Raw genomic sequence first — 57542 nt, forward strand, 5'->3', positions numbered from 1 at the left:
CGGGGGATTCCTGGTGGTAATCCTCCTTCTCGCTATTGTGGCAGTAGTCGGGTACACTAGTCTGCAAACCATGAGTACGAACACAGCGAGCATGTACAATGATCGGACGGTTCCAATTGACCAGTTGGGAAAAGTAGCTGCTGATTTCCAGCAGATACGGGCAGAAGTCTACCGGTATGACTTTGTACCTGCAGCTCGACCTGCCACTGTCGCAACGGTTGAGTTGATGAAATCAGATATCAAGACGCAGATGGATGCCTACCGGGCCACGTATCTTGTGGAAGAAGAGAAGATCAATCTGGCAAAATTTGATGCCAGCTATCCACTATTCCTTGCAGAACTGGACAAGAACTTCAAAGCTGCCGATGCCAATGACCAGAAAGCAGTCGATGCATCTCTTTTAGCCGGATCTCCTTTGATCAATGCACGGACAGACACTGTTGCCGCATATAAGGCGCTGCTTGAAGTGAATGTCAAAGAAGCTCAGAAACTCGATAATGCTAGTGATGCGATAGCCGCAAGTAGCGGCATGATGATGATTATTGCAACCATTGTTGCCATAATCGCAGGGATCGGCATTGCGCTGTACCTTTCCAAGAGCATTACCGGACCAATCGATCTGGTTGCGACCAACCTTAAGGAGCTGGGAAAAGGCCATCTTGGCAACCGGTTGAAGATGAACCGCAAGGATGAGATCGGTGACATGGCAGGAACCATGGACACATTCTCTGATGACCTCCAGAACGTGGTAATCGGGGCCATGAAGAAGATCGCTGACGGCGATCTTTCCGTAGATGTACAGTCTAAAGATGCGCAGGACGAGATCGGGCCTGCCCTCCGGACTACCACCGAATCGCTCCGCGCCCTGGTCGCTGAATCCAATATGCTCTCGAAGGCAGCGGTCGAAGGAAAACTCTCTATCCGCGGGAATGCCGACAAGTTCAAAGGCGGGTATTGGGAGATTGTTGCCGGAGTCAATAAGACCCTTGATTCCGTAGTCGGCCCGGTGAATGAAGCGATGCGGGTATCCAATGAATATGCACAGGGCAACTTTACGGCACGTGTTGACGAGAAACTCAATGTGCAGGGTGACTTCGTCAAATTCAAGCAGGCACTGAACAACATCGGCATTGAGGTCTCGAAATCACTGTCGGTCATCAATCAGCAGGTCGGTAACCTGGCCGCAAGCGCTGAAGAGGCCAACGCCAGTGTTGAGGAAGTCTCCGCGGGTTCTGCGCAGGTTGCAAAGAATGCAAGCGGTGTCAGTGTCAATGCGGAGAAGGCCACGCAGGGTATCGAACAGGTGCAGAAGGCAATGGAAGATCTCTCTCACACGATCCAGGATGTGGCAACCAAGTCTGAAGCGGTAGCAAAGATCGTGCAGGACACGACAAATTTCAGCAAGGAAGGCATGGAACTTGCCCAGAAGACCGAACAGGGCATGCAGGGCATCACCAAATCCTCCAATGACGTGAACCAGATCATCGGTGAGATCAAGGACCAGATGGATAAGATCAGCGAGATCGTTAACCTGATCACGGACCTTGCAAACCAGACGAACCTCCTCGCCCTCAACGCCGCGATCGAGGCGGCCCGTGCCGGTGATGCAGGACGCGGATTTGCAGTCGTTGCAACCGAAGTCAAATCCCTTGCGGTTGAATCCCGGGCATCAGCCGAGCGCATTGCCGGGATGATCGATAATCTCCAGAAACAGACGTTAAATGCAGTTGACGCGGTCACATCAGCTAATACCGGAGTCCGGGAAGGCAGTGAAGCCCTGCACGAGACACTTTCCAGTTTCACCAAGATCGTCTCTTCAATCGACAAGATCAGCCAGAATGTGAGCGACGTTGCAGCTGCTGCAGAAGAGCAGGCTGCATCGGTTGAGGAAGTCACTGCAAGTGTCAATGAGGTGGGCGGACTGATGCAGAACACCACGAGGGAGGCAACGGATGCAGCTGCTGCAAGCGAAGAGTCCAGTGCAGCAATTGACCAGATCACCAAGGTGGTGGCAAATGTCAACAATATCGTTGACAAGGTGACAAAAGAAGTCTCGCGGTTCAGGGTCTGATGACGGAGGGTATTCCCATGGCAAAAACAGCAGGTGAAAAAGAGGAGTTAAACTCCCCCTCCGGATCAGCAGCGATCCAGTCGGAGATGGTCCTGAAGAGAAAGGATCAACACCAGGCGGGTATGCTCCAGGTGGTTGAGTTCCTGCTCGGAAAAGAGCACTACGCAGTTGATCTCTTCGATGTGCGGGAAGTGGTGGAGTACACATCCATCACCAAGCTTCCTAACACCCCTTCCTATATGATGGGCATCATCGACCTCCGGGGTGAGATCACCACCATAATTGATCTCAAGGAGCGCCTCAACATACTCGAGAAATCGGATCTTCCCGTTGAGAGCAGCAGGATCATTGTCCTGGATGAAAAGATCACAAAGGCAAAAACCGGTATCTTAGTAGACGATGTCCTCGCGGTCTCCACCTTCGAGCGGAGCGATATTGACTCCACGTCGGCCTCCGGGGGGCGCGAAGACGCAGCGATCCTTGGTATCATCAAAAAGAAGATCAAGGAAAAGGAGCACGAGCGGCACGAACTGATCATCTGGATAGATATCCGGCATCTCTTAGTAGATATCGGAGAAGGGACGACGGATGCCTGAACCTGATGGTTGAGGGAATACATGAGTATGACGATATAAGCAACGGAAATGACGGAAAGAGGAATGGGATCTGACATGGAACAGAAGGAAATAACACAAAAAAAGGCAGCGCTTTGGGTGCATTATTCCCATCTTTCGATGGGCATGAACGGAAAATCCGTGATTATTGATAACGGGGCACGTATTGAAGGAGAACACATTTCGCTAAAACATCCTCCTGAAAATAATCTGGCCGAAATGGACAAAAATGAACGGATGAATAATGAGGTACCCCGCTGATGCCTGACGTCTGTTTTGGCTTTGAAGTGCACCAGCCATTCCGGCTCAACCGGCACTTCTCGCCGGATCCGAAGAAGAAGAAAAAAGATCTATATGACCTCTATTTTGATGAACTGAACCGGGAGGTGCTGGACCGGGTCACAGAAAAGTGTTACATGCCAGCCACGCGGATAATCCTTGAAAAACTGGATGAAGGGTTCCACTGTGCGTTCTCATTCTCCGGAACCTTAATCGAGCAGCTGGAGAAATGGCAACCGGATGTGCTGGACCTCTTTGACCATGTTGCACGGCACAAGAACTGCGAGCTGCTCGGGCAGACCTATTATCACAGCATCGCCGGCTGTTTTGGCGACAAGTCGGAGTTCATCAACCAGGCCGGCATGCACACCGACCTGATGTATGATCTCTTCAAGATCCGGCCCACCGTCTTTGAAAATACCGAGTTCACCTTCAACAACCAGATCGCCACCCACGTAAAAGAGATGGGCTATGCCGGCATCTTCACCGAAGGTGTAGACCGGGTTCTCAGCTGGCGCAGTCCGCACCATATCTATACCTGCTATGATATGCCCGTTCTCCTTCGTGACATCCAGCTCTCCGATGATATCGCATTCCGGTTTGCCAACATGGGCTGGGACAAGTACCCACTGACCGCGGATACTTATGCTGACTGGCTGGCCGGCACAACCGGGGATGTTACCAATATCTTTCTGGATTACGAGACCTTTGGGGAGCACTTCTGGCAAGAGACCGGCATCTTTAATTTCCTCTCCCACCTGCCCGCCGAGCTGGAGAGACGGGGGGTAACGACAGTCCTGCCGACAGAGACCCTGCTGCAGAAAGCACCGGTCGGCACGATCGATGTCTGTGATACGATCTCGTGGGCTGATATCGAGAAGGATGCATCGGCCTGGATGGGCAACGAGCGGCAGCACACTGCCTACTCGGCGATTCAGAAAGCGGCGGTCTTTGCCAAGGACAAATCCATCTGGCGGTATCTCACCACCAGTGACCACTTCTATTACATGGCCTCCAAGTACGGCACCTGCGGCGAGGTGCACAACTATTTTAGCCACCATGAGGCCGAGGATGCGTTTCGGACATACATGGCGATCCTTGCGGACTTTGAGAAACGGAACATACGGGTGATGAAGAACCGGCGATCCGCAAAGACGCTGCGAACCCTGACACCGGAGGAGGCGTTCCACTTTGCCTCGCCATCCGGTTATGTCGGGTATGCAGCATATAGTCTCGACCAGTTCTACGATCTGCTCCGGGTAGTGCCGGCCGACTCAATCGCGTATCACCAGGAACGGGGAGATATTGCCCACTGGATCGAACATACACTGGACGATGAAAAACTGGCCGGAACCGTGAAAGGCTGTACAGACCGGCAGGAACTGTTGAAAGAGATAAATGAACGAAAGGAGTTGTTATGGAGTCACTTAACGTAGCATTCTTCTGCTGGGAGTCGATGTATGCCGAGCGCGTGGGCGGTCTTGCAAGCGCAGCAACCAACCTCGCAGAGACCCTTGCAAAGAATCACGAAGTACACTACTTCACCCGTGGAGGAATGCCGGATCAGGTAATCAACGGAGTCACGTACCATTACTGCCGGCCGCAGGGTAGTAATACGGTGCACTACTGCGAGGACATGAGCAACCAGATGGTCGAGCAATTCCATCAGTTCGATAAAAAAGTGAAATTTGATATCCTTCACTTCCATGACTGGCACCCGATCCCGGCGCTCCACCGGTTGCAGGATCGGGATACGATCCTCACGTTCCATTCTACCGAATATGGGAGAAACGGCAACCAGTTCGGAGACTGGTGGGAATTCTGCGAAGTCTCGGGTAAGGAATGGTATGGTGGTCTGATTGCAAAACGGGTGACCGCTGTGTCAACGGTCATGAAAAACGAAATTATGCATCTCTACAATGTGCCCGACTGGAAGTGCGATGTGGTTCCCAATGGTATCGTGCCGCGCCAGTACCGGTCCAATCTCGATCCCGGTGATGTGAAACGAACATACGGGATCCACCCCTATGCCCCGCTTATCCTGTTCATCGGGCGGCTGGTCTACCAGAAAGGGCCGGACCTGTTCATCGACGCGATCCGTAATGTATGCCAGCACCGCTGGGATGCGAAGGTGATTGTGGCCGGTGACGGGGGTATGCGGCAGTTCCTCCAGGAGCGGGCATGGGATCTCCCAGTGAATTTCGTTGGCTATATTCCGGATTCGGAGTATATTCGTCTGCTGAATGCATGCGATCTTGTCGTAATCCCAAGCCGCAACGAACCGTTCGGTCTTGTGCTTCTCGAAGCATGGAGTGCGGGTAAACCGGTTGTTGCCTGTGATGTCGGAGGCCTGTCAGAGAACATCGACACATTCGTCAATGGAATCAAGGTGCAGCCGGAATCCGGTTCGCTCGCCTGGGGGATCAGGACTATGATTGATGATCCCGGTAATGCAGAAGTACTCGGAAGGCGGGGACGTTCGAAGGTCGACCGGCAGTTCCTCTGGGACCCAATCGCACACCGGATGGCTGACACCTACTCGCGGGCCAGCGGGTAAACCCAGGATCCTGCACCAGTATTGTCGTTGAACACACACCGGACGATGTGGCTTTTCGTCTGGAATAAAGACGAGGAAAATGTATGTGGCGAAGAAACCGGTCAATTTTTGATGAACTTGATGATATGCGGGCATATATGGATTCCATGTTCCACCAGATGGGGGAACCGGGCAGTGTGCCGCTTTTGCCCGCAGGCGATACGGGAGAATTAGCTATTGTTCCCCAGGGCCATATGCATGTCGATGTCACCGAACACGATGATACAGTCATCGTGACCGTGGACATGATGCCCGGTATCACAAAACAGGATATCTCCCTTGATCTGATCAACCCGCGGGCGCTCCGGATATCCTGCGAGCGGACAATGGAGATGAAAAAAGAGAAGGAGGGTTATTACCTCCACGAGCGCCAGTTTGGCTCAATGAGCCGGGTCATCCCACTGCCCAAACCGGTCAGCGAAGGCGGGGTGAAGGCCACGTTCAGGAACGGCGTGTTGGAGGTTCAGCTGAAAAAACAGGTAAAGGAGATCAAGTCTAAAATTACTATTGAATGATTCTTTTTTTCTGATACTTTATACTACACATACTTCTGCATTACCGTCTGGTATATGGCAGCAGCCTTCTCCAGCGACTCAACCTGTACGCGTTCATCGATGGCATGCAGCAGGGTCAGTTCACCAGGGCCATACTCAATGACATTGAACCCGTATTTCCGGAGATGCCGTGCATCGCTTGCCGCCCACTGCACAATGGGAAACACCCTTCCCCCATAGATCTCCTGTATTGCTTCACACGTTCGTGAAACAAGCGGACATTCCGGACTGGTTATTGAGGGGTCGTGGGATTCCTGTGTCACAATCCGGCCATTTCCTGCATGAACCGAAATGTCGGCGATAAGATCCTTAATCCTGCAGCCCCAGGGGATCCGGAATTCCAGTTCCAGATCGCAGTGCTGTGCTACCACATTGGATTTTTCACCGCCGTAAATGATTCCCGGGTTAAATGTGAGATTCTTTAGGATATTACTAACGTCATGGATATGAAATTCCTGTGCAAGCACACCGGAGGACTGGCTGATAATCTCCTTTAAGTGTTCATCTACGGGATACTCCCGATCATGCAGACTTCTGACATATTCGAGAAAATCCATCACTTCCATGATGGCACTGACCCCGACTGCAGGATAGAGCGACCCATGGGCGGGTTTTCCCGTAAACTGCATATCAAGCCGCATCAGACCTTTCTGGCCGATATTTGGGTGCCGTGTGGGTGTAGGTTCTGCAATAATGCAGTCACCGGGAGAGATGGCATTATCCGCCAGAAGCCTCCGAATTCCGTTCTCTCCCCCGGTCTCTTCATCACACACAAAAGCAAGGGTGGCGGGGATCTCATCGTTTTTATTGGCAATCGTTTCACAGGCAGAAAGGATGGCAGCACAACCACCTTTCATATCAGTTGTTCCCCGGCCGTACACATACTCGTCATCAATAATGCCGGATAACGGGGGATGGGTCCAGCCACTGTCAAGAGCGGGGACGACATCCACATGTCCACAGAGGAGAAGTTTTTTTCGAAGCCCGCGGGTGACAAGGTTGCACATCCCTTGTGCATTACCCGATATGTCTGATTCAATACCAATGCCGGTAAGGAACGCCTGAATATATTCACAGGCCTCATCAGTCCTGCCAGGCGGATTCTCCGAATTAATTTTTACGAGGTCTGAACAAATACGGCTGACATCTGTCATAGGGTAACCTGCAATTAATGACTGGCGGAATATGTTACGAATAATGTCGAGAGTGAAGCATCATTGTACAGGCTCTTTAAAAAATCCTGGTCAAAAAATTCGTCTATGAGGATGTAGAAAAAATCAGCGGACAGTGGTGTTTTACTGTTAGGATCTGGCACAATACGGAAACTCCGGTAACTGGCTGGATCTTCTGAATTGTAGATCATCTGCCATAATGATGGTAAGGCTGCAAATTTCTCCGGTCTGGTTTCCCGCAGCCAATTGATAAATCCTTTAAATTTACTCCGGTCTCCTTTTTTTTCTTCATCTATACGCCAACGGAGATATTCTCCACCCATGATATTTTTCGGGGATTCATAATGATAAGCATAGATGCTTGCGGTATAGTCAATATGAGCTAACGCGTCAATAAAGAAAAAATACAGCGTCTTGTTGAAACTTCCGGTATCGTGGAGCATGAGTGATTTTTCATACAGGTGGTTGAGGACCGCCAGAAATTCATTTTCATCCTGCATAGCAACAAGTTCGTTACGGCATTGTAAATATATTGCCGTAAATGCGAGATCGATTTGTGTGAAAAACTTACCATTGGTGGAAAAGACTGGGCACATCACTGTTTTTAGTCGAAATTATGGAGGCTGATGCCCTTATGCCCCCAACTAAGGAAGAGGTCTGATATCACGAAAGGGCGCCACGAGGTGATTTAGTGACTAAAAGTTACTAAAACCACCCTGCCCTGCCGTGTCTCGGTAAGCACATGAGACAGGGGATAGTTACAAAAACGATTTTCAGAGTTAAGTGTGACCTTAAGGGTTCATGGGGTTTAAACAGAGCCACTATTTGTAAAAAGGTTCGCGCAACGAGACTGCTTTTTCAAACAATGCTTCAAGCTCCTTACCGCTCTTCCCGCGGATATCAATATGATTATCCGTACGAAGAAGGCAGGGTTTGAGTTTCCCGTCAGAAGTCACCCGGAGGCGATTGCAGAACGCACAGAATTCAGTATTATGCAGCGGGCGGACAACTTCCACTTCTGCCCCGTCAAGGCAGTATTTTTTCCGGTGATGCATCCTCCGGGTAATGATCTGTTTTGAACGGGCAGCAAGTGAGTCTTCAAGAATATTGAGATCGCCATGATTGGTGCATTCATTGAAGTGCATCAGCTCGATCAACTGGAGAACAAGATTCCGGTTTCCCCGGACAAACGCAAGGAAATCATCGATCTCATGATCGTTGATACCGGCAAGTACAACCATGTTCAGTTTTACCGGTGTGAGTCCCGTTTCCAGTGCTGCGGTAATGCCTTCCAGCACATCATCAAGTTTGTCCGTACCGGTAATTTTTTTGTAGGTATCATGGTTCAGGCTGTCGATACTCACATTTACCCTGCGCATTCCTGCCTGCTTGAGATCAGCGGCAAGTGCTGCAAGACAGGTACCATTGGTAGTTATCGATGATTCCATACCATCAGGAACAGACCTGATAATCTCCAGAAGATCCGGCCGGAGCATGGGTTCCCCTCCGGTAAATTTCACGCTGCGGATACCGAAATGTGCACCCACGCGTAATATTTCTGCGAGTTCCCCGGCGGACAGTGGTTCTTTTGGTGCTTTTTCCCCCTCCCGGTGACAGTATATGCAGGAGAGGTTACACTTCGGGGTAAGACTGATCCGCAGGTTGCTCACCGGGCGATTGAAGGGGTCTTTGAGGGTCATGATACTGTTCAGCCAATAAAGTTTTTTGCAACAATATAGAGCTCGGTGCTCCCTTTCCGGGTGGACTGGGTCATGCAGGTTTTCACGGCATAGAATTTTGTCTTGCAGTCCGCATAGAATTCAGGAAAGTCCGTCCCCTGGAATGATTTCACCACAAAATTGCCGCCCGGTTTTAAGACTTTGCAGGCAAATGCAAGTGCCTGCTCATTCAGCTCAATAATCCGTGCCTGGTCGTAACTCCTGTGACCGGAGAGTTTTGGTGCCGCGTCGCAAAGTACGATACTTACAACACCCAGACTTGATTTGACCTGCTCTACAACCGCGGGATCATTGATATCGCCTTCAATTGTTTCAACACCCTCAAGTTCCGCTATCGGGTTGAGATCAATACCAATGATACGGGCATCCGTAAGTGTCCGTTCAATCTGAAGCCAGCTTCCGGGGGCCGCACCAAGATCTACGATGTTGTCATCCGGTCGTATGACTGCAAATTTTTTCTGGATTTCCATCAGCTTATAGGCTGCCCGTGAACGGTAGCCTTCGTGTTTTGACCGAAGATATGTTTTATCTTGTCCCCATTGTGAACCCATTGTCTGTATCGTTCCCCTATACAAGTCCGGGTTAAACCCAAAACGCTATAATTAAAGTATGACGATATACTGTATAAGATAGATTGTTAAGGGGTACGCGATGTTAAAAGCTACGATTGATGCAGATATTTTCAGGGAATTCATCGATGCGATCTCGGCTCTCATCCCGGAGTGCCGGCTGCATACGGACGAGAATGGTATATCCACGCGGGCTGTTGATACCGCGAATGTTGCGATGATCGGCCTTACGCTCAAGAAAGAAGCGTTCGATTCATTCAGCGCGACAAACAGCCAGATTGGCATTGATATATCCAAAATGAAGAATATCTTTGGCATGGCAGGAAAGGGCGACTTGATCAGCCTTGAACTTGGGGATAATGCCCAGAAGATGTCGGTTTCAGTGCATGGATACCACTACTCGATTACGCTCCTTGATGTGAATACCATACGAAAGGATCCCAACCCCCCGACCATCAGTCTTCCGGGAAAGATCGTGATTGCCGGCGATGATTTTAACAATGCCATGAAAGCGGCAGCGGTAATATCCGATAAGATCGCGCTTGGAATTAACGTAAAAGACCAGACCTTTTACCTGGTTGCTGAAGGAGATACCGATCATATACGGCGCGAGTTCTCAAAGGATGAACTCAAATCCCTCACCCCCGTTGAGGCCCGCTCGCTCTTTTCCCTTGATTATTTAAAAGACATGGGAAAAGTTATGGCCAGGGCCGCAGAGGTTGAAATTTACCTGGGTATTGATCACCCGGTAAGGTTCTCGTTTGACATTGCCGGTGGCAACGGGCATGTCGAATACCTCCTTGCACCCCGGATAGAGGCTGATTGATGGATTTTTCCCCATCTGCAAAGGAACTTTCCCATTTTCCCTTTTTAAAAAAAGCCCAGGACCATATCAAGGGTCGCTTTTCATCGCTGGATTTTCTGTTTACGGATAAAAAAGGCGAGGCACTGATTGAACGCGCACTCGATCGCATCCAGGATGCTATCACCATAAAAAAAACCATTGTTCCGGAAATTACCGGTTCGGCCGATGATGAAATTGCCGGGTATGCTCTTGCCCGGATCATTGTCTCCTGTGTTCATGACAAAACACTCATTGACCGGCTCACGCGCTACGAGGCAGAGCGGGCGTATTTTTTTCTTGTCAATGAAGAAGAGTGGAACCAGAATTACCATGGTGATGGTGAATACTCCCGCTTATGTATTGCGATTGCACATGAGCTGGGAATCCAGATAACAAAAGACCGTATTCCGCTTGTCGATTATGTCGAACTGGTTGCACCCCTTCACCAGGACCGGTTTAATCTGGTAAACCGTAGGCTTGAACATGGTTTTGTGGATATAAAAAAGGATGAACGATACGAATTGCTCCGGGAACGCATCCGCGTACTCCTGCGCAGGGATCTCCCGCGAAAGGTCCCCTCCTCAATCTGCGAAAAACTCGCACCCAATGTTGCCCAGCTCAAAAAAGTGTACCAGGAAAAGATGCTCCAGCAGTTCGGTGCTGTTGAGGAGAGTTCATTTCCTCCCTGTATGCAGGCACTTATTACAGCGCTCACTGCGGGTACAAATCTTACCCATGCCGGCCGCTTTGCTCTTACTACCTATCTCCACACGATTGGCATGGATGCCAATGCGATTGGCCAGCTCTATGCCCGATCACCGGATTTCGATCTTGAAAAGACCATGTACCAGGTTGAACATATTACCGGCAGGGGAGGGTCGGGAACTGAGTACACTACTCCAGCCTGTGCAGCCATGCGCACAACCGGGCTGTGTATTCACAGCGATGCCTTATGTGAAAAGGTCAACCACCCGCTCAGTTATTACAAGGCTAAAAAGAGAGACCGGTCAAAGGATTCTTTCAAAAAGACCGGGGAGCAATCTGCGATGCCACCTAAGCAATCTTCTCGTTAACGAGATATCCTGCTCCGGAAAGAAAGAGGATAAAGACAATTATTGCTGCAATGTAAGCGATACTCGCAGTCATCACCAGGGGTAATACGGCAAGCAATGCAATCAGGATCAAAAAGGCAATTAAACCTATGATCACATCAAGAAGTCGGGCATCCATCAGCTAAATTTTCGTTGCAGAAGGATATAGGCTTAACCGATTTTCTGCGCGGGTTGGGTGCAATTATGAGACATCATTAAGGCTCGTCCCACCCATTTTCTTACTGGCATGCACAATCCGGCACATCAACGAAATGAGATTCTTAACCGGCTTGAGCTGGCAGTCACTTACCTGAAAGACTCGATGAGTATCCAACTCGTTCCGGAAAGTGGGGCTTCTGTCGGGTATGCAATACCAGGGGCACGGGATAGTAACGGAGTTGCGGCGGTTCCGGGTGGGATGGTCATCTCTGACGGGAAAGTTACTGCCCTCCATCCATGCGCGTTTGGTGCAGATGAACCCTGCGCGCGTATCATTCTGACAGCAATGAAGTCCGATCCATGCATACGGAGCGCCGCGACCATCAGGTTCTCAGAAAACGTGCTTGCCGTGTTTGAAGCGATGCTCCTGGAATGCATACCCCTGGATCACACCCGGAAAGCTCCGGGAATAAGCACAATGGACTGGGGTATTGCATCCAGCTGCAACGACGGTGTACCTGATATTATTTATGATACTGGCGGGAAAAATAAACCGGGAATTATCCATATTTTTGGCGAGGATCCTGTCGTCGTTGCAAACAATATTATTATCTGTTCAAACCGCATTTAACGTATAGAACTTTGAGGAATCGTACATGGGAATCAAACCGTCATACATTAAAAACCTCGGTACCGCAATTCTGGCCAAGCAGCGAGAGTACTTCACGAACAACTTCGATGAGAACAAGGTACAACTGGGTGCTTCAGCAATTATCGAAAGCAAGCGTGTCCGGAACCGCGTCGCCGGCTACATCACAAGAAAAATAAATACCAAAAGACGCTCATAACCTATTTCATGTTTGAAGGTGTCCTTCCGGCAATTATTACCCCTTTTAAACGAAACTCTGCGATGGGCCTTGATATTCAGGGTCTTGAACGCAACATTGAGTTTCTTCTTTCCTGTGGTATTCATGGGATTGTTCCGTGTGGATCGACGGGTGAATCTGCAACGCTTACGTTTGAGGAGCACGAGAAGGTTATCGAGATTACCGTCGATAAGGTCAAGGGCCGGATTCCGGTAATCGCCGGCACCGGATCCAACAACACAGCAGAAGCGGTAAAGTTGACAAAGGCTGCAAAGGACATCGGTGCGGATGGGGTGCTTGTCATCAGTCCGTATTACAACAAGCCAAACCGTTCCGGGCTCATCAAGCATTATACAAAACTGGCGGATATCGATATTCCGGTCATTATGTATAATGTTCCGGGAAGAACCGGCCAGAATCTTGAACCCGATCTCGTTGCCGAGCTTGCCCGGCACCCGAATATCGTTGCTATCAAGGAAGCCAGTGGCAATATCAGCCAGATCTCAAGAATCATTGAAGATACGCAGGATGATGAATTTGCTGTTATCTCCGGCGATGACAACATCACCCTCCCGATCATGGCCCTCGGAGGTTCTGGGGTAATATCCGTTGCTGCGAATGTGGATCCCCGGCGCATGGTGGCCATGTATGAAGCCATGAAACATGGCGATTATCAGAAGGCACTTGTCCTGCATTTTGCCTTGTCCCCGCTCTTCCGGTCGATGTTCATCGACACCAACCCCATTCCGGTGAAAAAAGCCGTGGAACTGCTGGGCATGGCGGGCGGGCCTGTGCGCCTTCCCCTTGATGAACTGGATATAAAAAAGATAGAACAACTCAAAAAAGTGCTGGCTACAATTCCCGCACAATCCGGTGCAAAACGCGCGGTAACCGCTAAGAAACCGGCAAAACCGATAACCGGAGCAAAAAAACCTGTAACCGCAAAACGGACGAGGTAATCTGAATCATGATCAAAGTAGTTGTGTGCGGGGCCTCGGGAAGGATGGGGCAAACGATCGGCAGGATGGTCAACGAGTCCTCAGATCTGGAACTGGTTGGTGGAATTAACCTCAAACCCAGTTCTTTTTTTGGAACTGAAATTGTTGAAGCGAAAAATGCAGAAAAACTCTTGAAATCGACAAAAGCTGATGTGCTGATCGATTTTACCATTGCGGTTGCAGCTGTCGAGAACGTGAAGATGGCAGCGCGAAATAACGTTGCACTTGTTGTTGGTACAACGGGCTTTACTCCCGAGCAACGTGCAGTCATGGAAGGGGCAATCCATAACGCCGTGCCTGCAGTGATATCCAGCAATTTTTCAGTTGGGGTAAATATCTTCTGGCAGCTTGTCAGGGAATCCGGAAAGCTGCTCAAAGACTATGATATCGAGGTTTTTGAGGCGCACCACCGGAATAAGAAGGATGCACCGAGTGGCACGGCAAAGACAATCCTGCAGATCCTTGAAGAAGAGGCAGGTCCCCGCCAGAAGCAGTACGGGCGCGAAGGTATGACGGAACGGAAAAATGAGATCGGGGTACATGTCATCCGTGGTGGCGATATTGTCGGAGATCATAAGGTCATGTTCTCAAAGAATTTTGAAACAATTGAACTCTCCCACCATGCGTCCGATCGTTCCGTCTTTGCAAGCGGGGCCCTCCATGCAGCCCGGTGGGTTGTGGGTAAAAAACCGGGTATCTACGGCATGAGCGATGTGCTCAATCTCAAAAAATAACCCTTTTTTTCAAAGAATCATAAGAATGTACAATCGAAACCCTTTTTTTGTCTTTTGTAAAACATATACGATGGAGTGAACGAGTTGGTAGCAGTCGTTGATATTACCAAGTGTACCGGATGCGAAACCTGTGTGAGTGAATGCCCTGCATCGGCAATAGCCATGGATAACGAAAAGGCCAAAGTGGACAAGGATATGTGCGTCGACTGCCAGACTTGTGTCGATGTCTGTCCGGCAGAAGCTATTCACATGGATTAAAACCGGAGATAATTTCCGGTCCTTTTTTTAAGGGAACTTATATTCAAGTATACGCGGTTATTTATTCTATGGTTTTCGGGAATCTCTTCCCACTGAGGAACAGATGATGATTTTTGTAAACCGTATCTGACATTATCTTCGTATTTTTTGGCCGGATCATAATACATATGGTATAAAATAAAATAAATTTTTTTAGATTGTTTAAGCAAAATATTAAAAAACAATGTTTTTATTATCACAGGTGAAATGGGATTTTACAACCCGCCATCATCACAAACGGGAAAAACATACAAACAGGACCTGACACCTATGATCAATGTTGGAGTGCTCGGAGCAACGGGTGCGGTTGGTCAGCGATTTGTTGAACTCCTTGCGGAACATCCCTGGTTCAATCTATCGACACTTGCCGCATCAGATCGCAGCGCGGGAAAGCCCTACGGAAAGATCGTGAACTGGCGTCTTGATACGCCATTTCCTGAACATATTGGAAAAATAAAAGTCGTCCCTACCTCGCCAAAAGCGATGAAGGGTGTTGATCTGGTTTTTTCTGCCCTTCCAGCAGAAATTGCTGTTGATGTAGAAAGAGAATTTGCCGATGCAGGGATCGCGGTCTGCAGTAACGCAAGTTCCTACCGGATGGAAAAAGATATTCCCCTTGTTGTACCGGAAGTCAATCCGGAACATCTCGGCCTCATTGATGTCCAGAAGGATGCCGGAAGGGATGGGTTCATCGTCACTAACCCAAACTGTTCTACCATTGTGATGGTTACTGCGCTTGCACCCATCCGCCAGTTCAAATTCACCGATCTCCGTGTAGCAACAATGCAGGCAATTTCCGGCGCAGGTTTTTCCGGGGTTGCAGCTATGGCGATCTACGATAACGTAATCCCGTATATCGGAAAAGAAGAAGAGAAGATGGAGACCGAGACGCTCAAGATTATGGGAACGCTTAAGGGCAGCAAAATTACCAATGCCTCGTTCAACGTCAGCGCCAGTTGTCACCGTGTGCCGGTGATTGATGGACATACGATGGCAGTCTGGGCAAATATCAAAGAACCGGTAGACACGCTCAAAAAAGCCTACCGTACCTATAAACCCCTGATTAAAGGACTCCCGACACAACCCGCAGAATCCGTCCATTTCTTTGATGAGGAACCCGATCGCCCCCAGCCCCGTCTTGACCGTATGCGGGGAAAGGGAATGACCGTTTCCGTCGGCCGCTTGCGTGAGGGCGTACGTTTCGTTGCAATGGGTCACAACACAATCCGTGGTGCTGCCGGCGCAAGCGTACTGAATGCAGAACTGATTGTAAAAAAGAAGTATCTCTGAACAGGTGAAACCTATGCAGCCGCTGAAAGAAAACACAGTATTCGTCGGGAATAAACCGGTAATGAACTACGTGCTTGCCGTAGTTACACAGTTTAACAATGGTGCAGACCAGGTGGCCATCAAAGCAAGGGGCAAGGCAATTTCCCGGGCTGTTGATACCGCAGAGATCTCCTTAAACCGGTTTTTAGAAGGTGTGACCAAGAAAGAGATTGTGACTTCAACAGAGGTCATAGATACTGATTCCGGTAAGACCAATGTTTCAAGTATCGAAATTATTCTTATTCATAATAAATAATCTTATTTTTATTTTTAACAAACCGTATTCCAGGCACGGATTCAGGAAAATCCATAGTTTTCTGCACAGGAACACCCAAAACCATTTAAGTTGTATTCACAAACGTGTATTGCTATGCGAGCCCGTGCTATCGCGCTGTTGTTCATAATTCTCCTGTGCACCATCGCCCCGGCATTTGCCGCAAATGAGGACCGTTATGGTTACCTCAAGGTTCAGGATGTTACTGTACGACTTGATAACGGGACTGCAGCCATCCATGTAAATTATTCTGTTGATGAAGGCACACGATTCATCTTTTTTTTGCTGGGAAAACAAGATCTCAAGAATAAGCTGTTAAAGATTCTCAATTATGACAGTGCCCAGATAAAACGCATTGATCTTTCAAGCGCAGATTTCACTGTAGAGGATGCAGCATTCTCTTACGGTAATGGGATTTACTGGTACCCATCTCATGAATTTAATGTTGCTATCCCGAGTCTTACCATTGAGACGCCACAGGTTACCCGAAACTTCACGATGGTAAAAGAATTTCCTGCCGGCATGGGCTATTTTGCAGAAAACAAATATGAGTCACTACCTGATTCCTCGGGCAATGTAAACCCGGGTATGCGATCTCATTGAACGGCTGAATTCTTATTGCCGGTTCTTTTTTCACATTAATCTGGTTCAGTTTGGATAAGGACATTAAAATCCGGATTACTATCTCTTGTCCGGGAATGCACATCCATCTGAATATTATAGTTAATTTTGAAAAGAAATCGTTAGTAACATTTACAAATATGCACAATACGAGCTTCCTGAATCCATAAAATTCGGGTATGCTATCGAAATACAAATCGTAAGCGCTTTATGGTCATTCATGTTTTTCACAATATTCGATTATCGCTAAGTGAAAGCAATTAACGTCAAATCATAAAAACAATCGACAATGGTAACGACAGCTGAGGTATTTACAAAAAAAGAGTTTTACATGACTTCAATAATTTCCTGCTTGCGGAGTTCTGCCATTTTCTTATTTACAAAATACTGGATTACCACTCCCAGGACCGCAGATATGATGCCAAGTATGGTCGAATACATGATAGCACTTTGCGCCTCTGCTGCATTCAGCGGAAAATCTATAACACTGTTTTGGATGATGATAAACACGCTGGCCCCGTAAAGAATGAGGCCGAGAGCAGTGACAAAGAACGGAAATACTATCACTTTACCGAGTGCCTCGCGCTCATTGACATGCACATCGATAATTATGCCGATGGAGGTTACAAGCCCGGCAACAATCAACCATTCGATAGAACCATAAATGAATGTTGTCAGATAGAGGAGGATGCCAAGACTCGAATCAGATGAATAATACTTCAGGATATTGAGAAAACCGGTAGTAAATCCGATGATAACAAGAAGGATTGTCGTTGAGTAGGTAATAAACGAGAACCTTCCTCGTGAAAGGGATACTCGTAGTGCATCAAGAACGCCGTGAACAATCTCGTCGAATCCGAATCCTTTGTAGAGCAGGTAACAACCAATAACTCCAACGACAATAATCGTGGCTGTGCCGGGATACCCGAGCAGGTACGCTGAGGCATACAACAGCATCGCAAGCCCGAGTGGAATGAAAATCATTCGCGAGATCTTTGGATCCTCAAATAATTTCTTTAAAATATAGTAGGTGCCTTCAAGATTTGGCATCTGGTTTACAATAACCCGTGTTATACTGGTTACGGGAATTTTTGACTGGATGATGGGAACTACATATTCATCTTCAGCGCCATCGGAAACCAGGATGCAGTTTGTTGCCTGCGTTTCCTGTACTACCTGCTCCAGTGACACTGCTATGCGGCGATCTCCTTCGATCATGTGCAGGTGATTTCCCGCGATCACCGCAATGGCAGTGTCCTCTCCTTTGGCGGTGAGTTCATCGTAGATCTTGACCGCCATGAAGATTGCGTTAACATCAGAATCCTCAGGGTCAGCCAAAGCTAATGTGTTAGCTGCTTTTATTGTCGCCGCTCGGCCAATGACCGGGCTGTCTATTTTTGCTTTCCAGCCAATATCATCGTCCCGATCGACACTGAGGACTAATGTCCGCCCCTGCGTCATTACTAGTATAAAATTGCAGTAAATCTATTAAACTATTACTGACGGAGAGAAAAAAGAGATAAAAAAAGATCAGATAAGTTTTGAGCGCTGGAGGAGTAAAATATCGTCGGTAGTAAGTTTTTCTCCGGCCCGGAAATTCTTAAACAGGCTCTCTGCTTCTTTCCTGACCGCTTTCTGCTCTTTTGTAACTTTGACTTTCTTGGTCTTCTTGCGCAGACCTGATATGACCTTATCGTAATCGCGAAGTTCTTTCTGGCAGGCAATAAAGAACTTGTGCTCGGAATCTGCTGACTCCTGCGCCTCGACAAAACTCTTGTGCGCTGCATCGGCTGCTTCGCGCGATTTGTCAGCCTTGCGATAGGACTCGACCATCAGATCATGGTGCTTCTGGGCGAGTTCTGCTACCTCAGTTACCTTTGCATGGAGATCGGACGCCTGCTTTCGAAATTCGCGGGCTTCTGTGATCTTGGTGCGCATCTCCTTGTTCTGCTCGAACTCGGCTTCCTGTTCCCGCACCTGGCTTTTCATCTGCTTTATCTTTTCGATAAGCTCGCGTTCCTTATCGGTAGTGAAGACCTCCGTCTGCTGACGGTACTCCATCAATTCAATCTGCTTCTGGATCTCTTTGGTGCCGCGGCTTTTGGCAGTGCCATGCTCTTTTTTAAATGATTCGATATCTTCGAAAAGTACGTTTGCCTTATCGTTGAAATCGTTGCGCTGTGCCTTGACATCAAGAACGTCCTGGTTATATTTGTCCCGGAGATCCTTGTTCTTCTGGGCTTCTTCTACAAACTCCCGGGTCTGGTTGTTGAGCGTGTTTCTTTCGCGGGCAGACTTGCTTGCAGCTGCATTCAGTTCATTGCGACGGTTTTTGTGTTCTTCAGACTCGGCAAGAGTCTTCTTTCTCTTTTCCATAAGGTCATTCAACATGCGTTACCACTCCTCATCAGATTCTCCTGTCTTTGGAAGTGCATGAAGCGGCGGAAGTATATTGATTAAAGAGCAGAAAATCTGACTCTTTTTTACGTTACTCAAATGCCAACTCTGCATGCAGGATGCAGGGTGAAAAACATCAGAAAATGCAATCAGCGTAGAATTCGTAGAAGACCTCAAAAAGAAGTCTTTGTTCAACACTCGGTTCATGATGTTCAACTCCCGATACCCGGGTTTCACCTTGCTTAAAAGTGCAACCCATATCCTCCCAGTGAAGGACAGATCGAATGTACTATATTTTAAAGGAGAGAGGAATTATTAAGCGTTTCGCCATTTTGGCTGATGGAATAACAACAGGATATGAAGACACACCAATCTTGTTTTTAAAGAGAATCATTACAAAAAGGATGTTGGTAATTGGAATTTGCCAACATTTCCTGAAATTACTGGTGGTTTTTTAGAGATTTTAGGTTTGAACAATTTTTAGTGTGTTAAACATCCCGGTGTGATTAACCGACCCATTCAAGTACGCCGCCGCCACTGGGCTGGTCCCTGCCACTTCTTCGACTCTGGGGCATCTCAACAGCCTTGGGGTTTGAACGCTTGTTTTCAATATCGTTGATCATTGTCTTATATGACTGACGTGTGCCGAGAATCTGTGCGCTCTTGACACCAGTCATGATCGCAAGCACACGAATTTTTCCTTCCATGTCGCTGCGGACGCGGGCCCCCCAGATGACATCTGCATGAGGATCAAGCTCATACGTGAGTGAGGTTGCGACTTCTTCTGCATCCTGTAAGGTAAGGTCTGTGCCTCCAGTGATGTGGATTAAGCTGCCGGTTGCGCCGCGGTAGTCGATATCGAGCATCGGGTTGCTTAAACATTCACGGACAACGCTCTCTGCCTTGTTCTGCTGCTTGCTCTCTCCAACGAGCATAACTGCTACGCCGCCCTTCGACATGATGGCACGGACATCTGCATAGTCAATGTTGATGAGTGAAGGTTCGGTGATAGTTTCAGATATGCCCTTTACGGTTTCACCAATAAGCTGGTCCATAACTGAGAATGCCTGGCCAAGCGGGAGATTCGGAACGAAATTCTTCAACCGGTTGTTGTCGAGAACAATCACTGAATCGGCTGCGGCTGCAAGAGCTTCGAGACCCTCTTCTGCACGGATAAGACGGGCCTTTTCAACCTGGAACGGGTAGCTGACCATTCCGACTACGATTGCGCCCTGCTCTTTTGCGATGGATGCAACAACGGGTGCTGAACCGGTACCTGTACCTCCACCCATACCTGCTGTGATAAAGACAAGATCTGCAGATTCCAGAATTGCCTCAAGTGTGGGTCGGGCCATCTCAGCTGCACGTTTACCGACATCAGGGTATCCACCGGCGCCAAGACCTTTTGTTAAGGATTTCCCAATCAGGATGCGCTTGTCAGCCTGAATCATGTCCAGGTGCTGCTTGTCGGTGTTGATCGCAATCGTTTCTGCACCGGAAACACCCATGTGGTGAATGCGGTTTACCGTGTTGTTGCCAGCACCACCGCATCCGATAATAACGATACGCGGCTGACCGCAAAAGTCATCATCCATTTCGTTAGCTGAGCCGGTCTTCTTCATCTCTTTTTCAAGATCGGCGTTTTTTAAAGCGTCGTTAATAATGCTCTGCATGTTTACCCTCTCAAACCTTGAATGAAACCTGGTCGCTCTCCTTTAAGACACGATTTGCACGTTTTTCAACAAGTTCGCGGACCGCCGCCCGAACAGCTTCAGAGATGTTGGGATATTCTCCCGTATCCACTATCTGCTGGAGCAGATTGATTTGCTGTTCAGGCAACCGGAGCGTGATTCTTTGCATCATTTTACCTCACGTTTCTGACATATGTCTGTCAATTGTCATTCATATGTCAGACAAAGAGTGTCTTAGTGTCTGACTTAACCAGATGATTCTAACTAAAACATCTGTCTATAAATACTTTCTTCTTTGCTTGCGGAACATTCTCAAAACGCATTTAAGACAATCAAACAAAGTATTCTGGGAAAAGAAGGGATTTTTGTGGCTGTTGACTTTCCGAAACGAGTGGTTCATGGGGGAACCGGTAAGCGCCAGCTTGAAAAAACCCAAAAAAAAGTGGTGGATTTCAGCGCGAGTATCAATCCGTATCCTCCTCAGTTTGCATGGCACTGCGATCCGGCACTGCTTGCATCGTATCCTGACGATACCTATCATGAGCTCAAGGAACGGATAGGCGCAATATTTCACCGCAAAACAGACGAAATTTGCGTTGGCAACGGATCAATAGAACTTATCAGGGTTTTTTGTTCAGTCGTTCTTTGCGAAAATAAGCATTTTTTTTGCGAATCGCCAACATTTGGCGAGTATGCATTGTCTGCACAGCTTGCAGGAGCAACACCTGTGGACAATCCCCGGATGGCCGATGTGTCCTTCATCTGTAATCCCAATAATCCCACGGGGATATTACTGAATAAACAGAATCTGATGAAGCGACTCTCTGAAAAAAAAACGCACAACGGCATACTCTTTTGTGATGAAGCGTTTATCGGGCTTTCGGATCCAACCCAAAGTTTAGCTGATATCTCAGATCCAAACCTCTTTGTTTTACACTCGCTCACAAAAAGTTTTTCAGTACCAGGGATCCGGTTTGGATTTGGTTTTGGATCGCCCGATCTAATTGAAAAAATAGAAATTTCCCGTCCTCCCTGGTCTGTAAATGCATTTGCAGAAGCGTTTGCTATGGAAGCGCTTCTTCATATGGACGACCTCGGGGCATCGCGTGCCCGAATCCAACAGGAACGGGACTGGCTCGTCCATGAGATCACAGCGCTGGGATTCCACTGCCACCCGTCAACCGCAAATTTTATTCTCATCGAATGTAATCGGGATGTCACAAAGCTCTGCAAATGCCTCGAAGAGCATTTGATTCTTGTCAGGAACTGTACATCATTCGGCCTTCCCACCTGTATCCGCGTTGCTATCCGGACCCATGAGGAAAATCTACTGCTCATGGAGGCTTTATCGGCATGTATGCCCTGATCATGGCCGGGGGGGCAGGAAGCCGGATTAACCTGGGGGAAAAGCCGCTGATTCTGATCTGTGGACGACCCCTGATTTCCTATGTAATCGATGCTTTCGAAGGTGCCGGGTGTAAACCGGTTGTAGCCACATCTTACCGGACACCCATGACCATGAACTGGTGCCGTGCTCATGGCATTGAATTTTGTAAAACTGACGGTTTGGGGTATATCACTGACATGGTGAATGCCGTAAGGATGCTCGATGAGCAAAAACCACTTTTTGTCAGTGCATCCGATCTACCCTGTATCACCCCGAAGATTATTCAGGACATTAATGAAATTTATCGTGCCAGCAAAAAAGATGCATGCTCTGTCTGGGTACCCGCAACTATCGTAAAATCCTGCCGGGATGGAATGCCATATCGCGAAGAGATCCAGGGGATTACCGCATGCCCGGCAGGTGTAAATATTCTGCGGGGTGATCTCATCGCGCAGCCTCAGAATGAGCTAAGACTACTCCTTGAAGAATTGTCTCTGGCCCTGAACGTCAACACAAAAGCAGATCTTGCTGAAGCAGAGATTTTTATAAATAAAATTCGATCATGCAACACAAAGAAACTCCTTCTTGATGAATCTTAAAATTCATCCTATCCGTGACATTAATTCAAAAACAGGCTTAAATTCGGCCATATTAGTCAGGAATGCATATTAAGGTGCATCACCAAGATCTTGGTATTATGGGAGAGTCGCAGGAGATAGAGCTGCGGGGTCATATTATTGACTCCGGCATTATGACACAGCTCTTCGACCGGGTCATGGATATGGGCGGTAACTTTGAGATTTTGGTCTTTGATATTGGTAAGAAGAAGACCGATCCGAGTTACGCCCGCCTGCGGATCAATGCCTCAAATAATGATAAACTTCGATCTATCCTGTCAGAGGTTCATCGTCTTGGCGCCCGTCCGGTCGAAGTCAAGGATGTCTTTCTTGTTGCAGCTGAAGCGGATCGTGTTGTCCCCAAGGGATTCTATACCACCTCCAATCATCCAACCGAAGTGAAATATCTGGGAGATTGGATTCCGGTCGAATCCATCGAAATGGATTTTCTCATTGTCGTAGATCCAAAAAAGAAACAAGCAACTGCTGTCGCCTTGGGAAAAATACGCAAAGGGGATTTGGTTATTGTCGGAGAACAGGGTGTGAGTGTAAATTATCCCGAACGTCCCCGTGAGGAAAGCACGTTTGAGTTCATGCATGGGACTGTATCATCCGAACGACCCAGTGAGACCCTTATTGCAAGAATTGCCCGGGAAATCCTTGATGTCCGGAATAAGGGAGGAAAAATCGCTGTTGTCGGGGGTCCTGCGATCATCCATACCGGTGCTGACAAAGCCCTTGCAGAACTAATTCAAAAAGGATATATTGATGTCCTCTTTGCCGGAAACGCTCTGCCAACCCACGATATAGAGTACAATCTCTATGGCACCTCCCTTGGAATGGACATCTCAACCGGTAAGCCGGTTATGGGCGGTCATAAGCATCATCTCTATGCGATAAGCGAGATCCTACGAGCCGGATCAATAAAGAATGCAGTGGATACCGGAGTTGTAAAAAGCGGGATAATGTATGAATGCGTAAAGAAGAATGTCCCCTTCGTCCTTGCCGGGTCTATCAGGGATGACGGACCTTTACCCGATGTAATTCAGGATGTCATGGAAGCACAGGACGCGATGCGCAGACATATCGACGGGTGCAGCATGGTGTTAATGATCGCAACTCTCCTTCATTCCATCGCAGTTGGTAATTGCCTGCCTTCAAAGGTCAAGACGGTCTGTGTGGACATCAATCCGGCCCATCTGACCAAGCTGATGGATCGTGGCACAACACAGGCCATCGGTATTGTGTCCGATGCCGGAACATTTCTTCCCCTGCTCGCCCGGCAGCTCGAGATCCAGAGCAGCGCTGCAAAAAAATAATTGATACCTTTTTTAAACAGGATTGATCCGGTCACCGGGTCAGTGGCATACAGAAGGGAGTCTCGTGCGCCAGGACATACTCCCACTCGTTCTTGCATTCACAGGGTGTCTCTAGCAGGGCGTTTATCAACTCCCGGTCTGCGTTTAGGGAATAATCGCGGATGCCTTTGACCAAATCATAATCGCAGTTCCCGCAGTTATGCGGCCCCCGTTTTTGCCCGCCCCCGAGAGGATCACAGGTCATATGAACCGGAGCATCTTTGAGTAGGGAAAGAACACTCCAGAGATAAGGAGGGCGGTATGCACCCCGTTTCCAGTAAAATTCAAGCTCTGTCCTTCGCTGCACGGTACAGGGATTCATCGAGATCATATCAGCATGCAAAGCCGCATCGCAAATTGATTGTTTCATATCGTCAACAGCTTCTTTTTCAGTTAAGAAGAGCGGCTTGAACAGGAGGTATGCCTTGATACCCGCCCCTGCTGCTTTTGCTCGTGATGAAGCCGCTGTAAAATCGATGTAGGAAAAACCCTTATTGATGCATTTTTCCCGTATGGGATCGTTGCTTGTTTCTAACCCGACAGCACAATAGAGTGGTTTTTTCCATGTACCGTCATCTAATTTTTCGATAAACGTACGTATTACTTCGGAATCGATAAATTCAGGGCGGGTTTCAGCGATAACCAGTTTGCCGCGGAAATAGGTTGCTACCACTCCAAGAAATGCTACCGGTACTTCAGCAGGATCAAAAAAACTTCCCGATGTGAAGATCTTAACCATACGGTAGTCATCGGGTTTGTATTCGGTTTTTATCCAGGCAAGCTGGGCAACCAGATGATCAGTGAGTTTTTCGCACGATTGTTTTTCATACCTTTCGTGACGGTAACTGCACATCCGGCATTTTGACCAGGTACACCCGGCACTTTTAAAGATCACGGTAAGACAGTCCAGCAGTTCGTTACCATACCGCTCTTTTCCCCGCCAGCTGGCGAGTGGTTTTTCGATCCGTTCAGAAATCATTAACATCCTATTAGTTGATCCTATATAGATGAAAAAGATCGTCCTTTTTGTTATAGGACTTGTCTTTTTATCGGGATACGTCTCCGCATATCAGGTTAATATCGACGCCCCGAAATCACTGTCCATAGGAAAACCACTCATTGTAACCGGGACAACCACACTGGGTATTGGTACTCCTATTGACGTGGTGCTCTATTATCAGCTGACAACTACGACAGAAATTGAACGAAAGATCGTATATGTCCAATCTGATTATACCTTTAAAACTTTTTTTGATACAACAGATCTGAGGAAAGGGACCTATAAGGTTGAGGTGCCGGCCGTTGGGTTAGGCAGTTCATCAGAAAATATGCGCCTAATCCAACTAATCGATCGTTCTGATGAAATTTCCATGTCATCTCTCTCACGCCAGACGTTCAATGGAAAGATCTATATCGCGGGAACAATCAAAGGCGGAGAAAATTCAGGTGTCCAGATAGAAATAATAGGTCCTGATGACACGGTAGTGTTCGGACCCAGCTATGTGAATACCAACAACGCAGGTGCTTTTTCTGCAGATGTTTCTATAATAAAACCCGGGGATTATGAGGTGAGTTTTACGGATGCGAAAGGATTCATCGGAACACGCACGATCACCATTACAGGAGAATCCTCGATAGAAACAACTCCCGTTGCAACAGCGACAACATATCCCGTCTTCTCCGCACATGCAAAAGCATCACGGGATTCACCGGCATATTTTATTGTCAGGACTACGTCCGGGCCGATTGTATTGCATACCTCATCATCCATCGATTGGGTGATTGAATATGTAGATGGCAAGGGGATTCTCCATATGGAAAATAATCAGGGCGCACAAAATCCTGAGAGAACTGAGTTTATTGGCACGGGAAAGATCGTCTATGTTAAAGTATACCCCTATAAGTATGCGGATAACAGCGAAGTATTCCTTTATGCAGAAAATGTTAACTCGGTTATCGTAAGTCAGACGGTCCCGGCACAGTTTGCAGCAACTGTACCTCAGACCCCGACCGAAACCCCACAGTCCCCGGTTTTTCCTTTGGCGGGAATAGGGGCAATTGTCATCACCGCTTTACTCTTAAGAAAATAAACGATACCCACGGGGAATTTCTATTGATACAGGTTCCTTGTCAGATTGGTACCTGACAACAGGATTAAGAAGGGTTTTTTACATACTACGCCCAACATATGGAGCACTGCCGGGGTAGTCTAGTCCGGGAAGGCGGTAGCCTTGAAAGCTACTGGTGCCCTGCACCTCAAGAGTTCAAATCTCTTCCCCGGCGTACAGTTTTTTTCAATTCAGGATTCAGTCTTTTCTCATCTCACAATTTCCATATTCTGGCAAAGATAAGGCCGGCAACAGGAAAAGAAACAATTTCCCAGATCCCGGTGCTGATATAGAAGGCCACCGGCCAGGTCATTGACGTATACATGACATATAAACTGGGAATTGTCATGATTATGATAAGCAGGAGTCCAAATATAAGCCCTTTTTCCACAGGTGTTCCTTTAAGGGAATCTTTTACCCTATCAAAGACAAATGCCGCTGCGATTGCCACTACAAACGGGTAGAAAAAGAACAGCAGCATGATCGGATCGTTCATTGCCCTCATTCCTCCGTATGAACTGATATCAACCGGAATTATGATATTCATTATCAGGTTGACAGCAACCATCAGCACAAGGAGAATGGTACCGACAATAATTCCTGCCAGGGCAATATTTTTCACATTCATAAAAAACAATAGTCTAGGACATATTTAATCCCGATACCAGGAAGGGAGAAAGTAAAAATCCCTTGAAACAAACCCAGCACGTGTTGAGAGAGCTGCATGCATTTTCAGAAACAAATTCCTGAATCCTGCCATTTCCCTCAGTTTCCAATAAAAAAGCAATTATGTTCAATATCACTGTTTTTATGTGGTTGAACCACCCACAGTACAAGTTAGATAACTCAGAGGATCATTGATGTGCGTTGCAGTTCCCGCAGAAGTGCTTGAAATAAAAGAGGGAAATATTGGTCTGGTTGATTATGGCGATCTCAAACAAGAGATCCGACTCGATCTAGTGGATGTGAAAATTGGCGAGTTCGTTCTTGTCCATGTTGGTTTTGCCATCCAGCGACTTTCACGCGAAGAAGGTCTGGAAACCCGGGAAATTTTTAAACAAGTATACGCTGCCCTGGAGGATTGATGCACGAGTTTTCCATTGCCTATGACCTGTACGCTACCGCACGCAAGGCGGCACTCGAGAATAACGCCAGCAAGGTAAAAAAAATCAGCGTTGAAGTTGGTAAGATGGCAATGGTAAATCCTGAGCAGGTCACTTTTTTGTTTGGAACGATTAAGGAAGAAGATCCCCTTTTTGAAAAAGCCGAGCTTGTCTGCACTGAAATGCCCCCACAAACAAACTGCACCTGCGGATATTCCGGTGATGAAATATATATCTGCCCCGGATGTGGGGCCCTGCCCAGGATGGTAAAGGGCAGGGAAATTGTTGTCACAAATATTGAAATCGAGGTTGAGGACTGAATGAAAGTCAACATGATGCACGGCGCCGGCGGAGAAGTAATGGGCGAACTTTTACAGACGCTCACAAAGTTCAAGCATAACAATGCCGGGGGTATAGGTCTTGAGGCTATGGATGATGGGGCCGTTATTCCGTTTAATGGTGAAAATCTTGTATTCACCACCGATTCCCATGTTGTCCGCCCGATTTTTTTCCCGGGCGGGGATATCGGCAGAATTTCTGTCTGCGGGACCGTTAATGATCTTGCCATGATGGGGGGCCGGCCGATCGCTCTCTCCTGTGGCATGATTCTCGAAGAGGGATTCGAAATCGATGATCTCGCGAGGATTGTTGCATCGATGGATGAAGCACTGGGCGAATGCGGGGCAAACCTTGTTACCGGGGATACAAAAGTGATGGAAAGGGGTGCGCTTGACGGTATCGCGATCAATACTGCCGGAATCGGCATTGCAAAAACAGTTGTCCGGGACAATGGATTAGTTCCCGGGGACGTGATTATTGTTTCAGGTACTCTGGGGGATCATGGCCTTGCCATTATGGCACACCGGGAAGGTTTTGATCTTGGCGAGCAGATAAAATCGGATGTAGCCCCGCTGTGGAAAATGGTGGAAAAAGCGCTCGATGCAGGCACTATTCATGCAATGAAGGATCCGACACGAGGCGGGTTTGCGAGTGCCATCAATGAGATGGCAAGAAAAAGCGGGGTGTGCATCCGTATTCAGGAGGAGAAAATTCCTATACGTAAGAACGTGAAGAGTGCAGCTGGCATGCTGGGTATCGATCCGCTCGAAGTGGCTAATGAAGGAAAAGTGGTAATGGGAGTCCCGGCGTCCTGCGCTGATGCGGTTCTGTCTGCGCTGCGCTCGCATACCTATGGAAGAGATGCCGTAGTCATTGGCACGGTCACAAACGGTGCCCATGTCATCATGGAAACAACCATTGGTGGTGAACGATTCATTGAACCCCCCATGGGAGATCCCGTACCTCGTGTGTGCTGAGTTTCTCTTTGATTTTTAATAATAAACCAATGATACCGTCAAATTCTCTTACATCTTTTTAGCCATTATCTGGCTGCATTTTTTTAGATTTTTACTTTGGAGCCATTTCCCAAAATCGAACGATAGGTGCCCGGAGGGGCATGGATCACAAACCGGGCTCCTTTTCCAAACGTTCCGTTTTCTGTTATAGTGAGATTGGTGATTGCGAGGATTTCACGGGTTAAAAAAAGGCCAAAACCTGTATGTTTGAAATATTCTCTCCGGAAGATCCGCTCTTTGGCATCATCCGGAATTCCTGTTCCGTTATCTTTAATGATTATGTCGATGCCGTCACGGACAGACTCTGAAAAGATCTCTATTTCAGTTACCCGTTCCCCATGACGAAGGGAGTTCTCAATCAGGTTGTAAAATACCTTCTCCAGTAAGGGATCTGCATATATTTCAAACGAAGCGAGATTCATCGTAACCCGGATATGATGAATATCAAGAGTTGCCATCACGAGTGAGACAGTCTCAGCGATATTATGCCATTGGGGGGAATGAATTCCAATATTCTGGTAATCACGGGTGAACAGGATCTGGTTGCGAATGGCATTCGCTGCCTGTTCTTCCTTGGTTACGTAGGAGAGTAACCGGGAATCCTTAATATCTTCACGTGAGAGATCAAGGTATCCGATAAGCGCTGTGAGCTGGTTGAGAATATCATGGCGGGTTACATTGTTGAGCAGGTTGAGCTTGCGGTTGGCAAGACTGAGTGCATTTTGCGCCTGTTTTTGTTCAGTAATATCAACAACCGTACAGAGAATTGCTGGTTCAGCGCAGTCCGTTGCAGACACCAGTGCCCATCGTATACCCCCGTCGGCGCAGGTGAATTTTACCTCAATATCCCCTACCCTTTGCTTATCTTTTATTTTAGACAGAAATGACTCCCGCTCGGTACTATCGGTAATGATTTCGGGAAGTGTCTTTGATAACAGCACTTCACAGTCAAAACCTATGAACTGTGAAAATTTCCGGTTAGGATCGAGAATCAGGAATTTTTCCCGATCGTAACTGAATGCTCCTGCCTGCGAGTTAAAAAATGATCCGCAACTCCTTTCACCCTCTTTGCGGTATTCCCGCGAATAGGTTGATATGAGCACTCCGATGGAGACAAAAATAAAAAACCACACGGTTGCCTTGGCAAATATACCCGTATCCGGAAGTCCGAGGGAATACACAAGACCGATATAGAGCCACCCGACAAAAACGGTAACAAATATGCTGATCTTTGGCCGGGTATAAGCAATAAGCACTACCGGAATTAGGTAGAAGTAAGGAAAAACGTCATAGATTCCACGGGAGATAGAGATGTATGTTATGCCAATTGAGGCAAGGACACTCAGAAAAATAAAAATATCAAAGATTACTTTTTTTTCCTTGCTTATTGGGTGCATTGTCTTTTTGCCTCGTAAACCCTTTTTGATATATCCGAAGTAATGTGATTCCCCTGGTGGATGTAGTGAGTTGCAGCTGTTTAATATAAAATCATAGTGGTCATAAAAAAGCCTGATTGGTTATTGCGGGTGTATTTGGATTTGAAAATTACGAGATATAATGCATTAACAGGTCCAGTGCCTCAAGTTCTTGTTTTCCACCGCATTTTCTGATAATTCCCGCATGATAATCGATTTGCTTGAGAAGTTCCGGATCCCGGTTCACCTTATACCTCGTTGCGTGCACGGTTGTATCAATAATGCTGTTAAAACCGCGGTTTACCGGGTGCAAAGACACTGCTTCGATAATCTCTTTCTGGAGCGTTAAGGTGACCATCAGTGCTTCAGAGGTTTTTTTATCAACCGTTGCGGTGAACGCAGCCCATGCATCCGCATCCTTAAGCCGGTGAATTTTTCTGCCATTGACGGTTTCTTCTATAAACGAGTCATGGGAGATATCCTCAAAGGCCGTTGTTACGTATAGGATCGGATTATATACGAAATTTGCCACCAGCCAACCGTTTTTCTCAATATTATTCGCGGTGTGGCTGCCGGTAAACAGCACCATTCTTGCCACACCTTGACGATAAATGATACCCATAGGTGCCGCATTGAACTCAGTTGTTGCAATAACTTCGTTAATACCCGGTTTTAAGAGTCCCATTCCCAACCCTCACCCAGTGCTACAAAGATTGCTGCTATGGTAATATCGGCAATCGAACCAGGGTTGATGTTCCGGTCAATGCAGTCCTGGTCAAAATTTGCCAGGGTTTCATTTCCATCAAGCACTTCCCGGGCTTTGCGCATGGTTTCCTGTGCAACAACAGTCCCGTGCTTTTTTATAATGAATGTATCCGGTTCCTGTGCAAGAAGTGTAATGAACATCTGAACAATGGATTGTCTTCCCGGGCCAAATTGTTTGAGCAGATCTGCACCCCGCCGGGTCAGCGGAAATCCGGTTATCCACTCACGAGCCACCATGTCCTGTGCAGCGGAATGCTGCATGACATCCAGAAGGGTCATCTCGCGATCCCGTAATTCCGCAAGCGATTTAGGATCATTCACATCCAGTTCATCATTGGAATAGGTATGGACTTTGGTCAGGCCGAATGCCCGGTAAAAAGCGACAGCATCGGATGTATCTGTTTTTTCAATTGCTTTCATTGCACCATCGATTGAACGACCGTATATAAGGGGAATAAGGAGGATGAATGCACCAAAATGGGTATTTCCACCCTCGTGACAATTAGTCTGCTGGACCGCATGTCGTATAATCTCGCCGATCCTCCCCTCGCTCTTCTCTGCTTCTTCAAGTGCCGGGCGTGCAAAGAGGGTAGAAGCAAGAAAATGTTCAAGACGTGTTTCAGGATAATCATGACAGCGATCGACATTACCGGGTTTGGGAAATGCGCACACTTCCAGCATCATCGCAAGCTGGGCCCGTTCAGCTGCTCTCATCGGAAGGCAAGTCATGAAAAACACCGCTCATTAACGTATCAGAGAGATCCCGCTTGAGACACATATATTCTTTCTTTGAAAGGCCAACCTGCTTGATGGTCATATCCCGGAACATGCAGGGGGATGAGGTTTTACAACACCAGCAAAGGCTGCCAAAACACGTCTGTTGCCCGGGTTCAAGCGGTGTGCCTGTTACGGCTTCCTGTTTCATGCGTATGTATTTTTCTTTTTTAATCCCCATTCGTGCCAGTGTCGGGATGAGGGGGCACTCTTTTACCGGCATACAGCAGAATGCCAGTGCGCGGATGTCCCCGCCACGACAGAGCTGCTTGGGTGCATTATACCACCCCTCTTCATCAGTGAATCGTGTTATAGCGGCATCCAGACCGGATAATGTCCGTATGTCTGATTGCCGTGCGAGTGACACAAGATCCGCGCCATGGGAGAGCATATCCTTCATCTTATCAAAACTGGTGATGGAATTATTGGCAATCAGCATCAGGGGACAACTGTTTCGTATCTGCCGGAGTTTTGCCGGGCCGCAATCCATGAGATCAATATGGAGGATATCAGCTCCGGCTTTCCAGAGAATCCGGGCAAGATCCCGGTCATCTGCTGACACACCAGCCCGGATCTTTACCGAGACAGTTACCCCATGGCTCTTTAGTGCCGAGATAATTGCTACAAGTTTATCCGGATTTTTTAAGTAATATTCTCCACAACCGGCTGCTATCATTTCTGGCTGGCGACAATGAGCATCGATTTCATAGACCACCCTGTCACCAATTGCAGCAGCTACAGAACTGAAAGCATCCGGTGTACTCCCACGAAGATTGATTCCCAGGATCACATCATTTTTTTCCATTTTGGCGATCTGCCGGGTCAATTCTTCGACAGGATTGTCGCATAAAAATTCCTTGCGATCTCCATGCGAGGCGATGACATTTGCTGCATCCATAGTCCGCTGATCGATGGAATATCCACCAATGAATGCAAAGCCGATATGTCCGGTTCGTTCGATAACATATGCTGCATCAACAATGCCCGCCATCGACGCGATTCCGACGGGGGTCCTGACCACACGGTCATTAATGAGCAGTCCGAATCGCTCAAATGCATCCATCATGAGTTCATATCCGTTGAGGCTGATCAACCAAATTACTTTGCATAGTATTTCGATAAAACGCAGATATATCTCATGCTTCCTTTGGATAACGCATTCTTTTTAAAAACATACACACTCTTACGTTTTGAACGGTCTCTTGTGCAAATATAAGTTTTTTTTAAAGATGATCGAGAACATAACCATCCCTGGACTGTCCAAATGCAATATAGTGTCTTGCATCTTTAAGGGTGATTCCCCGCTTATTCCTGAAATGTTCAATCACCGTTACCCAGGGAATGAGGAATGCCTCGCCTGTTTTTCCGGGACCCTGACGAAACTCAAGTGCCAGAAAACCGATCCGATTGGTTTTTACCAGAAAATCAGAAATTGCTTCAACCGGGTGCACATGTTGTTTATCGGAATGAAAGTGCTGGGAAAAGTAGAGTTTTTTATCAATAATTGATTTGCATTCAATCAAAAGATTATATGCGGGATTGGGAGAATCAACAATCACACCAGCAACCGGAGATCCCGTTTTTTGCAGTTTACATCGAAACGCAAAACCCTGTATCTGCTTTGTTTTGAAAAAACGGTTCAGGCTATTGACAATTGCCCGCTCGAAATCACTCATTGGTTATTGGTGTGATGCAATCTTAAAAAAAACCATTTGGTAAGAATTTTTAATCATAGCAGTAATACTATTTGTTATATGGGTAAGAAAGGAATGTTACTCGTAGGGCATGGAAGTACGATGCCCTACAATCAGGATCTTGTAGAGAAAACCGCTGCTATGATCAAGGCAGGGAACACGGATTTTATCGTTAAGTGTGGTTTTATGAATATGAACAAACCCACGATCAAGGAATCACTCAATGAGTTTCGCAATGAACCTATTGACGTACTCGTCGTTGTTCCCCTGTTCCTTGCAAAGGGTGTCCATATTGAAAAAGATATTCCCGGCGAGATCGGACTGCCTGAAGGCATCAAGAAAGGGAGTTTTACCTTGAATGGGAAATCGATCCCGCTCGTATATGCAGATCCGATCGGAAGTGATCCCCTGCTTGCTGATCTGATGGTAAAGAATGCAACAAAAGCACTTTCCATACTCTAATTTTTTTTATGCACATCCTGGTACTGGATACTATCCATGGCGGCAGGGAAATCAGCGGCATGTATGCCGATCAGGGACATGTCGTTGAGGTTGTGGATGTCTATACCGGTACTACTCCGGAAACTGCGGAGAATGCAAGAACCCGGACGTACAATCTTATCATAGCTCCGGTACACCTTGACCCGGCACACCCGCTTCTTCAAAACCGTAATACCCCAATAATTACCCACCACAATGCAGTATGCCAGTTGCTGGGTGAAAAACTTCCCCGACCTATGATCGAGGTAACCGGGGCACGGGGAAAGACTACAACTGCCCATGCTCTTGCCTGCCTGTTACCAGGAAAGGGTATACTGCATACTTCAACAGGAACCTATGCATATCCGACAAAGAAACTTCTCGGGAAATGCAGTATCACACCTGCATCGGTTCTTGCGGCAGTACAATCCGCCAACCAGATGCAGGGCTGGCTGGTAGCGGAGATATCCCTCGGGGTTACCGGGGCCGGGGATCTCGCGATCATCACTTCACCAGAAGATTATACCTTTGCTGCCGGCAGGAAGTCTGCGGTAAAAGAAAAGATTGCTTCTGCAAAACACGCAAAACGCATCCTTGTAGCGGAAGGGGTTGTATGTGACTATGAAAATGTCATACATATTGAGGATGTTGCCCGGTGCGAAGGGATATCCTGCACTGTGGAGTTGGACGGAAAGCGTTTTACCCTGACAAATCCTTTGTTCAGCCTGCCCCCTTACCGCCTTCCCCTCATGCTCGCGGCGGCAGCAGCAGTGATACTTCAAGTAGATCCAACACCCCTCAACCATTTTGTTGCACTTCCAGGAAGGATGTCGATCAGTCATGAAAAGGATATCATCATTGTTGATAATGCAAATACCGGAACGAATGTCACAACAACGATCTGTGCCGCCCGGTATGCACGGCATTGCGCCGGAACCAGCGAGCTGACCCTCGTTATCGGGCAGGTGGAAGGAGATGGCGCAGTCTGCGAAGGCTTCTCCCCTGACCAGATCACCGGTGCAATTGAGAGGGTATGTCCTACTAAACTTATCTGGGTGGGACGGAACCCGGAACCGGGTTCTGATGCCTCAAAATTAATCCAGAATCGGATTGATGCTCACTGTACAACACTTGATGAAGGCCGGAAGGCTGCTATTGAAAAAACCGGCAAAGGATCCATTGTTCTTGCTGTTAAAACCTGGAGATAAATGATTCCCATGAAATACATGCACCCACGCCCCAGCTCGATCGTTGCCGCACTCTACACCGCCCGCGATCTTGAAGTCGATGTCGCAATCCTTCACGGCCCGTCAGGTTGTTCATTCAAGCATGCACGCCTTCTTGAAGAAGATGGTATGCGGGTGCTCACCACGTCCCTTGCGGACAACGAGTTTATTTTCGGGGGCCAGGCATCACTGGAGAATGTGCTGCGGTATGCTGAAGATCATTTCCAGCCAAAACGGATGGTTGTTGTTGGTACCTGCGTTTCCATGATCATTGGCGAAGATCTCCAGTCTGCTATTGACGGGGCGGGGATAACAACACCTACCATCGCTGTCGACATCCATGCGGGTTTTTTAGAAAATATTGCCGGGGTGCTTGCAACACTTGAAGCCGCCCAACTGGCAGGCTGGATCAGTGAAGAGGAACTGACCCGCCAGCAATTCCTGATGCAGAAAGCTAACGAGGTTGAACGGGTCCGGGGTGCTGCGTGCAAGGCATATATTGAACCTTCCCGTGGCGATCTGAAACATGTAGCTGCACAGAAACTGAAACAATGCGCACAGAGCGGGGTAAAGGGGATCGCGATCTTAAATGCAAAGAAAGAGACCGCCTACATGTTCGCCGACGAATTAATCGGTTTACATGATGCATGTCCTCATGCTGATATCTCCTATATTGCCAACCTTGATCAGCGGGGCCTTCCAAAAGTGCGGGCGGATGCTGCCAGAATACTTGATACGATGAAGAAACGGGGCATGAATGTTGAATTACTCGGCGCACTGGATGAGTACGGCGCGAATGGCGATGCTCTTGGTAAACGTATTCGCGAGATCGCCCCTTCATTTGCATTGATTGCCGGTGTACCTCATGCAATTCCCGGCGAATATACAACGGGAATTGAATGCTTCTCGATAACAAACGGCCCCCGCCAGGTAGAACCGCTCCGTGACCTCGGGCACCAGCATGTGATGGTTGAGATAGATCTCCACCCCAAGACCCTTGGCGTCCGTGATATTGTTGAGAGTGAATTCGGGGCGGTTCTCCGGAGCCTTAAATGAAACAGATTCTCATAACAGGAGACCGATCCGGGAGCGGCAAGACCAGTATCACGCTTGCCCTGACCGCCCTGCTTGCAAAAAAGTACCGGGTTCAGACATTCAAGGTAGGGATGGATTATATCGACCCTTCCTATCTCGCGGCAGTATCCGGCCGGCCGTGCCGGAACCTAGACAGTTTTACCCTCTCAACCGGCCAGATTCATGAAATTTTTTCTTACGGTTGCCGTGACGCTGATATCGCACTTGTTGAGGGGGTTCGCGGACTCTACGAAGGGGCAGAAGCACTGGACGATACCGGCAGCACTGCGGCAATTGCAAAAGAACTTGATTTGCCGGTAATTCTGGTAGTATCTGCGCAGAGCATTACCCGTAGTGCGGCAGCACTTGTGAAAGGTTTTCAGGCATTTGACCCGAAGATCCGGATTGTTGGGGTTATCCTCAATAATGTGAAAGGCGGTTCCCACAAAGCAAAAGCGGTGACTGCCATTGAGCACTACTGTGGTGTACCGGTCATTGGTGCAATCCCCCGTATGGATGAGATGCAGCTGACCATGCGCCACCTGGGACTGGTGCCCTATCGTGAAGGCGCCGGGAAAGGGGATTTCGATACACGGATACAAACGATCACCGAGATGATCGGGCAGTACGTGGACCTTGACCGGTTGCTCTCTTTGATGAAGGACAGCACTGTTTCTTTACAACTTTCACCATCTTTTGAAAGAAAGATGGAACCGGATGTGAAGATTGGCGTGGCGTTTGACGAGGCATTCAACTTTTACTATGCGGATCTCTTTGATGTTCTTCGCTCGTTGGGCGCGGAGCCGGTCATGTTTAGTCCGATTCATGACCGCCTTCCGAAAGCCGATGGTTACATTATTGGCGGCGGGTACCCGGAACTCTATGCCCGTGAACTGGAATCCAACCAGGATATGAGGGATGCGATCCGTGCGGTATCAAAGAATGGGACGCCAATCTATGCAGAATGCGGTGGCCTCATGTACCTCACTGATCGCATTGTCCTGCATGCCGGCTGGCAGGGTGCAAGTGAAGAGCATCACTATTCGATGTGCGGAGTTTTTTCCGGAGAGACCCGGATGCCAGCCCGAAGGATTGTCAGTTATGTAACCGGAACGAGCGATGCGAACTCTCCTGTTGGGGCCGCACAATTCCAGGGACATGAGTTTCACCACTCCGATGTTGTGCTGGCACCGGATACCCGATACGCTTACCGGCTTAGCCGGGGTATCGGAATCCGTGACAATCTCGATGGTGCCGTAACGGGCAACACGCTGGGCAGTTATACCCACCTGCACCCGGTTGCAAGTAAGGGCATGTTCAAACACTTTGTCCGTACCTGCCGGAAAAAAACCTGATTGGGGTTCCTAAAAAAACCATTCGTTTTTATCAAAAGCCCGCGCAAAAGAAAAAACTAAAAAACCCCCGCGATCCATCAGAAACTATGATCATATATTATGATGGGAAATATCTGCCGGATGATCAGGCAAAAGTTTCAGTTTTTGATCACGGATTCCTGTACGGGGATGGTGTGTTTGAAGGCATCCGTGCTTATAACGGGAAAATATTCCGGTTAAAAGAACATCTCGACCGTCTTTTCGATTCCGCAAAGACCATTGATATCCATCCCCCGATATCAAAAGAAGAGATGACCGAAGCTATCTGTGAAACCCTGCGAAAAAATAATTTAAAAGACGCATACATTCGACCGATCATCACCCGGGGTGTTGGCGATCTCGGTCTTGACCCGCGCAAATGTCCAAAGCCTTCCGTAATTATCATCGCGGTCACCTGGGGTGCAATGTACGGCGATCTGTACGAGAAGGGATTAAAGGGGGTTACTGTTTCCGTGAGGCGCAATCCCGCAGAATCGATGCCCCCTAATGTCAAGAGCCTGAATTACCTGAACAATATCCTTGCAAAGATTGAAGCGAACTATAAAGGAGGAGATGAAGCTATCTTCTTTGATACGAACGGTTACCTGTCGGAAGGTTCCGGGGATAATCTCTATATTGTGAAAAATGGTGAGATTGTCACCCCGCCCACCCTCAACAATCTCCGGGGAGTTACCCGGATGGTCCTTATTGAGGCCGCCAAATCACTGGGTATCACGGTTAAAGAACAGAACATGGGATATTTCGATCTTTATACAGCAGACGAGATCATCTGCACAGGAACTGCTGCTGAAGTTGCACCGATAACCTGGGTGGACGGGCGCACGATCGGCAGCGGTAAACCCGGGCCGGTTACGCGGCAGCTGATGGCCGCCTTCAAGTCGATAACTGAGACTGAAGGTCATCCAATCAATAAAAAATAGCCTTTTTTAAGCGGTAAAATTTTCAACAAAACCATTCCCATATGATGAGGTAATAAACAGGAACGTTTCTCCTCCATAATCTATTTATAAACCGCAGGGTAATTATAGAGAGCAACTTGCTGCTATAGTGTAGTCCGGCCAATCATGCGGGCCTTTCACGCCCGCGACTGGGGTTCGAATCCCCATAGCAGCATCATTTTGTCAATTTTTACGTTATTTTGGTAGTTATTTTTATTTTTGTCGGGTATAACCTGATTATTTTCTGCCAGCTCTCGCGCGACGTCTTCCTTTTTTCTTTTAACGGTATAAACTCGTGAGATTCTGTTGATAAGATGCAGCCTCTGTCAACCTTGAAGATGGAGAAAGTTTACCCGTCAACGGGCGACCATAACCCCGATGAAATCTGATGTAAGGTGCAGTAAATACTTTTTTTGGATTCATCTTTATCAAAAATACGCGATGAATAAGTTCCATGATAAAATATTGCTGATAAGAGATTTCGTGGTGCCCGGCATCACAATTTTATGCACTTTTTCATGGCAGACCCTGCTTGAAAAATTTCAATCGCGATCACGATCGCGTTTGAAATATTTTCATCGCGATCATGAAGTGTTAGTTGATGAGGCTACAATCGGATAATTATCCTACAATCGGTATGTACATGCTACAAAATTTTTGGTTCTCCGGCGTGAGGGTCCGGAAAATATAATCAAGGGTCGATTGAAAATTTTTGAGCGGGGAGTGAGGGGGTGATTGAAAATTTTTTGGCGCAAGAGCGATCGCGATTTTTTTGTGCGAAATGATTTGCCCTAAAAAAATTCTTTACGAGAAAAATAATCTCCAGAAAAAAGGAATTGCCCAAAACCTATGCAGTTCCGGTTGCATTTGCGGTAGAATTCAGTGCCGCAGTTGGTGCTGGGGTAACATCCACCGTTGGAGAGGGTGTAGGTGTGGGAGTCGGTTTTGGTTTGAGATCTACCTGGAATTCGATGATGCCTTTGGGTAACACGGTTGTCGTACTCTTCATCAGCTCACCGTTTTTATACACTTCGATGGTGAGTGCATTGGATGTACCGTCCATTTTCTGGATGGATGCTTCAACCGGGCCATTAATGGTTGACACCATATAGAAATGATCACCCGTATCGCTGACAGGGGTCTGACTTCCCGGAGTGCCATACGTACCAACGTATTTACCTGAGTAAGTAATCCGTACCCAGACACCATTTGGCGGGATGGCAACTTCCGGTTCTGAAGTGGGGGTCGGGATGATTTCCTGAGTTATTGTAGGTATGATGGTGGCGACGGGTGTCGGTGTTGGTATTGTTGTTGCAGGTACTGTAGTTGGTGTTGGCGTTATAGCCGTATCGCCCGGCATGATTTCTCCGGAATTCAGGAAGATAACAATTCCGCCGATTATTGCCAGGAAAACGATGGCTACGATTGCAATAGCAATATATCTCGGTTTTTTCCTGGGCGGTTGGGGGGGTTGGACCGGTATAGGTTCTGGAAGAGGTGTCGGAATCGGGGGTGCTGAAGGTGGTGCCGATGGGGATGCCTCGGCCGGTACAGGTTCTGCCGAAGGGGGTTGTGCGGGAGGTTCTGCCTGCGGGACAACAGCGGGAGCCTCAACAGCCGGGGTGTCTGCTATCGGTGGAGGGGCAGGGAAATGACGGGGGACAAGTGGTGCTGCTTCACTGCGACGGGGAACTGAATCTTCTATCAATGGCTCGATTGAGTGGATGACCTCTTCTATCGTCCGCTCTTTCCTGTCGCCTCCCTGACCGAAGACCGGCGGAGTTACGACCTGCACCTGGGGAACAACAGGGGGCACCGCAACAGGCGTCGTTGAAATGGTTGCCGGAAAAACAGCCGGCTGCGCTTCGGCGGTGACTACTTTTGTCCCGCATAGGTTACAGAATACAGATTCCGGCGGGACACGATTACCACACCGGGAGCAAAATGATCCGATTGGCAGGGTTGTAGTCTCAATAGGCCGGGGCATTGCAGGGACGGGTTCGATAATATTTCTTCTCGGCCGGGTGATCTCGATTTTCTTCTTTGGGAAAGTTGCACCGGAATTCTGGGGTTGTGACGGAGGCACAATACCGGGGGTTTGTGAAGGGGGTTGATCGATTGTCGTTGTATCAGGAATTGTTGGAAGATTACTGACCAATTCGATCTGTGCTTTGAGTGATTTTAACCAGTCATCGCGTTCCCGCCTCCGCTCTCCGCTGGCCTCGCGGGGGAAGGTAAGAATCATCTGGCGGGCGGTCGCGCCACGGGAAAGCATGGAGAACGTGAGAATAGGATCCCGGATTGCATTTTCGCCTCCATCAACGGCATTGATTGTTGCGATCAGGATCTCCTGGGGGGGAATAAGTCCTTTCTTGCTGTCAACAAGAATCAGGCGTTTATTCGTGAGAACTGCGTCAAACACAACCGATTTTACTTTTATATTATGAGCCTGAAGGATCACAGACTCATCATTGTTAAGTTCAGGAATACCCATACAACCCCTTCTTACTATTATCTACGTTATCCTCATAAAATAAGGATTTGCAAAAAACCTGCATTTTAATAAAAAAATCAGAGATATTCCTGGTCGTTCATGTAGGGACGAAGCACAGGGGGAACCAGGACACGGCCATCGGGCTCCTGGAAGTTCTCAAGGATTGCCCGCATGACGCGCGAGGTTGCTATTGCAGTTGAGTTGAGAGTATGGATATGCTGTTTAAGCTCAAACTCGCTCTTATCCCGGACTTTGATATTGAGTCTTACCGCCTGGTAGGATGTGCAATTCGAACAGGAGACAACCTCTTTGTAGGCATTTTCCCGGGGCATCCACACTTCGATGTCGTATTTTTTTGCAGCAACCGTGCCGATATCGCCCGTGCAGATATTGACAACATGATAGGGCAGTCCAAGATTCTGGTATATCTCTTCTGCATTTGCGAGGAGCTCTTCATGAAGTTTCCATGATTCGTCAGGTTTGCAGAATACAAACTGTTCCACTTTGGTAAACTGGTGGACGCGGAACAGTCCCTTGGTGTCAAGACCGTGCGCGCCAATCTCGCGCCGGAAGCAGGGGGAGATGCCGGCAAGCTTTATCGGGAGATCTTTTTCCTCAAAGATCTCATCCTTATACATGGCGCCTATCGGGTGCTCACTCGTGGCAATCAGGTAGGCATCATTGCCGTCAATTTTGTACATCACTTTCTCAAAATCCCCGAGATCTGTAACCCCTTCATAGGAAGAGCGATTAATCATATAGGGAGGGATAACCGGGGTGTACCCTTTTTTGGCAAGCAGGTCAATGGCATAGCGCTGGAGTGCCATATCGAGCAGGACCAGACTGCCTTTTAAGAAATAGAAGCCGGCACCGGATATTTTTGTTGCCCGCTCGAAATCAGCCCAGCCCTGATCAGCAGCAAGCTGTCCGTGGTTCCGGATCTCGAAGTCAAAAGGCCGGGGGGTACCTGCCCGCTTTATCTCAACATTCTCGGTATCATCTTTCCCGACCGGTACACTTTCGTGCAGGATATTTGGCAGGCGCATCAGGTACGAATGAATCGTGGTTGCGTTCTCTTCCTGTTCGGCATCACAGTCCTTTATTTTCTGGGGAAGAGCGGCAGCTTCTGCCATCAGGGCAGTTGCATCCTGACCGGCTTTTCGTGCAGCATTAATCTCCCGGGCAATGGTGTTACGCCGCTGGCGCAGTATATCGGTCTCGACCTTGAGCTCACGTGAGCGGGCATCTTTTTTGAGAAGTTCGTCAACCCATGCGAGTTTGTCCGTATCATTGCGTTTTTTGAGATCTGCCTTAATTGCATCCGGATTTGCCCTAACGAACCTGATGTCAAGCATTCGTGATACCCTCTTTTATTGAATTGTTACACTATTGATTGATTACTTAATTATGGAATGTTTTCATTCTTATTTTGCACAGGTGAATGAGCGGATCACTATCATATTCGGCATATATTCCACAATCAGTGGAAAAATCCGGGGTAAACACTTCCCCAAACAGAATTTATATCTGACGCTGCGGCATCAGTAATGGTTAGGAGATCACCAGATCATGAAGATCGCAATTTCCGGAAAAGGAGGTGTTGGCAAGACCTTTATCGCTGGAAGTCTCGCCTCATATTTAGTCCGCCACGGTCATTTTGTCCTTGCAATCGATACCGATCCCTCTCCCAACCTTGCCATGACGCTGGGACTGTCTCCTGATGAGATTTCACGCATTGTTCCCATTGCAGAAAATGAACAATTGATCAGGCTCAAGACCGGCACGGAATTTTCCGGCGTATTCCGCCTCACATTCTCGGTCGATGATATCATAGAAAAATACTCGGTCCCTACTCCTGCTGGCCCCGCACTCATGGTGATGGGGACTGTCCGGGCAATGGGGTCGGGATGTACCTGCCCTGCAAACTCACTGGTAAAAGCCCTGCTGCGTCACCTGGTCGTGAACCGTAACGAAGTAGTAATCCTTGATATGGAAGCGGGTGTTGAACATCTTGGGCGGGGGACGGCAGAGCATGTTGATATCCTGCTCGTGATCTCGGATGCGAACCTTAAATCGCTTGAAATTGCCGGCACTATCTGCAGGCTTGCCAAGAATTCAGCGATTAAAAAAGTCAGTATCGTTGGAAACCGTATTGTGGATTTACGGCAGGAGACCGCAGTGCGGGCATTTGCAGAAAAGAACGGTATTGAAGTTCTTGCCCTGATACCGTTTGACATGGAGGTTGCTGAAGCCGGAATCACCGGGGACTCCATAGTGAATGAAAATTCTGCTGCACTTCAGGCAATTGGGGTTCTTGCCGAAACCATTACGAGTATGAATCATGGATAATTTCATTACAGCGATCTGATTGGAGGGAAGAACCGTATGAAAACGATTGTCACGATGGGGCGCGGGGGGACCGGAAAAAGCAGTTTTGTTGCCCTGATGGCAAAATATTTCATAGAAAAGAAAGTAACGCCCCTGCTCTTAGTTGATGCTGACCCGGACCAGAACCTGGCCGAGATGGTGGGAGTGGATCTCGAAGCGGCCGGTAAGAAGACGATCGCAGAACTCCTCTCAGATACGTTCATTGCGCGGGGAGGCACGACGGTCGGTATGGCGCCTTCACACCGGATAGAAAACCAGATCTGGGAGCAGGGATTGTACGAAGGCGATCAGTTCGACCTGTTCGCTGTGGGTACAAAATGGGTGGAGGGCTGTTACTGCCTTCCGGATGCAGCACTCAAAAATGCACTCCTGTCCATAACAAAAAATTACCAGTATATCCTGATCGACTCCCCCGGTGGACTGGAGCACCTCAACCGGAAGATCGCCAGCAATGTCGATATCATCTTTGATGTCATGGGGCCGTCAGCGAAATCCTTTGCCCATGTAAGGCGTGCGTACCGCGTAATCGGGGAAGTCGGCATCAGTTTCAACCGATTCTACGTCATTGGTGGCTACGCGTTCCCCTCTGATGTATCCGCCCGCGTATCAGCAGAAACCAGTCTTCCCTATCCAGGCAATATTGCCTTTGATGACGATGTGGCAGCACATGTCCTTGCCGGGGAATCGCTTCTTGATATCCCTGAAACTTCTGTTGCCTACCGCTCGGTTAGAGAAATTATGGATCATGTTCTCAGTATTTCTTAAGCCCGGTTGCGGATTGGATAGACAAAACCTGTCTCCCAGGTCAGGGTATGTCTTGTCTTGTATGGGAAAACCGGCTTTCTGCGAAGCCATTGCATTTCCTCTTTCTCAATCGTTATTTAAATGAAAAAAGAACCCCCACTGCCTACTTCGATAACCTTATGTGGGCTATTCTTCAATGTATGTATGAATTTATCGTGGGTGAATAATGAGCAGGAAGGGCGTAAATCTCAAGATAAAGGAGCTGAATTCTGATATCGCACATCTCCGCGATATCAGCCTCACGATAGGCGCAATTAATGAGGAGAAATGGGATGAGCCGATGGGACCTACACCCTTCCCGTCGCTCACCACGCTCCGGAACTGGGATCTGACCCTGCTCAACCGTTACAAGCCATTTTATTTGCCCTTCTGTGATCTCTGCTGCCTTTGCACATACGGTAAATGCGATCTTACCGGCACCAAGCGCGGAGCCTGCGGTATCTCTATGCCTGCCCAGCAGTCAAGAACGGTCTTGATCACTGCCTGTATCGGTGCGGCCACGCATATCGGTCATGCCCGGCATCTTCTCAACCACTTGATCGACAAATATAGCAGCGATTTCCCCATAAATGTCGGGGACACTGGGGTGGAAGTGGAAGCGCCCGTAACCCGGCTTGTATGCGGCATTAAGCCGGTCACTCTTGGCGACCTTGAACCTGTGCTGGACTATTGCGAAAACCAGGTCACCCAGCTGCTCGCGGTCACTCATACCGGGCAGGAAGGAAATAACCTTGACTTTGAATCCAAGGTGCTCCATGCCGGCATGATCGACCAGCTCGGGATGGAAGTTGCCGATATTGCACAGATTTCAGCGCTTGGTTTCCCGAAAGCTGATCCCGAATCAGGCATGGTGGATCTTGGCTTGGGAACAGTCGATACCAGCAAACCGGTAATTCTTGTCATCGGCCACAATGTCCCGCCATCGACCGAGATAATCGATTATCTCCAGAAAAATGGCCTGGCCTCGGAAGTTGAAGTCACCGGTATCTGCTGTACCGCGCTCGATATAACCCGGTACTCTGCACGGGCAAAGATCATCGGTCCTATCTCCTGGCAGCTCCGGTATATCCGGAGCGGCATTCCCGATGTAGTGGTGATCGATGAGCAATGCGTCCGGGCTGATACCCTGCAGGAATCTGCCCATATCCGCGCCCCCCTGATTGCTACCAGTGAAAAGAACTGTCTTGGTCTTCCTGACCGGACAAATGATCCGGTAGATGAGATTGTGCAGGATTTTGTGACCGGCAGGATGACCGGAGCACTCATTCTCGATCCTGTCAAAGTCGGTGAAGTTGCGGTAAGGACCTCGGTTGCGATCGCACCCTTACGGAAAAAACATAAGACCCTCCCTCACAGCAAGGATGCATTGATTGCGCTTGCGAAAAAGTGTACCCAGTGTGTCCTGTGCAGGCGCGCCTGCCCCAATGATCTTCCCCTGCCCGCAGCGATCAAGGCCGCAGCACAAGGTAACCTCTCCGGCCTTGACGAGATCTACGATGACTGCATTGGCTGCGGGCGATGCGAACCTGCCTGTACGCAGAAGATTCCGGTCCACAGCCTGATTGTTGCTGCGGCTGAGAAAAAGACCCGGGATGAGACGTATTGCATACGGAGCGGCCGGGGGGCGATCCAGGATGTCGAGATCCGGAAAGTGGGCGGCCCGATTGTCCTTGGAGAGATCCCGGGAGTAGTCGCGTTTGTTGGGTGTGCCAATTACCCGAAAGGCTCGCGTGAAGTTGCCGAGATGTGCATGGAGTTTGCGAAACGCCGGTATATTGTCTGTACGTCCGGATGCTCAGCCATGTCTGCGGGAATGTACCGGAACGAGGACGGGAAGACGGCGTACGAACTTTACTCCGGCGCCTTCGAAGCCGGCGGTATCGTCAACGTCGGCTCCTGTGTATCCAATGCTCATATTGCCGGTGCCGCCATCAAGATTGCAAGCATTTTTGCCAAACGCCCGTTGCGAGGAAACTATGAAGAGATTGCCGATTACGTGTACAACCGTGTCGGCGCAGTTGGTGTTGCATGGGGTGCAATGTCGCAGAAAGCAGCAGCGATTGCAGCAGGTTTCTGGCGTCTTGGTATCCCGGTGGTTGTTGGCCCGCATGGTACCAAGTACCGGCGCATGCTGCTCGGCCGTGCGGATAAGGATGAAGACTGGTATGTCTATGATGCCCGTACGGGAAAAAAGGTCTATGGGGGACCAGTGCCGGAACACCTCTTCTTTGCCGCAGAGACAAAGGAAGAGGCGATGGTTATTATCGCCAAGCTGACAATGCGCCCCAATGATACCAGCAAGGGACGGGCAAACAAACTGGCAAACTATGTCGATCTCCACAAGCGCCTCATCGGGGGAATACCTCCCGATGTCCACCAGCTGGTCAGGACGCTTGCCGATGTGCCCCTTACGATGAAAGATGAGATCATCACCCATCTCCACGATAATAACTGGAAGGAACAACCGATTCCGGATCCCACGCTCCTGGCACGGATGATCCATAAAAAGAGGGAGGGATAATCATGCCGATGACTGACTCATGGCAGACCGCCGAGATCCCCGGGCCGAAAAAAGCCTCCCTGATCATCAAGCCGGATATCGCCGATGCAATGATCCGGAGGGCCAAGCGCCCTATCATGATCGTGGGTCATGGCATTCTCGAATACGATGTTGAAGGCAGGAAACTGATTGACTGCCTTATCGAACTTTCCAAGCGGGGGAAAATTCCGGTCGTTGTCACGGCAAGCACGAACCGTGAATTTCTCAACCGCAGTTTTTCTCCCGCAGCCCTGATGCCGGCAGTTGATATTGCCAACCGTCTCACCGACCCCCATTGGAAAGGTCTTGATGGGAAGGAATCATACGATCTGGCAATTTTTGTTGGTCTCCCGTATTACATGGAATGGACCATTCTTTCCGGCCTCAAGCATTTTGCCCCCCAGGTAAAGACCATGACTCTCGACTGCGTGTACCAGCCCAATGCCAGCTGGTCATTCCCGAACAGCACGATCAAGGACTGGGCAGCAAATCTCACATCCATTGTCGAAAACCTGGGGGACTGAAACGGCCATGTTCGATAATATTCCCGTAGAAGTCGGCCTTGTCCATGAAGGAGAGCGTGTCCGCAAGAACGACATGCAGGTTGAACTGGGAGGACCCAATGAGCCGGAAAAATTCGAGATTGTCCGGGTCCGGCCCATTGACCAGGTGACTGATGGTGAGATCCGGATAATCGGCCCGGATCTCAACGTAATGGAACCGGGTTTGCATTACCCGATTGGCATCCTTGTCGAAGTTGCCGGAGCACGCATTGAAACAGATCTTGAAGGTGTTGTCGAACGACGGATTCATGAATACTCGAACTATATCGAGGGGTTCATGCACCTCAACCAGCGGTATGATATCTGGATCCGTCTCTCAAAAAAGGCCTTTGCCAAAGGACTGAACTCATTTACATTTATCGGAAAAGTCATGCACGAGCTGTTCCGGAATGAACTGCCCATCCTGGAAAAGGTCCAGATCACTTTTATCACCGACAAGGAAAAAATCCATCCGCTCTATTCAGAAGCGCTTGCAACCTATGAAGCCCGGGATGCACGGGCACGCGGGCTCTCGGATGATGATGTGGATACATTTTACGGGTGTGCACTCTGCCAGTCCTTTGCCCCCACTCATGTCTGTGTTATCACCCCGCAGCGTTATGCCAACTGCGGCGCAATCAGCTGGTTTGATGGCAGGGCAGCTGCCGGAGTCGATCCAAAAGGTCCGATCTATGCAATCGAGAAAGGCGAGTGCCTTGACCGCGAAAATGGTGAGTATACCGGGGTAAATGAGAGTGCAAAAAAGCGGTCCATGGGTGAAGTGAGCAGGGTATACCTCTACTCAGCTTTCGGGTATCCTCATACTTCCTGTGGTTGTTTTGAAGGCATTGCATTTTACATTCCCGAAGTGGACGGATTCGGGATTGTCCACCGCGGGTTCCGGCAGGTAACCGTAAACGGCCTTGCCTTCTCAACCATGGCAGATTCAACTGCCGGCGGGCGACAGGTCGAAGGTTTCCATGGTATCTCGATCGAATACATGAGATCCTCAAAATTCATGCATGCGGATGGCGGTTACAACCGTGTTGTCTGGATGCCATCAGAGATCAAGGAACGGTTGCAGGCATTCATTCCGGCAGAGGTCTACGATGCCATTGCAACGGAAAAGGATGCCGGATCGGTTGCTGATCTCAAGACCTTTTTAGAAGACCACCACCACCCGGTGATCCAGCGCTGGGTTACTGAAAAAGAAACCACAACGGGATCCTCAGAAACCCCCATGGTCTTTTCAGCGGGGGATATTCCTGTCACCATGGGCGGATTCCGGGTCATCCTGAAAAACGCAAAAATAACGGCAGAAAAAGTGATCATCCTGCCAGTCAAACCGCCAGCACACAGAGGAGGTGAACCAGGTGGTGCAAAAAAATAATAACGGTACCATAAACAGCGAACAGTTACTCTCGTTGGCTCCCCAGCTCCTCGAGCTGCTGAAAGGTGTACAACAGGTTGAACTCCAGAATGTAACACTGGAGATCGGCGATCTCGAGTTTTTCATCCCCTCATCAGGATTTGCTTCCCTGCTCACCCAGTCCCAGGCCAATCCCGTGCTCATGCAAAAACCAACGGAACTGATCCGGGAATCGTATGTACCCCACACTACAGAATTCCCGGGAAAGATACGGGAAGTAACTCTCGGAGCAACAAAATCACAGGGTGGCAGCCGGAACAAAACTATCACCATTGGCGGTGCAACAACACCCGCATATTCGGATAGGTTACACCCACCAGTTCACGCACCAGTCATCTCGCTGGATGTCTTTGATATGACAGTCTCCCTGCCAACAGTCCTTCGCGAGAATGTGAAAGAGGTGATGGAGGATCCTGCCGAATGGGCGCGGATGAATGTCAAAAAGTTCGGGGCGGACATGATCACCATCCACCTGATGAGCACCGATCCCCTCTTCAAGGATACCAGTGTACGTCAGGCAGTAAAAACCGTTGAGGATGTGCTGCAGGCCGTAGATGTCCCGTTAATCATTGGCGGCTGTGGCGATCCGAAGAAAGATGCTGCCGTCTTTACGGCCGTAGCCGAGATGGCTCATGGCGAGCGCCTGTTGCTGAATTCCGTCACGCTTGACATGTCCGAAGCCAGGACCCTTGAGAGCGTTGCCACCGCAGCCCGCGATCATGGCCATGTGCTGCTTGCATTTACCGGTCTTGAACTGAATAATGCCAAGGAACTGAACCGCCGGCTGTACGAGTTTATTCCCCCTGAGCAGATCGTCATGGACCTGACCACCGTTGCGCTGGGATACGGGCTGGAGTACTCGTTCACTATCCACGAACGCGCCCGGTATGCAGCCCTCATGGGGGATTCGGAGCTGGCACACCCGGTGATATCGGCAGCCACCAATGCATGGGCTGCCCGGGAAGCCTGGATGAAGATGCCCCCGGAATACGGGCCGCGTGAACTGAGGGGCCCGATCTGGGAGACGGTCAATGCCCTCACCCTGCTCCTTGCCGGTGTAGACCTTTTCCTTATGATGCACCCGGCAGCAGTCCTGACGCTCAAAGACGTGATCCACCGCCTCGAGACAATGGAAAATCCTCCGGTTGAACCGATCCATGACTGGGTGAGCGTGAGAATATGAGCGGTTCAGGCACATTGCCGGTAAAAAAGGCAAAAAAAAGTATTCGCGAGATCAGCCCGATCGATGTCTATTCCCTGCTTCCCCGGACGAACTGCAAGGAATGTGGTGAATCCAACTGCATGGCATTTGCCACGCGGGTAGTCAACGGCGAATTAATGATCTCTGCCTGCCCTCCCCTCCATACAATCGAGTTCGGTAAGGAGCACGAATCACTATCGGCACTCATGGCCCCCCTGGTACGCCAGGTGACCATTGGTACTGGTGAATCAGCTATCAATATCGGGGGGAAATATGTACTCCAGCGGCATGAGTTCACCTACCACAACCCAACCCCAATAGCCATTGATGTCAATGATCTCATGACAGATGACGAACTGGAAACCCGTGTCCGGCAGATCAGCGGTTTTTCCTACAATTATATTGGAAGAACCTTAAAACTCAATGCGGTTGCCATCCGCTCCTGTTCCGGTGATCCCGCAGCGTTTAAGGCAACGGTGAAACGTGTAGCAGACACAACCGACCTGCCCCTCATTCTCTGCGTTCTTGATCCTGTCGTAATGGAAGCCGGTCTATCGGTAATTAAAGAACGGTGCCCGCTTATCTATGCTGCAACCGAGAAGAACTGGAAAGCGATGGCCGATCTTGCCCTTGCTTATCACGCGCCGCTCGCCGTCTTTGCCCCCCAGGATCTTCCGCTGCTCCGTTCTCTGGTCAGAACCCTGCTTGCCTATGGCATCTCCGATCTTGTACTAGATCCGGGCACGATCTCCGAAGAAGGGTTGGCCCAGACTATCAGTAACTTTACGGCTATCCGGACACAGGCATGCAGGAATTTCGATGAACTGTTCGGTTTTCCGCTCCTTGGCGTCCCGCTCACGGTCTGGACCAGCGGGGAGTTATCCGAAGATGTCTTAAAGTGGAGAGAAGCCATGACGGCATCGATGCTCCTGACCCGGTATTCAGACCTGCTCATCATGCACAGCCTCGATGGCTGGGTGCTGCTCCCGCAGCTGATCTGGCGGTTCAATATTTACTCGGATCCCCGGAAACCGGTATCCGTAGAAGCCGGGGTAAAATCATTTGGCAGGCCTGATCGCGACTCCCCGGTCCTTATTACCACAAATTATGCCCTTACCTATTTCACGGTGGAATCCGATATCAAGGCCGCAAACCTTGATTGTTACCTCATCGTAACAGACACCGGCGGCCTGAGCGTGGAAAGTGCCGTTGCCGGACGGTATTTTACCGCAGATGCAATCGCATCGTCGTTAAAAGAATATGGTGTTGCTGACCTGGTAAATCACAAGACGCTCATCATCCCCGGATTATCTGCCCGCATCAGCGGGGAAACGGAAGAGTCAACGGGCTGGAAAATCCTTGTCGGACCCAAGGACTCTTCAGGTATCGCGTTGTATATCCGCGAACGCTGGCATAAGGAGTAATGAATTGTACGGCACGAACAAAAAAAATCCCGGTCCGCACGCATGATCCACCCTGCACCCCCATTTTTTCCCCGTCTTTTCTCCGAGGCTCTTCATGGCTGATCTTGTTACGGTCTCATTCTCTCCGGTAAACAAACAGGTTTCTGTACCAAAGGGTACAACCGTACTTGACGCAATCCGGAAAGCCGCGATTCTGTTTGAATGCATCTGTGGCGGAAACGGGGAATGCAATAAGTGCAAAGTTATCTATGTAAAGGGCTTAAGCGATTTCGGCTCACTGATGAGCCTTTACGGACTTACCCCCGAAGAAATCAGGAACAATTATTCCCGGGCCTGCCACACGCATGTCTTGGGAGACTGCGAGTTTATCATCCCTGTGGAAAGCAGGATTTTTGCTCCCCGTATCCTCATGAACAACGTGAGCGACAATCCCGAAATTTCTCCATTGGTAGCAAAATACCGGTTATTGCAGGCAAAAGATGCGGGTTACTCCGCCTCATCCCGCTCCCTGCGCCTCGATGGGTATACAGGAGCCCGCCCGCACATGACAAAAGAGCAGCACGAACACCTGCTCAATGCGAAAGGACCGGTTACTGTTACCATCACCCGCATTCACCAATATCCGGAAGTGATCGCAATTGAAGCCGGGGATACCCGTGAACAGAATTACGGTCTTGCCCTTGACCTCGGGACTACCACGAGTGTGGGTATGCTGGTGAACCTTTCTGATGGCCGTATTCGTGCAAAGGCCTCTTCCCTCAACCGGCAGATCACGCTGGGTGAGGAACTCCTGACCCGTATCCATGCTGCAAAAGAACCTGAAGGCAGGGCAACGCTCCAGCGCCTTGCGGTGGAAAGCATCAATGATGTTATCGACCAGCTGATAACCTCTGCTTTCGTGGACCCGTCCTTTATCAACGATGTCTGTATCAGCGGAAATACGGTGATGGAATACCTTCTTGTCGGAAAGGACTGCCATGATCTGGAACTTGCCAATATCACGGTCTCCCGGAAACCGATCCTGATCCATGCCCGGCAGCTCGGGATCGGGGTAAACCCTGAAGCATATGTATACTGCCTGCCCAATGTCAGTCGTTTTGTCGGAGGGGATGCAGTAGGAGACGTGTTGGCTTCGGGCATGCATGCCTCAAAAGATCTCTCCCTTCTCATCGATCTTGGCACTAATGGCGAAGTGATCCTGGGAAATTCAGACTGGCTGGCCTCAGTTTCCTGCGCATCCGGCCCTGCCTTTGAAGGTGCCGGGATCAGCTCCGGTATGCGGGCAATGCTCGGGGCTATCGAATCGGTTACTATAGATCCCGAAACCTTCAATGTATCCTGGACAACGATAGGAAATGCTCCTCCCCGGGGTATCTGCGGTTCCGGTATCATTGATGCTGCCGCCACCATGACACGCGCAGGAATTCTTGACTTTACTGGAAAGATCGTTGTCGGGAAACCCGGTGTGCGGATCGGTCCGGGGGGTCCTGAATATGTACTGGTTACCAAAGACAAGACTGCCACCGGCAGGGATATTGTGATCACCATGCAGGATATGGCATACCTGATGGACTCGAAAGCAGCAGTACTTGGTTCGATTGGTGTGCTGCTGAAAAAGTACCGCATTGTAGTCAGCGATATAAAAAACGTCTATCTCGCCGGGGCATTCGGGGCCTTTGCTGACATAAAAAATGTTGTCTGTTTCGGCATTATACCGGATTTTTATAACGCTTCATTCCATGGAATCGGTAACGGTTCGCTGAGTGGTGCTTATGCAACGCTTATGTCTGATAAGAAACGGTCCACTGCGCAGGAAGTAGCAGACAAAATGGTCTATGTTGATCTCCTTACCGATGCAGATTTCATAGAAGAATATTCATCGGCAATTTATATTCCCGGAAAAAAGGAATATTTCTCCCGTTAACCAATAACCAGGAGAACCGGACCGGTTCCGCTTCATATACAGATAACCGTCTTTTAATTTTGCCGGCACATGTATATGTGAATGGGGAGATCGTGAGAAAAGATTCCGAGGCATGGGACAAGGAATACATGCAACGGGGAGCGCTCTGGAGTGGCACCGTACATCATCTGCCGATCTTACCGCCGGGTTCACGGGTACTTGAACTTGGTTGTGGCAATGGCAAGACCCTGTCCTGCATGATCCAGCATTACTGGTATATGACGGCAATCGATTTTTCTCCTTGTGCAGTCAGGATGTGCAAACCCATTACCGATACGGTGCCCAACAGCCATACCTGTGTAGCCGACGCCCGCTGGTTGCCTTTTGCCTCAGAAAGGTTTGAGGGGGTGATCGCCACTCACGTTTTGTCCCATTTGCAGAGCGGTGATCGTTCACATGCAGCGGTTGAAGCAGCACGGATGCTGAAAAAGGGAGGCACCTTATACTTCTCCGGATTTTCTGTAGAAGATTTTCGATCAACAAAGGGATGTGTTGTGGAACCGGGAACAATCCGGAATGGTAAGGGCGTCTGTACGCATTTTTTTACCGAATCCGAAGTGCAGGATCTGTTCTGTACCTTAACCCCGCAGACCATAACCACAAAACGGTGGTCTCTGCGGGTTCGCGGGCAGGATTTCCCCCGTGCAGAGGTCCAGGCAACGTTTATAAAATAGTTTCAGGTTTTTTCCCTTTGCTCATTAAATGTTCCCTTATGACGTATCGTATCTCTATTTTAGAAACGTTTATACTGAAAAAAACCATTATTCCTAGACGGAGCATTTCAATGAAAAAACTGCTGTTTCTCATAAGTATCGTTCTTTGCCTGTTGCTGGTATCAGTCCCTGCGGTCAGCGCGATTGGCGGGGATCAGGGATGGATTGAGATCCGCTGTAATGTGGATGGTGCAAGGGTATCTTTCGATGGCGTGGAAAAGGGAGTGATCAGCGGGGGTTCATTCACGGTCCCGGTGTACTCCACTGCGACTCCGTATCATTCTTTCTCCGTGGAAAAAAGTGGTTACACCCCTTATAGTGGAGAACTCTCGATGCCGGGAGCCGGTGAGACAAGGACCTATTATGCCACGTTAAACCCTATTCCCACACCGGTTCCTCCGGTCAATTATGGATCTATCTATGTTGAATCATCACCATCCGGCGCCTCAATTTACTTCAATGGCAACTACCGGGGAAGTGCACCCCTCACGATAAGCGAAGTCTGGCCGGGAAGTTACTCGATACAGGCTGAAATGAACGGGTATCACACGTACACGACAACAACTTCGGTGTCATCCGGAACACGTTCAGATGTGTTTTGTTCCCTCTCTCCACTGGATACTTCGGGCGCACTCTATGTGATTTCCGATCCCTCAAACTCAAAAGTGGTTCTGGACGGCATGTACCGTGGAACGACACCCATTACGCTCAACAACCTTGCATCCGGAACCCACATCATCGAACTTGACCATGCAGGGTATTATGACTGGAAATCAACCGTCACGGTACCGGCAGGCGGCACTAGAACGGTCTCGGGCACCCTCAATCCTATCCCCATAAGCAATGTCGGGTGGGTGTATGTTTCATCAAGCCCCGGTGGCGCATCGGTTACCCTGGATGGTAACAATTACGGACAAACCCCGTCAAGCGGCTCATTGAAACTGAATAACATTGGTATCGGCGATCATACCGTTGTTCTCACACTTACCGGTTACCAGAAATATACGACCACGGTTTCGGTAAATGCAAACACGGTTTCAGAAATCAACGCTATTCTTACACGTGAGGGACCAAAACCCGGCAATGGTGAATTATCGGTCTCCTCAACTCCCTCCGGGGCTAACGTATTTATTGATAACAATTTTGTAGGAATTACTCCGTTAACAATAAAAGAGATACCTGCAGGAAGTCATGTTGTAATAGTTCGCCTTGCCTGGTACCAGGATTACCAGATTACAACCACAGTAAATGCTGGTGCCACCAGCACGGTTGTTGCTGGAATGTCACCGGTTACCTCAACAACACCGCAGAAATCCGGTACAATCCCGTTACTGGCATGTGGCGCTCTTCTCATCCTGGCGCTATTCTGCATCAGAAAAAGCCAGTAATCTTTTTTTTAGGGGGAAGTATCAATAAAAACCCTGGTTTTTTTTATTTTTACAATAGAAATTTCGAAAAATTCCTTGACTAAAAGTTATACGAAAAAAGTGACAGTTGTTGACGAGTGTTGCTTTTTTCTGTGACTGATTCCTGTTTCAGTACTACGACAGGGTGGGATTACCGTAGCGGCTGAGGCAAAGACCGGGCCAAAGACCTCATGAGCATGAAAACAATTTACTCGAATATGAATTACTAAAAATCTTATGCAAAAATCAGGGGCTAAAATAACACATTGCCCAAAAAAATGCAAAACAGAGATTTATTGCCGGATTATTTTTCGCAGAACCATACAACCGCTAACGGCAAGTCCCGTGATCAGGAGGCCAAACCCGGGCACGGGGAGTAAACCTGAGGGTGCCGGGGTTGATTGTGCAGTATACTGGAGGAATACAAATACATTGGTTGTTTTGCCCTCAACAATGGCAACGGTTTTTGTTACGGATTGAAAACCTTCTTTCTGGAACAGCAGCGTATGGGACCCTGTCGGGATGTCAGAAAACATCCCGGGAGAATCTCCGACATAAGTCCCATCGATATAAACCTGAACAATTGCCGGTGAAGCAGTAACATTTATTCTGCCATTCGTATCTGGTGTTGATGCAACAGAAGGTTTTGAAGGGTCAATTACGATATGGGTAAGTGCCGGGAGAACCGCTGCGTTTGTAAATTCCCTTTTATAGGCATCAGGGAAAAAAATGGTGCTCTTGGCGGGTGCAAAATCAGCAGTCACAACGCTACTAAGCGCAGAATTTTTTAAGGCAATCTCTGCTTTCTGAAAATTCATGGAAGCAGTACGATATTGCGTCCCTTGTGGCACATCCTGCGTTTCAGCAAATTTCTTCAAGAGCAGGGTAGCCTTCGTTTTGTCCATGGATAGGATAACCGGCGGTTCTGAACTGGAGGTAAGACCTTTTTTAAGTTCTTCTTCCAGCATGGATTGTGGTATAGCATTTTCTAAAAAACCTTCCAGGGTAAATTTGAAACTTGCAGTGGCATCCCCGCTTTTATCGATAGTAATATCCAGGGAATTTACCGTGAATGCATGAACCGGTAAGATAAAAAATACGGCAAGACATGCAAGGGATAGAATGCGGAACAGGTTTGCAGAAACGGTGTGTGACATTGTTATTATTCTCCATAAGGGATGGTCAAATGGATATGATGAAAATATTTTTGGTGCTGATTCCCGATATATGTTTTCAGTCTGCGGTTTTTATGAAGTATTTATCATAATTACAAGTGAATTTGCCGTGAATTTATTAAGAAACTACAGAAACTCAATTTAATATAGAGAACGAACCCATATTTTTTCACTACACATGTTCGATTCTTTGATCAATATTTTTCTCCATCTTGACCAGAATATGATCTCTGTTGTCCACGAATATGGAATGTGGACCTACCTTATTCTGTTCTGCATCATTTTTTTAGAGACCGGCTTTGTCATTATGCCCTTCCTTCCCGGGGACTCCCTTCTTTTTGTTGCAGGCGCAGCCGCAGCGAGCGGGATCATGGATCTCCAGTGGCTTTTTATTGCGATCATTTTAGGTGCAGTACTGGGAGATACGGTAAATTACTGGATCGGGAATTATATCGGCCTGCATGTATTCCTTGAAAAGTTCCCCACACTTGTCAAAAAAGAGTATATTGACCGTACATACATGTTCTATGAAAAATACGGGGGTGCAACGATCTTTGTTGCACGTTTTGTCCCGTTGGTGCGGACCTTTGCACCATTCCTTGCGGGCGTGGGATCGATGCACTACTCCCGGTTCCTGTTCTATAATGTTCTGGGTGCTGTATGCTGGACTGCGGGGGTAGTTCTTGCCGGATATTATTTTGGTTCATTTACGATAGTAAAAGAAAATATGAGCCTTTTGATTATCGCTGTTATTGCCATGAGTGCGATTACCATCCTGTTCATACTCTACGGCATTATTTCCGGGTACCTGGAGAAGAGAAAAACGGCAGATTCCCGGAAAGAATAATTACGTTTTTTTCTGGTAATATATTGGTAATTTT

At 48.5% G+C, this 57542-nt stretch carries 58 protein-coding genes and 2 tRNA genes (1 of these 60 cut by a window edge); 41 read left to right on the forward strand and 19 right to left on the reverse strand.

Annotated features, from left to right (window positions below; genetic code table 11):
* From WC593_03280 to WC593_03305, 6 genes are all read left to right on the forward strand, one after another.
* Window positions 1-2071, forward strand: partial view of a methyl-accepting chemotaxis protein gene (locus WC593_03280; protein ID MFA4824159.1) — the 3' portion only. It extends 41 nt beyond the left edge of the window; only the last 2071 of its 2112 coding nucleotides appear in the window; the start codon falls outside the window, past its left edge; its stop codon occupies window positions 2069-2071.
* An 86-nt stretch (window positions 2072-2157) separates the two neighbouring features.
* Window positions 2158-2667: a chemotaxis protein CheW gene (locus tag WC593_03285; GenBank protein ID MFA4824160.1), complete on the forward strand. Its 510-nt coding sequence runs from the start codon at window positions 2158-2160 to the stop codon at window positions 2665-2667.
* Window positions 2668-2742: 75 nt separating this feature from the next.
* Window positions 2743-2946 carry a hypothetical protein gene (locus WC593_03290; protein ID MFA4824161.1) on the forward strand — a complete coding sequence of 68 codons (204 nt, stop codon included), beginning with the start codon at window positions 2743-2745 and terminating at the stop codon, window positions 2944-2946.
* Entirely contained in the window at window positions 2946-4400 is a 1455-nt protein-coding gene (locus WC593_03295; protein ID MFA4824162.1) for an alpha-amylase, read from the forward strand. Before WC593_03290 ends, WC593_03295 begins: the two co-directional genes overlap by 1 nt.
* On the forward strand, window positions 4382-5521 hold the full coding sequence (locus WC593_03300; GenBank protein MFA4824163.1) for a glycosyltransferase family 4 protein: 1140 nt from the start codon (window positions 4382-4384) through the stop codon (window positions 5519-5521). The genes WC593_03295 and WC593_03300 overlap by 19 nt, the downstream gene beginning before the upstream one ends.
* Window positions 5522-5604: 83 nt before the next feature.
* Window positions 5605-6075: an Hsp20/alpha crystallin family protein gene (locus WC593_03305; GenBank protein ID MFA4824164.1), complete on the forward strand. Its 471-nt coding sequence runs from the start codon at window positions 5605-5607 to the stop codon at window positions 6073-6075.
* A gap of 23 nt (window positions 6076-6098) precedes the next feature.
* On the opposite strand, the gene WC593_03310 is transcribed toward WC593_03305, so the two are convergent.
* The 4 genes from WC593_03310 to WC593_03325 all read right to left on the reverse strand — a co-directional run bounded on the left by WC593_03310 (window position 6099) and on the right by WC593_03325 (window position 9576).
* The gene (locus WC593_03310; GenBank protein MFA4824165.1) at window positions 6099-7268 is read right to left on the reverse strand and encodes a M20/M25/M40 family metallo-hydrolase; all 1170 of its coding nucleotides are present in this window, start codon (window positions 7266-7268) and stop codon (window positions 6099-6101) included.
* A gap of 14 nt (window positions 7269-7282) precedes the next feature.
* Complete coding sequence (locus WC593_03315; GenBank protein ID MFA4824166.1) at window positions 7283-7786, reverse strand: hypothetical protein; 504 nt, start codon at window positions 7784-7786, stop codon at window positions 7283-7285.
* 321 nt (window positions 7787-8107) lie between these two features.
* A complete protein-coding gene (moaA, locus tag WC593_03320; protein ID MFA4824167.1) occupies window positions 8108-8986 on the reverse strand; it encodes a GTP 3',8-cyclase MoaA in 879 nt (292 codons plus the stop codon).
* 8 nt (window positions 8987-8994) lie between these two features.
* Window positions 8995-9576: an RlmE family RNA methyltransferase gene (locus WC593_03325; protein ID MFA4824168.1), complete on the reverse strand. Its 582-nt coding sequence runs from the start codon at window positions 9574-9576 to the stop codon at window positions 8995-8997.
* A 100-nt stretch (window positions 9577-9676) separates the two neighbouring features.
* Here WC593_03325 and WC593_03330 point away from each other — a divergent pair, with 100 nt between their 5' ends.
* Both WC593_03330 and priL read left to right on the forward strand, forming a co-directional pair.
* A complete protein-coding gene (locus WC593_03330) occupies window positions 9677-10420 on the forward strand; it encodes a DNA polymerase sliding clamp (protein MFA4824169.1) in 744 nt (247 codons plus the stop codon).
* The gene (priL, locus tag WC593_03335; protein MFA4824170.1) at window positions 10420-11511 is read left to right on the forward strand and encodes a DNA primase regulatory subunit PriL; all 1092 of its coding nucleotides are present in this window, start codon (window positions 10420-10422) and stop codon (window positions 11509-11511) included. The genes WC593_03330 and priL overlap by 1 nt, the downstream gene beginning before the upstream one ends.
* Here priL and WC593_03340 read toward each other — a convergent pair.
* A complete protein-coding gene (locus WC593_03340; protein ID MFA4824171.1) occupies window positions 11492-11668 on the reverse strand; it encodes a hypothetical protein in 177 nt (58 codons plus the stop codon). The two genes, priL and WC593_03340, sit on opposite strands and share 20 nt — an antisense overlap.
* Window positions 11669-11776: 108 nt before the next feature.
* On the opposite strand from WC593_03340, the gene WC593_03345 reads away from it, so the two are divergent.
* The 8 genes from WC593_03345 to WC593_03380 all read left to right on the forward strand — a co-directional run bounded on the left by WC593_03345 (window position 11777) and on the right by WC593_03380 (window position 16789).
* Window positions 11777-12319, forward strand: a complete 543-nt coding sequence (locus tag WC593_03345; GenBank protein ID MFA4824172.1) for a thiamine-phosphate synthase family protein — start codon at window positions 11777-11779, stop codon at window positions 12317-12319.
* 25 nt (window positions 12320-12344) lie between these two features.
* On the forward strand, window positions 12345-12536 hold the full coding sequence (locus tag WC593_03350; protein ID MFA4824173.1) for a 30S ribosomal protein S17e: 192 nt from the start codon (window positions 12345-12347) through the stop codon (window positions 12534-12536).
* Between the two features lie 8 nt (window positions 12537-12544).
* Window positions 12545-13513: a 4-hydroxy-tetrahydrodipicolinate synthase gene (gene dapA / locus WC593_03355; GenBank protein MFA4824174.1), complete on the forward strand. Its 969-nt coding sequence runs from the start codon at window positions 12545-12547 to the stop codon at window positions 13511-13513.
* Between the two features lie 8 nt (window positions 13514-13521).
* Complete coding sequence (dapB, locus tag WC593_03360) at window positions 13522-14286, forward strand: 4-hydroxy-tetrahydrodipicolinate reductase (GenBank protein MFA4824175.1); 765 nt, start codon at window positions 13522-13524, stop codon at window positions 14284-14286.
* Between the two features lie 84 nt (window positions 14287-14370).
* Entirely contained in the window at window positions 14371-14544 is a 174-nt protein-coding gene (locus WC593_03365) for a 4Fe-4S binding protein (protein ID MFA4824176.1), read from the forward strand.
* A gap of 309 nt (window positions 14545-14853) precedes the next feature.
* Window positions 14854-15873, forward strand: a complete 1020-nt coding sequence (asd, locus tag WC593_03370) for an aspartate-semialdehyde dehydrogenase (GenBank protein MFA4824177.1) — start codon at window positions 14854-14856, stop codon at window positions 15871-15873.
* Between the two features lie 13 nt (window positions 15874-15886).
* Window positions 15887-16168: a DNA-binding protein Alba gene (albA, locus tag WC593_03375; GenBank protein MFA4824178.1), complete on the forward strand. Its 282-nt coding sequence runs from the start codon at window positions 15887-15889 to the stop codon at window positions 16166-16168.
* Window positions 16169-16282: 114 nt separating this feature from the next.
* Entirely contained in the window at window positions 16283-16789 is a 507-nt protein-coding gene (locus WC593_03380) for a hypothetical protein (protein ID MFA4824179.1), read from the forward strand.
* A gap of 345 nt (window positions 16790-17134) precedes the next feature.
* Here the strand turns inward: WC593_03380 and WC593_03385 are convergent, their stop codons facing one another.
* The 4 genes from WC593_03385 to WC593_03400 all read right to left on the reverse strand — a co-directional run bounded on the left by WC593_03385 (window position 17135) and on the right by WC593_03400 (window position 21067).
* Window positions 17135-18268 (reverse strand): DUF373 family protein, encoded by a 1134-nt coding sequence (locus tag WC593_03385; GenBank protein MFA4824180.1) that lies wholly within the window; start codon window positions 18266-18268, stop codon window positions 17135-17137.
* A gap of 69 nt (window positions 18269-18337) precedes the next feature.
* Window positions 18338-19198 (reverse strand): phosphoserine phosphatase, encoded by an 861-nt coding sequence (locus tag WC593_03390; protein ID MFA4824181.1) that lies wholly within the window; start codon window positions 19196-19198, stop codon window positions 18338-18340.
* 512 nt (window positions 19199-19710) lie between these two features.
* Complete coding sequence (gene ftsZ, locus WC593_03395; GenBank protein MFA4824182.1) at window positions 19711-20877, reverse strand: cell division protein FtsZ; 1167 nt, start codon at window positions 20875-20877, stop codon at window positions 19711-19713.
* 10 nt (window positions 20878-20887) lie between these two features.
* Window positions 20888-21067 carry a type II toxin-antitoxin system ParD family antitoxin gene (locus WC593_03400; protein MFA4824183.1) on the reverse strand — a complete coding sequence of 60 codons (180 nt, stop codon included), beginning with the start codon at window positions 21065-21067 and terminating at the stop codon, window positions 20888-20890.
* Window positions 21068-21262: 195 nt separating this feature from the next.
* Between WC593_03400 and WC593_03405 the strand changes: the two genes are divergently transcribed.
* From WC593_03405 to WC593_03415, 3 genes are all read left to right on the forward strand, one after another.
* A complete protein-coding gene (locus tag WC593_03405) occupies window positions 21263-22261 on the forward strand; it encodes a histidinol-phosphate transaminase (protein ID MFA4824184.1) in 999 nt (332 codons plus the stop codon).
* A complete protein-coding gene (locus WC593_03410) occupies window positions 22249-22881 on the forward strand; it encodes an NTP transferase domain-containing protein (protein MFA4824185.1) in 633 nt (210 codons plus the stop codon). The genes WC593_03405 and WC593_03410 overlap by 13 nt, the downstream gene beginning before the upstream one ends.
* A 98-nt stretch (window positions 22882-22979) precedes the next feature.
* Entirely contained in the window at window positions 22980-24218 is a 1239-nt protein-coding gene (locus tag WC593_03415; protein ID MFA4824186.1) for a TIGR00300 family protein, read from the forward strand.
* Window positions 24219-24249: 31 nt separating this feature from the next.
* Here WC593_03415 and WC593_03420 read toward each other — a convergent pair whose 3' ends face one another.
* Window positions 24250-25236, reverse strand: a complete 987-nt coding sequence (locus WC593_03420) for an archaeosine biosynthesis radical SAM protein RaSEA (GenBank protein MFA4824187.1) — start codon at window positions 25234-25236, stop codon at window positions 24250-24252.
* A 28-nt stretch (window positions 25237-25264) separates the two neighbouring features.
* Between WC593_03420 and WC593_03425 the strand changes: the two genes are divergently transcribed.
* Both WC593_03425 and WC593_03430 read left to right on the forward strand, forming a co-directional pair.
* Window positions 25265-26347: a hypothetical protein gene (locus WC593_03425; protein ID MFA4824188.1), complete on the forward strand. Its 1083-nt coding sequence runs from the start codon at window positions 25265-25267 to the stop codon at window positions 26345-26347.
* Between the two features lie 108 nt (window positions 26348-26455).
* A tRNA-Ser gene (locus WC593_03430) sits at window positions 26456-26540 on the forward strand.
* A gap of 39 nt (window positions 26541-26579) precedes the next feature.
* Here the strand turns inward: WC593_03430 and WC593_03435 are convergent.
* Window positions 26580-26987 carry a hypothetical protein gene (locus tag WC593_03435; protein MFA4824189.1) on the reverse strand — a complete coding sequence of 136 codons (408 nt, stop codon included), beginning with the start codon at window positions 26985-26987 and terminating at the stop codon, window positions 26580-26582.
* Between the two features lie 238 nt (window positions 26988-27225).
* On the opposite strand from WC593_03435, the gene WC593_03440 reads away from it, so the two are divergent.
* The 3 genes from WC593_03440 to hypE are packed head-to-tail and all read left to right on the forward strand — an operon-like array spanning window position 27226 to window position 28784.
* Window positions 27226-27450: a HypC/HybG/HupF family hydrogenase formation chaperone gene (locus WC593_03440; GenBank protein ID MFA4824190.1), complete on the forward strand. Its 225-nt coding sequence runs from the start codon at window positions 27226-27228 to the stop codon at window positions 27448-27450.
* Window positions 27450-27788 (forward strand): hydrogenase maturation nickel metallochaperone HypA, encoded by a 339-nt coding sequence (locus tag WC593_03445; protein MFA4824191.1) that lies wholly within the window; start codon window positions 27450-27452, stop codon window positions 27786-27788. Before WC593_03440 ends, WC593_03445 begins: the two co-directional genes overlap by 1 nt.
* Complete coding sequence (gene hypE, locus WC593_03450; protein ID MFA4824192.1) at window positions 27789-28784, forward strand: hydrogenase expression/formation protein HypE; 996 nt, start codon at window positions 27789-27791, stop codon at window positions 28782-28784.
* Window positions 28785-28867: 83 nt separating this feature from the next.
* Here the strand turns inward: hypE and WC593_03455 are convergent, their stop codons facing one another.
* The 5 genes from WC593_03455 to WC593_03475 all read right to left on the reverse strand — a co-directional run bounded on the left by WC593_03455 (window position 28868) and on the right by WC593_03475 (window position 33453).
* Entirely contained in the window at window positions 28868-30220 is a 1353-nt protein-coding gene (locus tag WC593_03455; protein ID MFA4824193.1) for a PAS domain-containing sensor histidine kinase, read from the reverse strand.
* 148 nt (window positions 30221-30368) lie between these two features.
* Window positions 30369-30923: a DUF447 domain-containing protein gene (locus tag WC593_03460; protein ID MFA4824194.1), complete on the reverse strand. Its 555-nt coding sequence runs from the start codon at window positions 30921-30923 to the stop codon at window positions 30369-30371.
* A complete protein-coding gene (locus tag WC593_03465) occupies window positions 30911-31732 on the reverse strand; it encodes a triphosphoribosyl-dephospho-CoA synthase (GenBank protein ID MFA4824195.1) in 822 nt (273 codons plus the stop codon). Before WC593_03465 ends, WC593_03460 begins: the two co-directional genes overlap by 13 nt.
* Complete coding sequence (locus WC593_03470) at window positions 31704-32843, reverse strand: methanogenesis marker 9 domain-containing protein (protein ID MFA4824196.1); 1140 nt, start codon at window positions 32841-32843, stop codon at window positions 31704-31706. Before WC593_03470 ends, WC593_03465 begins: the two co-directional genes overlap by 29 nt.
* Window positions 32844-33000: 157 nt before the next feature.
* The gene (locus tag WC593_03475; GenBank protein MFA4824197.1) at window positions 33001-33453 is read right to left on the reverse strand and encodes a Holliday junction resolvase; all 453 of its coding nucleotides are present in this window, start codon (window positions 33451-33453) and stop codon (window positions 33001-33003) included.
* A 78-nt stretch (window positions 33454-33531) separates the two neighbouring features.
* On the opposite strand from WC593_03475, the gene cfbA reads away from it, so the two are divergent.
* The 6 genes from cfbA to WC593_03505 all read left to right on the forward strand — a co-directional run bounded on the left by cfbA (window position 33532) and on the right by WC593_03505 (window position 38758).
* On the forward strand, window positions 33532-33933 hold the full coding sequence (gene cfbA / locus WC593_03480) for a sirohydrochlorin nickelochelatase (protein ID MFA4824198.1): 402 nt from the start codon (window positions 33532-33534) through the stop codon (window positions 33931-33933).
* An 8-nt stretch (window positions 33934-33941) separates the two neighbouring features.
* Window positions 33942-35159 (forward strand): coenzyme F430 synthase, encoded by a 1218-nt coding sequence (cfbE, locus tag WC593_03485; protein ID MFA4824199.1) that lies wholly within the window; start codon window positions 33942-33944, stop codon window positions 35157-35159.
* Between the two features lie 9 nt (window positions 35160-35168).
* On the forward strand, window positions 35169-36233 hold the full coding sequence (gene cfbD, locus WC593_03490; protein MFA4824200.1) for a Ni-sirohydrochlorin a,c-diamide reductive cyclase catalytic subunit: 1065 nt from the start codon (window positions 35169-35171) through the stop codon (window positions 36231-36233).
* Window positions 36230-37606 carry a Ni-sirohydrochlorin a,c-diamide synthase gene (gene cfbB / locus WC593_03495; protein ID MFA4824201.1) on the forward strand — a complete coding sequence of 459 codons (1377 nt, stop codon included), beginning with the start codon at window positions 36230-36232 and terminating at the stop codon, window positions 37604-37606. The genes cfbD and cfbB overlap by 4 nt, the downstream gene beginning before the upstream one ends.
* Window positions 37607-37692: 86 nt before the next feature.
* Window positions 37693-38565, forward strand: a complete 873-nt coding sequence (gene ilvE / locus WC593_03500; protein ID MFA4824202.1) for a branched-chain-amino-acid transaminase — start codon at window positions 37693-37695, stop codon at window positions 38563-38565.
* Between the two features lie 118 nt (window positions 38566-38683).
* Window positions 38684-38758 (forward strand) — tRNA-Glu (locus WC593_03505).
* A gap of 672 nt (window positions 38759-39430) precedes the next feature.
* On the opposite strand, the gene WC593_03510 is transcribed toward WC593_03505, so the two are convergent.
* Window positions 39431-41077, reverse strand: coding sequence for a zinc ribbon domain-containing protein (locus tag WC593_03510; protein ID MFA4824203.1), 1647 nt, complete (start codon window positions 41075-41077; stop codon window positions 39431-39433).
* Window positions 41078-41154: 77 nt separating this feature from the next.
* Complete coding sequence (gene serS / locus WC593_03515) at window positions 41155-42432, reverse strand: serine--tRNA ligase (protein ID MFA4824204.1); 1278 nt, start codon at window positions 42430-42432, stop codon at window positions 41155-41157.
* A gap of 214 nt (window positions 42433-42646) precedes the next feature.
* On the opposite strand from serS, the gene WC593_03520 reads away from it, so the two are divergent.
* From WC593_03520 to WC593_03565, 10 genes are all read left to right on the forward strand, one after another.
* Complete coding sequence (locus tag WC593_03520) at window positions 42647-43426, forward strand: AAA family ATPase (protein MFA4824205.1); 780 nt, start codon at window positions 42647-42649, stop codon at window positions 43424-43426.
* Window positions 43427-43462: 36 nt separating this feature from the next.
* Entirely contained in the window at window positions 43463-44230 is a 768-nt protein-coding gene (locus tag WC593_03525; GenBank protein MFA4824206.1) for an AAA family ATPase, read from the forward strand.
* 205 nt (window positions 44231-44435) lie between these two features.
* Window positions 44436-46790 carry a CO dehydrogenase/acetyl-CoA synthase complex subunit alpha gene (gene cdhA, locus WC593_03530; GenBank protein MFA4824207.1) on the forward strand — a complete coding sequence of 785 codons (2355 nt, stop codon included), beginning with the start codon at window positions 44436-44438 and terminating at the stop codon, window positions 46788-46790.
* Between the two features lie 2 nt (window positions 46791-46792).
* Complete coding sequence (cdhB, locus tag WC593_03535) at window positions 46793-47332, forward strand: CO dehydrogenase/acetyl-CoA synthase complex subunit epsilon (GenBank protein ID MFA4824208.1); 540 nt, start codon at window positions 46793-46795, stop codon at window positions 47330-47332.
* A 7-nt stretch (window positions 47333-47339) separates the two neighbouring features.
* Window positions 47340-48740 carry a CO dehydrogenase/CO-methylating acetyl-CoA synthase complex subunit beta gene (gene cdhC, locus WC593_03540; protein MFA4824209.1) on the forward strand — a complete coding sequence of 467 codons (1401 nt, stop codon included), beginning with the start codon at window positions 47340-47342 and terminating at the stop codon, window positions 48738-48740.
* Complete coding sequence (gene cdhD / locus WC593_03545; GenBank protein MFA4824210.1) at window positions 48724-49962, forward strand: CO dehydrogenase/acetyl-CoA synthase subunit delta; 1239 nt, start codon at window positions 48724-48726, stop codon at window positions 49960-49962. Before cdhC ends, cdhD begins: the two co-directional genes overlap by 17 nt.
* Entirely contained in the window at window positions 49959-51404 is a 1446-nt protein-coding gene (acsC, locus tag WC593_03550) for an acetyl-CoA decarbonylase/synthase complex subunit gamma (protein MFA4824211.1), read from the forward strand. The genes cdhD and acsC overlap by 4 nt, the downstream gene beginning before the upstream one ends.
* Before the next feature lie 94 nt (window positions 51405-51498).
* Window positions 51499-53328, forward strand: a complete 1830-nt coding sequence (locus WC593_03555) for an ASKHA domain-containing protein (protein MFA4824212.1) — start codon at window positions 51499-51501, stop codon at window positions 53326-53328.
* Between the two features lie 92 nt (window positions 53329-53420).
* On the forward strand, window positions 53421-54041 hold the full coding sequence (locus WC593_03560; protein MFA4824213.1) for a class I SAM-dependent methyltransferase: 621 nt from the start codon (window positions 53421-53423) through the stop codon (window positions 54039-54041).
* A gap of 110 nt (window positions 54042-54151) precedes the next feature.
* Window positions 54152-55468, forward strand: coding sequence for a PEGA domain-containing protein (locus WC593_03565; protein ID MFA4824214.1), 1317 nt, complete (start codon window positions 54152-54154; stop codon window positions 55466-55468).
* Between the two features lie 311 nt (window positions 55469-55779).
* Here the strand turns inward: WC593_03565 and WC593_03570 are convergent, their stop codons facing one another.
* Window positions 55780-56643, reverse strand: a complete 864-nt coding sequence (locus WC593_03570; protein ID MFA4824215.1) for a PEGA domain-containing protein — start codon at window positions 56641-56643, stop codon at window positions 55780-55782.
* A gap of 196 nt (window positions 56644-56839) precedes the next feature.
* Here WC593_03570 and WC593_03575 point away from each other — a divergent pair, with 196 nt between their 5' ends.
* Window positions 56840-57508: a VTT domain-containing protein gene (locus WC593_03575; protein MFA4824216.1), complete on the forward strand. Its 669-nt coding sequence runs from the start codon at window positions 56840-56842 to the stop codon at window positions 57506-57508.
* Window positions 57509-57542: the final 34 nt, after the last annotated feature.

Origin of the sequence: Methanoregula sp. (genome assembly GCA_041645435.1) — an archaeon.
Taxonomy (GTDB): Archaea; Halobacteriota; Methanomicrobia; order Methanomicrobiales; family Methanospirillaceae; genus Methanoregula.

What these genes read in the sequence shown, in the direction of transcription:
- WC593_03315 (MFA4824166.1), bottom strand. Translation starts at nt 7,786, where the DNA reads ATGCAGGATGAAAATGAATTTCTGGCGGTCCTCAACCACCTGTATGAA.
- WC593_03420 (MFA4824187.1), bottom strand. Translation starts at nt 25,236, where the DNA reads ATGATTTCTGAACGGATCGAAAAACCACTCGCCAGCTGGCGGGGAAAA.
- WC593_03325 (MFA4824168.1), bottom strand. Translation starts at nt 9,576, where the DNA reads ATGGGTTCACAATGGGGACAAGATAAAACATATCTTCGGTCAAAACAC.
- WC593_03570 (MFA4824215.1), bottom strand. Translation starts at nt 56,643, where the DNA reads ATGTCACACACCGTTTCTGCAAACCTGTTCCGCATTCTATCCCTTGCA.
- WC593_03455 (MFA4824193.1), bottom strand. Translation starts at nt 30,220, where the DNA reads ATGCACCCAATAAGCAAGGAAAAAAAAGTAATCTTTGATATTTTTATT.
- WC593_03300 (MFA4824163.1), top strand. Translation starts at nt 4,382, where the DNA reads ATGGAGTCACTTAACGTAGCATTCTTCTGCTGGGAGTCGATGTATGCC.
- WC593_03385 (MFA4824180.1), bottom strand. Translation starts at nt 18,268, where the DNA reads ATGACGCAGGGGCGGACATTAGTCCTCAGTGTCGATCGGGACGATGAT.
- WC593_03330 (MFA4824169.1), top strand. Translation starts at nt 9,677, where the DNA reads ATGTTAAAAGCTACGATTGATGCAGATATTTTCAGGGAATTCATCGAT.
- WC593_03520 (MFA4824205.1), top strand. Translation starts at nt 42,647, where the DNA reads ATGAAGATCGCAATTTCCGGAAAAGGAGGTGTTGGCAAGACCTTTATC.
- cdhA (MFA4824207.1), top strand. Translation starts at nt 44,436, where the DNA reads ATGAGCAGGAAGGGCGTAAATCTCAAGATAAAGGAGCTGAATTCTGAT.
- dapB (MFA4824175.1), top strand. Translation starts at nt 13,522, where the DNA reads ATGATCAAAGTAGTTGTGTGCGGGGCCTCGGGAAGGATGGGGCAAACG.
- WC593_03470 (MFA4824196.1), bottom strand. Translation starts at nt 32,843, where the DNA reads ATGATGGATGCATTTGAGCGATTCGGACTGCTCATTAATGACCGTGTG.
- WC593_03465 (MFA4824195.1), bottom strand. Translation starts at nt 31,732, where the DNA reads ATGACTTGCCTTCCGATGAGAGCAGCTGAACGGGCCCAGCTTGCGATG.
- albA (MFA4824178.1), top strand. Translation starts at nt 15,887, where the DNA reads ATGCAGCCGCTGAAAGAAAACACAGTATTCGTCGGGAATAAACCGGTA.
- WC593_03525 (MFA4824206.1), top strand. Translation starts at nt 43,463, where the DNA reads ATGAAAACGATTGTCACGATGGGGCGCGGGGGGACCGGAAAAAGCAGT.
- acsC (MFA4824211.1), top strand. Translation starts at nt 49,959, where the DNA reads ATGAGCGGTTCAGGCACATTGCCGGTAAAAAAGGCAAAAAAAAGTATT.
- WC593_03565 (MFA4824214.1), top strand. Translation starts at nt 54,152, where the DNA reads ATGAAAAAACTGCTGTTTCTCATAAGTATCGTTCTTTGCCTGTTGCTG.
- WC593_03425 (MFA4824188.1), top strand. Translation starts at nt 25,265, where the DNA reads ATGAAAAAGATCGTCCTTTTTGTTATAGGACTTGTCTTTTTATCGGGA.
- cdhB (MFA4824208.1), top strand. Translation starts at nt 46,793, where the DNA reads ATGCCGATGACTGACTCATGGCAGACCGCCGAGATCCCCGGGCCGAAA.
- WC593_03410 (MFA4824185.1), top strand. Translation starts at nt 22,249, where the DNA reads ATGTATGCCCTGATCATGGCCGGGGGGGCAGGAAGCCGGATTAACCTG.
- WC593_03555 (MFA4824212.1), top strand. Translation starts at nt 51,499, where the DNA reads ATGGCTGATCTTGTTACGGTCTCATTCTCTCCGGTAAACAAACAGGTT.
- priL (MFA4824170.1), top strand. Translation starts at nt 10,420, where the DNA reads ATGGATTTTTCCCCATCTGCAAAGGAACTTTCCCATTTTCCCTTTTTA.
- ftsZ (MFA4824182.1), bottom strand. Translation starts at nt 20,877, where the DNA reads ATGCAGAGCATTATTAACGACGCTTTAAAAAACGCCGATCTTGAAAAA.
- WC593_03445 (MFA4824191.1), top strand. Translation starts at nt 27,450, where the DNA reads ATGCACGAGTTTTCCATTGCCTATGACCTGTACGCTACCGCACGCAAG.
- cdhC (MFA4824209.1), top strand. Translation starts at nt 47,340, where the DNA reads ATGTTCGATAATATTCCCGTAGAAGTCGGCCTTGTCCATGAAGGAGAG.
- WC593_03575 (MFA4824216.1), top strand. Translation starts at nt 56,840, where the DNA reads ATGTTCGATTCTTTGATCAATATTTTTCTCCATCTTGACCAGAATATG.
- WC593_03345 (MFA4824172.1), top strand. Translation starts at nt 11,777, where the DNA reads ATGCACAATCCGGCACATCAACGAAATGAGATTCTTAACCGGCTTGAG.
- WC593_03510 (MFA4824203.1), bottom strand. Translation starts at nt 41,077, where the DNA reads ATGGGTATTCCTGAACTTAACAATGATGAGTCTGTGATCCTTCAGGCT.
- dapA (MFA4824174.1), top strand. Translation starts at nt 12,545, where the DNA reads ATGTTTGAAGGTGTCCTTCCGGCAATTATTACCCCTTTTAAACGAAAC.
- WC593_03350 (MFA4824173.1), top strand. Translation starts at nt 12,345, where the DNA reads ATGGGAATCAAACCGTCATACATTAAAAACCTCGGTACCGCAATTCTG.
- WC593_03295 (MFA4824162.1), top strand. Translation starts at nt 2,946, where the DNA reads ATGCCTGACGTCTGTTTTGGCTTTGAAGTGCACCAGCCATTCCGGCTC.
- WC593_03440 (MFA4824190.1), top strand. Translation starts at nt 27,226, where the DNA reads ATGTGCGTTGCAGTTCCCGCAGAAGTGCTTGAAATAAAAGAGGGAAAT.
- WC593_03380 (MFA4824179.1), top strand. Translation starts at nt 16,283, where the DNA reads ATGCGAGCCCGTGCTATCGCGCTGTTGTTCATAATTCTCCTGTGCACC.
- asd (MFA4824177.1), top strand. Translation starts at nt 14,854, where the DNA reads ATGATCAATGTTGGAGTGCTCGGAGCAACGGGTGCGGTTGGTCAGCGA.
- WC593_03460 (MFA4824194.1), bottom strand. Translation starts at nt 30,923, where the DNA reads ATGGGACTCTTAAAACCGGGTATTAACGAAGTTATTGCAACAACTGAG.
- WC593_03390 (MFA4824181.1), bottom strand. Translation starts at nt 19,198, where the DNA reads ATGTTGAATGACCTTATGGAAAAGAGAAAGAAGACTCTTGCCGAGTCT.
- ilvE (MFA4824202.1), top strand. Translation starts at nt 37,693, where the DNA reads ATGATCATATATTATGATGGGAAATATCTGCCGGATGATCAGGCAAAA.
- WC593_03285 (MFA4824160.1), top strand. Translation starts at nt 2,158, where the DNA reads ATGGTCCTGAAGAGAAAGGATCAACACCAGGCGGGTATGCTCCAGGTG.
- WC593_03290 (MFA4824161.1), top strand. Translation starts at nt 2,743, where the DNA reads ATGGAACAGAAGGAAATAACACAAAAAAAGGCAGCGCTTTGGGTGCAT.
- cfbD (MFA4824200.1), top strand. Translation starts at nt 35,169, where the DNA reads ATGAAATACATGCACCCACGCCCCAGCTCGATCGTTGCCGCACTCTAC.
- WC593_03475 (MFA4824197.1), bottom strand. Translation starts at nt 33,453, where the DNA reads ATGAGTGATTTCGAGCGGGCAATTGTCAATAGCCTGAACCGTTTTTTC.
- cfbE (MFA4824199.1), top strand. Translation starts at nt 33,942, where the DNA reads ATGCACATCCTGGTACTGGATACTATCCATGGCGGCAGGGAAATCAGC.
- cfbA (MFA4824198.1), top strand. Translation starts at nt 33,532, where the DNA reads ATGGGTAAGAAAGGAATGTTACTCGTAGGGCATGGAAGTACGATGCCC.
- WC593_03305 (MFA4824164.1), top strand. Translation starts at nt 5,605, where the DNA reads ATGTGGCGAAGAAACCGGTCAATTTTTGATGAACTTGATGATATGCGG.
- hypE (MFA4824192.1), top strand. Translation starts at nt 27,789, where the DNA reads ATGAAAGTCAACATGATGCACGGCGCCGGCGGAGAAGTAATGGGCGAA.
- moaA (MFA4824167.1), bottom strand. Translation starts at nt 8,986, where the DNA reads ATGACCCTCAAAGACCCCTTCAATCGCCCGGTGAGCAACCTGCGGATC.
- WC593_03310 (MFA4824165.1), bottom strand. Translation starts at nt 7,268, where the DNA reads ATGACAGATGTCAGCCGTATTTGTTCAGACCTCGTAAAAATTAATTCG.
- WC593_03400 (MFA4824183.1), bottom strand. Translation starts at nt 21,067, where the DNA reads ATGATGCAAAGAATCACGCTCCGGTTGCCTGAACAGCAAATCAATCTG.
- WC593_03415 (MFA4824186.1), top strand. Translation starts at nt 22,980, where the DNA reads ATGGGAGAGTCGCAGGAGATAGAGCTGCGGGGTCATATTATTGACTCC.
- serS (MFA4824204.1), bottom strand. Translation starts at nt 42,432, where the DNA reads ATGCTTGACATCAGGTTCGTTAGGGCAAATCCGGATGCAATTAAGGCA.
- cfbB (MFA4824201.1), top strand. Translation starts at nt 36,230, where the DNA reads ATGAAACAGATTCTCATAACAGGAGACCGATCCGGGAGCGGCAAGACC.
- WC593_03340 (MFA4824171.1), bottom strand. Translation starts at nt 11,668, where the DNA reads ATGGATGCCCGACTTCTTGATGTGATCATAGGTTTAATTGCCTTTTTG.